Origin of the sequence: Streptomyces sp. SID5464 (assembly GCF_009862985.1) — a bacterium.
In the GTDB taxonomy this organism is placed as follows: domain Bacteria; phylum Actinomycetota; class Actinomycetes; order Streptomycetales; family Streptomycetaceae; genus Streptomyces; species Streptomyces chartreusis_D.
In genome coordinates this window covers 66,078-118,263 of record NZ_WWIQ01000050.1, presented here as the reverse complement: position 1 = coordinate 118,263, position 52,186 = coordinate 66,078, and the positions used below count along the sequence as shown (strand labels likewise).

Genomic DNA, 52,186 nt, shown 5'->3' with positions numbered 1-52,186 from the left:
TGGCCTGTGGTGGTGGGTGCCGCTGCGCTGGTGGCCTGTGGTGGTGGGTGCCGCTGCGCTCGCGCCCACCCTCCCCGGGGCCCCCGTCGCGCCGTTCCGAGGACGGACCTGTCTCTTATACACATCTCCCGGCGCGGCCCCGGCCCACCACGGGCGGGCACGCGCACCGTCGCGGACCCGTCGCGCACAACCCCCACTCGGCCCTCCCGACCGGCGACATCCCCCCGGCGCTCGTAGGCTCGGGTCATGTCAGAGGTGTACGCGGCCCGCCGGACGCGTCTGAGGGAATACTGCAACGCGGGCGGCAGCGCGGCGGCGCTGGTCTCCCGCCCCGCCAACGTGCGCTATCTCGCGGGCGCGGCCCCGCACGGCGCCGTTCTACTGCTGAGCAAGACCGAGGACCTCCTGGTGTGTGCCGGCCCGACGGCCGACCGCCCCACGCAGGAGCGCCCCGACGAGGCCCTGCGCGTAAAGACCCTGCCCGGAGTCGGCGGCGGTGACCCGGCCGTCGCGGCCGCCGGCCTCGCCGCGGGCCAGGGTGCCGACTCCCTCGCCGTGGAGGAGCACCACCTCACCGTGGCCCGGCACCGCGCCCTCGGCTCGGTCGCCCCCCGGCTCCGCCTCGCCAACCTCGGCGGTGCCGTAGAGCAGCTCAGGGTCGTCAAGGACGAGGAGGAGATCTCCTGCCTGCGCATCGGCGCCGAGATCGCCGACCAGGCCCTCGGCGAACTGCTGGAGTCCATCCTCGTCGGGCGGACCGAGCGCCATCTCGCCCTGGAACTCGAAAGACGCCTTGTGGACCACGGGGCCGACGGCCCGGCCTTCCCCACCTCCGTCGCCACGGGGCCCAACGCCGGACGGCCCGGGCACCGGCCCACCGACCGGCGCGTCGAGGAGGGTGACTTCCTCTCGGTCTGCGGCTACCGCTGCGAGATCGGCCGTACCTTCGTCATCGGCACCGCCCCCGCGGACTGGCAGATCGAGCTGTACGACCTGGTCTTCGCAGCGCAGCGCGCCGGACGTGAGAGCCTGGTACCCGGCGCCGCCTGCCGGGACGTCGACCGTGCCGCCCGCCAGGTCCTGGACTCCGCGGGGTACACAGAGGGCCTCACGGCTCTCACCGGACACGGGGTCGGGCTCGAAATCGACGAGGACCCTCAATTGAGTCCCGCGGCCATGGGTAAACTGGACGCTTGCGTGCCGGTCACCGTCGAGCCTGGGGTCCACCTCCCGGGCCGGGGCGGGGTCCGGATCGATGACACGCTCGTCGTCCGCCCAGAGGCGGATGGCGGACCCGAGCTACTCACCATCACGACCAAGGAGCTGCTCGCCCTGTAGGCAGGTGCGTGCCCCGGGGTCGTACGTCAGTCCAGGAGATTCCGCAACCGTGGCTTCCACGAACGACCTCAAGAACGGCATGGTGCTCAAGCTCGAAGGCGGCCAGCTCTGGTCCGTCGTCGAGTTCCAGCACGTCAAGCCCGGCAAGGGCCCGGCCTTCGTGCGCACCAAGCTCAAGAACGTGCTCTCCGGCAAGGTCGTCGACAAGACCTTCAACGCCGGCGTCAAGGTCGAAACGGCCACCGTCGACAAGCGCGACATGCAGTTCTCCTACATGGACGGCGAGTACTTCGTCTTCATGGACATGGAGACCTACGACCAGCTCATGGTCGACCGGAAGGCCGTCGGCGACGCCGCCAACTTCCTCGTCGAGGGCTTCACGGCCACGGTCGCCCAGCACGAGGGCGAGGTGCTCTTCGTCGAGCTGCCGGCCGCCGTCGAGCTGACCGTCCAGGAGACCGAGCCGGGCGTCCAGGGCGACCGCTCCACCGGCGGCACCAAGCCCGCCACGCTGGAGACCGGCCACCAGATCCAGGTCCCGCTCTTCATCACCACCGGTGAGAAGATCAAGGTCGACACCCGCACCAGCGACTACCTCGGCCGGGTGAACAGCTAACCGTGGCTGCCCGCAACACGGCCCGCAAGCGCGCCTTCCAGATCCTCTTCGAGGGCGACCAGCGCGGCGCCGAGGTCCTGACGGTCCTCGCCGACTGGGTCCGGCTCTCCCGGGCCGACACCCGGCAGCCGCCGGTGAGCGAGTACACGATGGAGCTGGTCGAAGGCTACGCGCAGCACGCGAAGCGCATCGACGAGCTGATCGCCCAGTACTCGGTCGGCTGGACGCTCGACCGGATGCCGGTCGTCGACCGCAACATCCTGCGGCTCGGCGCCTACGAGCTGATCTGGGTCGACGCGACCCCGGACGCCGTCGTCCTCGACGAGATGGTGCAGCTGGCGAAGGAGTTCTCCACGGACGAGTCGCCCTCGTTCGTGAACGGCCTGCTCGGACGGCTGAAGGACCTCAAGCCCTCGCTCCGCCGCGACGAGGTCTGAGAGAGACAGAACGCCGGAGGGCCCGCGGCAGCGTGACTGCCGCGGGCCCTCCGGCGTTCCCGTACCGTCGGGGGCTGCCGGGCTCTCAGAACGCCGCCGGGGTGGCCGAAACCCGTACGGTTTCGGCCACCCCGGCGGCACGTTTCTGCTGTTCCCTCGGCGACCTACCGGGAGCGGTCAGCCCTCCTCGTGGGTCGCCACCGCGCGCCGCGCGTCCGCGTCCAGGACGCCCCAGCTGATCAGCTGCTCGGTGAGGACGGAGGGCGACTGGTCGTAGATGACGGCGAGTGTGCGCAGGTCGTCCTGGCGGATCGAGAGCACCTTGCCGTTGTAGTCACCGCGCTGCGACTGGATCGTGGCCGCGTAGCGCTGAAGAGGGCCCGCCTTCTCGGCCGGCACCGTGGCCAGCCGCTCCAGGTCCAGGACCAGCTTCGGCGGCGGCTCGGCGGCGCCGCCCGGGGTCGTGCCCGGGAGCAGCTCCTGCACCGGAACGCCGTAGAAGTCCGCCAGCTCGGCAAGGCGCTGCACGGTCACGGCACGGTCACCGCGCTCGTACGAACCGACCACGACCGCCTTCCAGCGTCCCTGGGACTTCTCCTCGACACCGTGGAGGGAAAGGCCCTGCTGGGTGCGGATCGCCCGGAGCTTGGCCCCGAGCTGTTTGGCGTATTCGCTGGACATATAGCTCCCCGGCACTGTGTCGACGCGTCTGGCGTGGGTGCCAGGCCGCGCGGCTGGTAACTCACTGTGAGGTTACGCAGCGTTACTCTGCCGCGTCAAGCCGAATGGTCCGCACCGACTCTTCCGTGGTATCGGCACTCTGTTAGGTCGAGTGGGTGATCCGAGGGGGCCGTCCGGGTGACAGCGAGGGCCTGCTACGGTGGATGGCGCAATCCCGACGTCCTTTAAGGTCCGTCCCGTGAGGCGGAGAAGGAGGTCCGTTTCGTATGGACAAGCACGGCACACAGTCCGATGCCCGGCCCGTTCTCGAAGGGCCTGACATCGCGCGGGTACTGACCCGCATCGCCCACGAGATCGTCGAACGCGCCAAAGGCGCCGACGACGTGGTGCTCCTCGGCATTCCGACCAGGGGCGTCTTCCTCGCCCGGCGGATCGCCGACAAGCTCGAGCAGATCACCGAGCGCAAGGTTCCGTGCGGCTCGCTCGACATCACCATGTACCGCGACGACCTGCGCATGCACCCGCCGCGTGCGCTGGCCCGCACCGAGATCCCCGGTGACGGCATCGACGGCAGGCTGGTCGTCCTCGTCGACGACGTCCTCTTCTCCGGCCGCACCATCCGCGCCGCCCTCGACGCCATGAACGACATCGGGCGTCCGCGCGCGGTGCAGCTCGCGGTCCTCGTCGACCGCGGTCACCGCGAACTGCCCATCCGCGCCGACTACGTCGGCAAGAACCTCCCCACGTCGTTGCGGGAGACGGTCAAGGTCCAGCTCGCCGAGGAGGACGGTCGCGACACCGTGCTGCTCGGTGCCAAGCCGACCGCCCAGTAGCGCTCCAGGCGTACGCCGCTGTCGTACGCCTGTGCCCTCGCGTGCCCGTCTGCCCCATTTCTCCAGTTTGAACTGCCTTACGGAGCCTGACAGATGCAGCGTCATCTCATCTCGGCCGCCGACCTCACCCGCGACGACGCCGTCCTGATCCTCGACACCGCCGAGGAGATGGCCCGGGTCGCCGACCGGCCGATCAAGAAGCTGCCGACCCTGCGCGGCCGCACGATCGTCAACCTCTTCTTCGAGGACTCCACCCGGACCCGGATCTCCTTCGAGGCGGCCGAGAAGCGTCTCTCCGCGGACGTCATCAACTTCTCCGCCAAGGGCTCCAGCGTCTCCAAGGGCGAGTCCCTGAAGGACACCGCCCAGACGCTGGAAGCCATGGGCGTCGACGCCGTCGTCATCCGGCACGGCGCCTCGGGAGCCCCGTACCGGCTGGCGAACTCCGGCTGGATCGACGCGGTCGTCGTCAACGCCGGCGACGGCACCCACCAGCACCCCACCCAGGCCCTGCTGGACGCCTTCACCATGCGCCGCCGCCTGATCGGCCCGGACGCCGGGATCGGTCAGGACCTCGCCGGCAAGCGCATCACGATCGTCGGCGACGTCCTGCACAGCCGGGTCGCCCGCTCCAACGTCGACCTGCTGCACACCCTCGGCGCCGAGGTCACCCTCGTCGCCCCGCCGACCCTGCTGCCGGTCGGCATCGAGACCTGGCCCTGCGCGGTGTCGTACGACCTCGACAGCACGCTGCCCAAGTCCGACGCGGTGATGATGCTGCGCGTCCAGCGCGAGCGCATGAACGCCGCCTTCTTCCCGACCGAGCGCGAGTACTCCCGGCGCTACGGCCTCGACGGCGACCGCATGGCGCGGATGCCCGAGCACGCCGTCGTGATGCACCCCGGCCCGATGGTCCGCGGGATGGAGATCACCGCCGAGGTCGCCGACTCCGACCGCTGCACCGTCGTCGAGCAGGTCGCGAACGGGGTGTCCATCCGGATGGCCGTCCTGTACCTGCTGCTCGGTGGAAACGAACCCGCCGTCACCCACCCCCGCACCGAGGAGAAGTAAGACAGATGAGCAAGATCCTGATCCGTGGTGCCGAGGTGCTCGGCGGCGAGCCGCAGGACGTGCTGATCGACGGCGGAACCATTGCGGAGGTCGGCAACGGCCTGTCCGCCGAAGGTGCCGAGGTCGTCGAGGCCGAGGGCAAGGTGCTGCTGCCGGGCCTGGTCGACCTGCACACGCATCTGCGCGAGCCCGGCCGCGAGGACTCCGAGACCGTCCTGACCGGTACGCGCGCCGCGGCCTCCGGCGGCTACACCACCGTGTTCGCCATGGCCAACACCTTCCCGGTGGCCGACACCGCCGGTGTCGTCGAGCAGGTCTGGCGGCTCGGCAAGGAGCACGGCTACTGCGACGTCCAGCCGATCGGTGCCGTCACCGTGGGGCTGGAGGGCCGCAAGCTCGCCGAGCTGGGCGCCATGCACGAGTCGGCCGCCGGGGTCACCGTCTTCTCCGACGACGGCAAGTGCGTCCACGACGCCGTGATCATGCGCCGCGCCCTGGAGTACGTGAAGGCCTTCGGCGGTGTCGTCGCGCAGCACGCGCAGGAGCCGCGGCTGACCGAGGGCGCCGAGATGAACGAGGGCGTCGTCTCCGCCGAGCTGGGCCTCGGGGGCTGGCCCGCGGTGGCCGAAGAATCGATCATCGCCCGGGATGTCCTGCTCGCCGAGCACGTCGGCTCCCGCGTCCACATCTGCCACCTGTCGACCGCCGGGTCCGTCGAGATCGTCCGCTGGGCCAAGTCCCGCGGTATCGCCGTGACCGCCGAGGTCACCCCGCACCACCTGCTCCTCACCGACGAGCTGGTCCGCACGTACAACCCCGTCTACAAGGTCAACCCGCCGCTGCGCACCGAGCGCGACGTGCTGGCCCTGCGCGAGGCGCTCGCCGACGGCACGATCGACATCGTCGCCACCGACCACGCCCCGCACCCGCACGAGGACAAGGACTGCGAGTGGGCCGCGGCCGCCATGGGCATGGTCGGCCTGGAGACCGCGTTGTCGGTGGTGCAGGAGACCATGGTCGACACGGGCCTGCTGGACTGGGCCGGCGTCGCCGACCGGATGTCCTTCAAGCCCGCGCAGATCGGACAGGCCAAGGGGCACGGCCGTCCCGTCTCGGCAGGTGAGCCCGCCAACCTCACCCTCGTCGACACGGCATACCGTGGCCCTGTGGACCCCGCGGGCTTCGCCTCGCGCAGCCGCAACACCCCCTACGAGGGGCGTGAGCTGCCGGGCCGTGTGACGCACACGTGGCTGCGGGGCAAGGCCACGCTCGTCGACGGGAAGCTCACGTGACACCTGTACTTCTGCTGGCCGCCGAGAAGGAATCGGCGCAAGTGACCGACTGGGCCGCCCGCATCGGCTGGGTCGTCGGCCTCGCCCTGTTCGTCGCGCTGGTCTACTGGCTGATGCGCGAGGGCTGGAAGTGGCGCGGCACGCTCCAGGGCGACCTGCCCGAGCTGCCCACGACCCCGGACGAGACGGGCCCGCCGCGCCTGACCATGAGCGGCCGCTACCACGGCTCCACCACCGCCGGACAGTGGCTCGACCGCATCGTCGCCCACGGCCTGGGCACCCGCAGCCGCGCCGAGCTGACCCTCACGGACGCCGGACTGGACGTCGTACGCCCCGGGGCGAGCGACTTCTTCGTCCCGGCCGCACAGCTCCGCGAGGCCCGGCTCGACAAGGGCATCGCTGGCAAGGTGCTCACCGAGGGCGGCCTGCTCGTCGTCACCTGGGAGCACGGCGACCGGCTGATCGACTCCGGCTTCCGCTCCGACCACGCGGCCGAGCACAACGAATGGGTCGAAGCCATCAACTCCATGATCGAAACGAACAGCAGGGAAGGCGCCGAACGATGACCACCTCCACCAGGGGAGCTGCAAAAACTCCCGCCGTACTCGTCCTGGAGGACGGCCGGGTCTTCCGCGGCCGTGCCTACGGGGCCGTGGGGGAGACCTTCGGCGAAGCGGTGTTCTCCACCGGCATGACCGGCTACCAGGAGACCCTCACCGACCCCTCGTACCACCGCCAGGTCGTGGTGATGACCGCCCCGCACGTCGGCAACACCGGCGTCAACGACGAGGACCCGGAGTCGAAGCGCATCTGGGTCTCGGGGTACGTCGTGCGCGACCCCGCGCGCGTGCCGTCCAACTGGCGCTCGAGGCGCTCGCTGGACGAGGAGCTGGCGGCGCAGGGCGTCGTCGGCATCTCCGGCATCGACACCCGCGCCCTCACGCGCCACCTGCGCGAGCGCGGCGCCATGCGCGTCGGCATCTTCAGCGGTGACACGATCCAGGACGACGCCGCGCTGCTGGCCCGCGTCCAGGACGCCCCCCAGATGAAGGGTGCGAACCTCTCCGCCGAGGTCGCCACCACCGAGCCGTACGTCGTGCCCGCGATCGGCGAGAAGAAGTTCACCGTCGCCGCCGTCGACCTCGGCATCAAGGGCATGACCCCGCACCGCATGGCCGAGCGCGGCATCGAGGTGCACGTGCTCCCGGCGACCGCGACCGTCGAGGACGTCTACGCGGTCAACCCGGACGGCGTGTTCTTCTCCAACGGCCCCGGCGACCCCGCCACCGCCGACCACCCCGTCTCCCTCATGCGGGGCGTCCTGGAGCGCGGCACGCCGCTGTTCGGCATCTGCTTCGGCAACCAGATCCTGGGCCGCGCGCTCGGCTTCGGCACCTACAAGCTGAAGTACGGCCACCGCGGCATCAACCAGCCGGTGCAGGACCGGACGACCGGCAAGGTCGAGGTCACCGCGCACAACCACGGCTTCGCCGTCGACGCCCCGCTCGACCAGGTCTCCGAGACCCCGTTCGGCCGCGCCGAGGTGTCCCACGTCTGCCTCAACGACAACGTGGTGGAGGGGCTCCAGCTCCTCGACCGCCCCGCCTTCAGCGTCCAGTACCACCCCGAAGCGGCAGCCGGCCCGCACGACGCCGCCTACCTGTTCGACCGCTTCGTTTCCCTGATGGAGGGCCAGCGTGCCTAAGCGCACCGATATCCAGTCCGTCCTGGTCATCGGCTCCGGCCCGATCGTCATCGGCCAGGCCGCCGAGTTCGACTACTCCGGCACCCAGGCGTGCCGCGTCCTGAAGGCCGAGGGCCTCAGGGTCGTCCTGGTCAACTCCAACCCGGCGACGATCATGACCGACCCCGAGATCGCCGACGCCACCTACGTCGAGCCCATCACCCCCGAGTTCGTCGAGAAGATCATCGCCAAGGAGCGTCCCGACGCGCTGCTGCCCACCCTGGGCGGCCAGACGGCCCTCAACACCGCGATCTCGCTGCACGAGGCGGGGACGCTCGACAAGTACGGCGTCGAGCTGATCGGCGCCAACGTCGAGGCGATCCACAAGGGCGAGGACCGCGACCAGTTCAAGGAGGTCGTGGAGGAGGTCCGTAAGAAGATCGGCCACGGTGAGTCCGCCCGGTCCTACATCTGCCACTCCATGGACGACGTCCTCAGGGGCGTCGAGGAGCTCGGCGGCTACCCGGTCGTGGTCCGCCCGTCCTTCACCATGGGCGGTGCCGGCTCCGGCTTCGCCCACGACGAGGAGGAGCTGCGCCGCATCGCCGGTCAGGGCCTCACGCTCTCGCCGACCACCGAGGTGCTCCTGGAGGAGTCCATCCTCGGCTGGAAGGAGTACGAGCTGGAGCTGATGCGCGACAAGCACGACAACGTCGTGGTCGTCTGCTCCATCGAGAACTTCGACCCCATGGGCGTGCACACCGGCGACTCGATCACCGTCGCCCCGGCGATGACGCTCACCGACCGTGAGTACCAGACCCTGCGGGACATCGGCATCGCCGTCATCCGCGAGGTCGGCGTCGACACCGGCGGCTGCAACATCCAGTTCGCGGTGAACCCCGAGGACGGCCGGGTCATCGTCATCGAGATGAACCCGCGCGTGTCGCGCTCCTCGGCCCTCGCCTCCAAGGCGACCGGCTTCCCGATCGCCAAGATCGCCGCCAAACTCGCCGTCGGCTACACGCTGGACGAGATCCCGAACGACATCACACAGGAGACCCCCGCCTCCTTCGAGCCGACGCTCGACTACGTGGTCGTGAAGGCTCCGCGCTTCGCCTTCGAGAAGTTCCCGAGTGCGGACGCCACGCTCACCACCACCATGAAGTCGGTCGGCGAGGCCATGGCCATCGGCCGCAACTTCACCGAGGCCTTCCAGAAGGCCCTGCGCTCGCTGGAGAAGAAGGGCAGCCAGTTCACCTTCGTCGGCGAGCCCGGCGACAAGCAGGAGCTGCTGGAGGCGTCCGTTCGCCCGACCGACGGCCGTATCAACACCGTCATGCAGGCCATCCGTGCCGGTGCCACGCCCGAGGAGGTCTTCGAGTACACGAAGATCGACCCCTGGTTCGTCGACCAGCTCTTCCTGCTCAAGGAGATCGCGGACGAACTGGCCGAGGCGCCCGAGCTGACCACCGACCTGCTCGCCGAGGCCAAGCGGCACGGCTTCTCCGACCAGCAGATCGGTGAGATCCGCGGCCTGCGCGAGGACGTCGTCCGCGAGGTCCGGCACGCGCTGGGCGTCCGCCCGGTCTACAAGACGGTCGACACCTGCGCCGCCGAGTTCGCCGCGAAGACGCCGTACTTCTACTCCTCCTACGACGAGGAGACGGAGGTCGCCTCCCGCGAGAAGCCGGCCGTCATCATCCTGGGCTCCGGCCCGAACCGCATCGGCCAGGGCATCGAGTTCGACTACTCCTGCGTCCACGCCTCCTTCGCGCTGAGCGACGCGGGCTACGAGACCGTGATGGTCAACTGCAACCCGGAGACCGTCTCCACGGACTACGACACCTCCGACCGCCTGTACTTCGAGCCGCTGACGCTCGAAGACGTGCTGGAGATCGTGCACGCGGAGCAGCAGGCCGGCCCGGTGGCGGGTGTCGTCGTCCAGCTCGGCGGCCAGACCCCGCTGGGCCTGTCGCAGGCGCTGAAGGACAACGGCGTGCCGATCGTCGGCACGTCCCCGGAAGCCATCCACGCGGCCGAGGACCGGGGCGCCTTCGGCCGGGTCCTCAAGGAGGCCGGCCTCCCGGCCCCCAAGCACGGCACCGCCACCACCTTCGCCGAGGCCAAGGCCATCGCCGACGAGATCGGCTACCCGGTCCTGGTGCGCCCGTCGTACGTCCTCGGCGGGCGCGGCATGGAGATCGTCTACGACGAGACGCGCCTGGAGGCGTACATCGCCGAGTCGACGGAGATCAGCCCGTCCCGGCCGGTCCTGGTCGACCGGTTCCTCGACGACGCGATCGAGATCGACGTCGACGCACTCTACGACGGCGAGGAGCTGTACCTCGGCGGCGTCATGGAGCACATCGAGGAGGCCGGCATCCACTCCGGCGACTCGGCGTGCGCCCTGCCCCCGATCACGCTCGGCGGCTTCGACATCAAGCGCCTGCGGGCCTCCACGGAGGGCATCGCGAAGGGCGTCGGGGTGCGCGGCCTGATCAACATCCAGTTCGCGCTGGCGGGCGACATCCTCTACGTGCTGGAGGCCAACCCGCGCGCCTCGCGGACCGTCCCCTTCACCTCGAAGGCGACCGCGGTGCCGCTGGCCAAGGCCGCCGCCCGGATCTCGCTGGGCGCCACGATCGCCGAGCTGCGCGCCGAGGGCCTGCTGCCGGCCAGTGGCGACGGCGGCGAGCTCCCACTGGACGCGCCGATCTCCGTCAAGGAGGCCGTCATGCCGTGGTCGCGCTTCCGCGACATCCACGGCCGCGGCGTCGACACGGTCCTCGGCCCGGAGATGCGCTCCACCGGCGAGGTCATGGGCATCGACTCCGTCTTCGGCACGGCGTACGCCAAGTCGCAGGCGGGCGCCTACGGCCCGCTGCCCACCAAGGGCCGCGCCTTCATCTCGGTCGCCAACCGCGACAAGCGCTCGATGATCTTCCCGGCCCGTGAGCTCGTCGCGCACGGCTTCGAGCTGCTCGCCACCTCCGGCACGGCCGAGGTCCTCAAGCGCAACGGCATCAACGCCACCGTCGTGCGCAAGCAGTCCGAGGGCACCGGCCCGAACGGCGAGAAGACCATCGTCCAGCTCATCCACGACGGCGAGGTCGACCTCATCGTCAACACCCCGTACGGCACCGGTGGCCGCCTCGACGGCTACGACATCCGTACCGCGGCCGTGGCACGCTCCGTGCCCTGCCTGACGACGGTCCAGGCGCTCGCGGCGGCGGTCCAGGGCATCGACGCCCTCAACCGCGGCGACGTGGGCGTCCGATCGCTCCAGGAACACGCGGAACACCTGACCGCGGCCCGCGACTAGCAGCCGAAGAGGGGGACACCGGAAACGGTGTCCCCCTCTTCGTGAGGACGCCATGTCTTCGTGAGGACACCATGTACAAGATCTTTTTCAGTCTGCTCTTCAAGCGGATGGACCCGGAGCAGGCGCACCACCTCGCCTTCCGCTGGATCCGCCTGGCCGCCCGCGTGCCCGTGCTGCGCACCCTCCTCGCGGCCGCCCTCGCGCCCCGCCACAAGGAGCTGCGCACGGAGGCCTTCGGGCTGCGCATGCACGGCCCCTTCGGGCTCGCCGCGGGCTTCGACAAGAACGCGGTCGGCATCGACGGCATGGCGATGCTCGGCTTCGACCACGTCGAGATCGGCACGGTCACCGGTGAACCGCAGCCCGGCAACCCCAAACAGCGGCTGTTCCGCCTGGTCAAGGACCGGGCGCTGATCAACCGCATGGGCTTCAACAACGACGGATCGCTCCGCGTCGCCGCCCGTCTGGCCTCCCGGACGCCCGTCTTCAAGACCGTCGTCGGTGTCAACATCGGCAAGACCAAGGTCGTCCCCGAGGAGGAGGCCGTCGCGGACTACGTGAAGTCCGCCGAGCGGCTGGCCCCCTACGCCGACTACCTCGTCGTCAACGTCTCCTCCCCGAACACGCCCGGCCTGCGCAACCTCCAGGCCACCGAGGCGCTGCGCCCCCTGCTGAGCGCCGTCCGCGAGGCCGCCGACCGGGCGGTGGCCGCGCGGCGCGTCCCGCTCCTGGTCAAGATCGCGCCGGACCTCGCCGACGAGGACATCGACGCCGTCGCCGACCTCGCCGTGGAACTCGGCCTGGAGGGGATCATCGCCACGAACACCACGATCGCGCGCGAGGGACTCGGCCTGAAGTCAGACTCCTCCCTGGTCAAGGAGACCGGCGGCCTGTCCGGGGCACCCCTGAAGGAACGCTCCCTGGAGGTCCTGCGCCGCCTCTACGCGCGCGTGGGCGGCCGGATCACCCTGGTGGGCGTCGGCGGCGTCGAGAACGCCGAGGACGCCTGGCAGCGCATCCTGGCCGGTGCCACGCTGGTCCAGGGTTACAGCGCCTTCATCTACGAGGGGCCCTTCTGGGGCCGCTCCATCCACAAGGGGCTCGCCGCGCGCCTGCGCACCAGCCCGTACGCCACGCTCGCCGACGCGGTGGGCGCCGACGTGAGGAAGACGGCATGAGTGGTCTCGAACCCTTCGGCGCCCGTCTGCGCCGCGTGATGGACGAGCGCGGCCCGCTGTGCGTCGGCATCGACCCGCACGCCTCCCTGCTCGCCGAGTGGGGCCTCAACGACGACGTGACGGGCCTGGAGCGGTTCAGCCGCACGGTCGTCGAGGCGGTGGCCGACCGGGTCGCCGTGCTCAAGCCGCAGAGCGCGTTCTTCGAGCGGTTCGGCTCGCGCGGCGTCGCCGTCCTGGAGAAGTCGGTGGCCGAGGCGCGGGCGGCCGGCGCGCTGGTCGTGATGGACGCCAAGCGCGGCGACATCGGCTCGACCATGGCCGCGTACGCCGAGTCCTTCCTGCACAAGGACGCCCCGCTGTTCTCCGACGCGCTGACCGTCTCGCCCTACCTGGGTTACGGCTCGCTCAGCCCGGCCGTCGCGCTGGCCCGGGAGAGCGGCGCCGGGCTGTTCGTGCTGGCGCTGACCTCCAACCCGGAGGGCGGCGAGGTCCAGCACGCCGTGCGGTCCGACGGCCGGAACGTCGGAGCGACCGTGCTCGCGCACCTGTCCGCCGAGAACGCGGGGGAGGAGCCCCTGGGGTCCTTCGGCGCGGTCGTCGGCGCGACCCTCGGTGACCTGTCGTCGTACGACCTGGACATCAACGGCCCGCTCCTCGCGCCCGGTATCGGTGCCCAGGGGGCGACGCCGGCCGATCTTCCCGGGGTCTTCGGGGCGGCGGTGCGCAACGTCGTGCCGAACGTCAGCCGGGGAGTGCTGCGCCACGGTCCCGACGCGGTCGCGCTGCGTGACGCCGCGGAGCGCTTCGCGGAGGAGATCCGGCAGGCCGTGACGTCCGTCTGACCTCAGGCTGACCTCTTTCCGACCTCCTCCTGATCTCCTCCGGAGTCCTCCGATGAGTGGTCCGGGGCGCGCTTGAGTCTGAATACATCCTCAAATCCGGGGCAGTATGTCCTAAATGTCCGTTCAGATGAAGGCTGACCAGGACTTTTCCGCTGTTCTCGCTGACTCTGGCGGACTTGCCCGCTAGTCTCCGACGAGAGTGAACGGGCAAGCGTGTTGCTCGTGGCTCCCCAGGTGTGGGGCGACTAGGTTCCTCACCGGTCCGTATCCGACAGTTCGACATCCGAGGTGACGTAGGCGTGGCTCTTCCGCCCCTTACCCCTGAACAGCGCGCAGCCGCGCTCGAAAAGGCCGCCGCGGCTCGCCGGGAGCGGGCCGAGGTCAAGAATCGACTCAAGCACTCCGGCGCCTCCCTTCACGAGGTCATCAAGCAGGGCCAGGAGAACGACGTCATCGGCAAGATGAAGGTCTCCGCCCTCCTCGAGTCCCTGCCGGGCGTGGGCAAGGTCCGCGCCAAGCAGATCATGGAGCGACTCGGTATCTCCGAGAGCCGCCGCGTGCGTGGTCTCGGGTCCAACCAGATCGCCTCCCTCGAGCGTGAGTTCGGCAGCACCGGTTCCTGAACCGGGCACTGAAGGGGGAGCGAGTCCCGGGCACTCCGGGATTGCTGGATAATCGCTGCATGGCTGCAACACCCCGGGGGACGACCCCCGTGCCCCCGGACGTACGTCCGCGGCTGACCGTGCTCTCCGGCCCCTCCGGGGTCGGCAAGAGCACGGTCGTCGCCCATATGCGCAAGGAACATCCCGAGGTCTGGCTCTCGGTGTCGGCGACGACCCGCAAGCCCCGCCCCGGCGAGAAGCACGGAGTCCACTACTTCTTCGTCACCGACGACGAGATGGACAAGCTGATCGCCAACGGCGAACTGCTGGAGTGGGCCGAGTTCGCGGGTAACCGCTACGGCACGCCGCGTGCGGCCGTGCAGGAGCGCTTGGAGAAGGGCGAGCCCGTACTCCTCGAGATCGACCTCCAGGGCGCCCGTCTGGTCCGGGAGTCGATGCCCGAGGCCCAGCTGGTGTTCCTGGCTCCTCCCTCCTGGGAGGAGCTGGTGCGCAGACTCACCGGGCGGGGCACCGAACCGCCCGAGGTCATCGAGCGCCGGCTCGAGGCGGCCAAGATCGAACTGGCCGCCGAGCCGGAGTTCGACACGACCCTGGTGAACACCTCCGTCGAGGACGTGGCTCGCGAGCTGCTAGCCTTGATGGACGTCGTGTGACCATCGCTGATCGTTTCCGGGTCTCGCTGATCACCCCGACAGAATCTTTCCCATCCATCGGAAGGTAGAGCGTGTCCTCTTCCATCTCCGCGCCCGAGGGCATCATCAACCCGCCGATCGACGAGCTCCTCGAGGCCACCGACTCGAAGTACAGCCTCGTGATCTACGCGGCCAAGCGGGCCCGCCAGATCAACGCGTACTACTCGCAGCTCGGCGAGGGTCTCCTCGAGTACGTCGGTCCTCTCGTCGACACCCACGTCCACGAGAAGCCGCTCTCGATCGCCCTTCGCGAGATCAACGCGGGGCTGCTGACGTCCGAGGCCGTCGAGGGCCCGGCGCAGTAAGTACTATTTGCAGCTTGACGCTGACTTTTCCACAGGCCCGGCAGGCCGACTGCCGGGCCTGTGGTGTGTCATGGAGTCGTACGTTGTGCCGGTTGCCGAGGTCCGGGGAGAGACGGTGGACAAACCGAAGGTCGTTCTGGGGGTCAGTGGCGGCATCGCCGCGTACAAGGCCTGTGAGCTGCTGCGGCGGTTGACGGAGTCGGGCCATGACGTGCGCGTCGTCCCCACCGCCTCCGCGCTGCACTTCGTCGGCGCCGCCACCTGGTCCGCGCTCTCCGGAAACCCGGTCTCCACCGAGGTGTGGGACGACGTGCACGAGGTCCCGCACGTCCGCATCGGACAGCACGCCGACCTGGTCGTCGTCGCCCCCGCCACCGCCGACATGCTCGCCAAGGCGGCCCACGGCCTCGCCGACGACCTCCTGACCAACACCCTCCTCACCGCCCGCTGCCCGGTCGTCTTCGCCCCCGCCATGCACACGGAGATGTGGGAGCACCCGGCCACCCAGGAGAACGTGGCGACGCTGCGCCGCCGCGGCGCCCTGGTCATCGAACCGGCCGTGGGCCGCCTCACCGGCGTCGACACCGGCAAGGGCCGGCTCCCCGACCCGGGCGAGATCTTCGAGGTCTGCCGCCGGGTGCTGGCCCGGGGCGTGACCGAGCCCGACCTGAAGGGCCGGCACGTGGTGATCAGCGCCGGCGGCACCCGCGAGCCCCTGGACCCCGTCCGCTTCCTCGGCAACCGCTCCTCAGGCAAGCAGGGCTACGCCCTCGCCCGCACCGCGGCCGCCCGCGGCGCCCGCGTCACGCTGATCGCGGCCAACAGCGCCCTGCCCGACCCGGCCGGCGTGGACGTCGTCCCCGTGGGCACCGCCCTGCAGCTGCGGGAGGCGGTGCTGGAGGCCTCCGCAGACGCCGACGCGGTGGTCATGGCCGCGGCGGTGGCGGACTTCCGCCCGGCGGTGTACGCGGCCGGGAAGATCAAGAAGAAGGACGACCAGGAGCCGGAGCCGATCACGCTGGTGCGGAATCCGGACATCCTCGCGGAGGTCTCCGCCGAGCGCGCCCGCCCCGGCCAGGTGATCGTCGGCTTCGCGGCGGAGACCGACGACGTGCTCGCCAACGGCCGCGCGAAACTGAAGCGCAAGGGCTGTGATCTGCTGGTGGTGAACGAGGTCGGGGAGAGCAGAACCTTCGGTTCCGAGGAGAACGAGGCCGTCGTCCTCGGCGCCGACGGCAGCGAGACCGCGGTGCCGCACGGACCCAAGGAAGCCCTGGCCGAAACCGTATGGGGCCTGGTGGTCGAGCGCCTTCACTGATGTTTCAGTCGCCCTGCGCCCCCGTGAAACACGGCCGATCGGGGCGTGGCGCCTCTGGCCAACGCAGCTCGGCATTGGGCAGAATGCCCGTGCCGCAGGTCACAGCACTTCCGAGTGTCGAGACAGGGGGACCGTGGCCGAAGCGTGACCGATAAACTGTTCCACGGACGGCGCCGGGTGCAGCCCCCGCCGTCCGCCAATGATCAGCCAGCAGCCGCTGCAACCCCAGGGAGCGTTGTGTCCCGTCGCCTGTTCACCTCGGAGTCCGTGACCGAGGGTCACCCCGACAAGATCGCTGACCAGATCAGCGACACCATTCTCGACGCGCTGCTCCGCGAGGACCCGACCTCCCGGGTCGCCGTCGAGACCTTGATCACGACCGGCCTGGTGCACGTGGCCGGCGAGGTCACCACCAAGACGTACGCGGACATCGCGACGCTGGTCCGGAACAAGATCCTCGAAATCGGCTACGACTCCTCGAAGAAGGGCTTCGACGGCGCCTCCTGCGGCGTCTCGGTGTCGATCGGCGCGCAGTCCCCGGACATCGCCCAGGGCGTGGACACGGCTTACGAGTCCCGTGTCGAGGGCGACGAGGACGAGCTCGACAAGCAGGGCGCGGGCGACCAGGGCCTGATGTTCGGCTACGCGACGGACGAGACGCCGACGCTCATGCCGCTGCCGATCTTCCTGGCCCACCGCCTGTCGAAGCGCCTGTCCGACGTGCGCAAGAACGGCACGATCCCCTACCTGCGCCCGGACGGCAAGACGCAGGTCACCATCGAGTACGACGGCGACAAGGCGGTCCGCCTGGACACCGTCGTCGTCTCCTCGCAGCACGCCTCCGACATCGACCTGGACTCGCTCCTGGCTCCGGACATCAAGGAGTTCGTCGTCGACCCGGAGCTCAAGGCGCTGCTCGACGAGGGCATCAAGCTGGACACGGAGAACTACCGCCTCCTGGTCAACCCCACCGGCCGCTTCGAGATCGGCGGCCCGATGGGTGACGCCGGCCTGACCGGCCGCAAGATCATCATCGACACCTACGGCGGCATGGCCCGCCACGGCGGCGGCGCCTTCTCCGGCAAGGACCCGTCCAAGGTCGACCGCTCCGCGGCGTACGCCATGCGCTGGGTCGCCAAGAACGTGGTCGCCGCGGGTCTCGCCACCCGCTGCGAGGTCCAGGTGGCCTACGCCATCGGCAAGGCCGAGCCGGTCGGTCTGTTCGTCGAGACCTTCGGCACCGCCAAGGTCGACACGGAGAAGATCGAGAAGGCGATCGACGAGGTCTTCGACCTCCGTCCGGCCGCCATCATCCGCGACCTCGACCTGCTCCGCCCGATCTACTCCCAGACGGCGGCGTACGGCCACTTCGGCCGGGAGCTTCCCGAGTTCACCTGGGAGCGGACGGACCGCGTGGACGCGCTGCGCAAGGCCGTGGGCCTGTAAGTCCCCGGAAGGCGGCGGGGCCGCAGGTCCGACGCCGCCGCGGTTCCTCGCGAGGCCCGGCACCCTTCGGGGCGCCGGGCCTCGTCGTGCGTCCGGCGGGCGGGAGGCGGGTACTCGAGGGCCGCCGGATGTCAGTGACGTTTGGTAAGAATGCAAGCGTGAGCAGCGAGAACGAACAGGCGGGCGGCGGCGCGGAGGGCGCGCCGCCCGAGCAGCTCGCGCTCATCCGGGAGAGTGTGCGGAAGGCCAGGACGCCTCGGGCCAAGCCGCGGACCTGGCGGGGGGCCGCGCTCGCCAAGGACCTGCCCGTCGCCCGGGTGCTCGTCGACAAGGGTGTGCTCCATCTCGACCGGTACTTCGACTACGCCGTGCCCGAGGAACTGGACGAGCAGGCCCAGCCCGGCGTGCGGGTGCGGGTGCGGTTCGGGGCCGGGCGGCACCGGGTGCGGGACGGGCGGCGCGAGGGCGGCGGGCTGATCGACGGGTTCCTCGTCGAGCGGCTGGCCGAGTCCGACTACTCCGGGCCGCTGGCCGCCCTCGCCCAGGTCGTGTCGCCCGAGCGGGTGCTCAGTGAGGAACTGGTCGGGCTGGCCCGTGCGGTCGCCGACCGGTACGCAGGCAGCCTCGCCGACGTCCTGCAACTCGCGGTGCCGCCGCGCAGCGCACGGGCCGAGCAGCGCCCCTCGCCCGCACCGCTGCCACCGCCCCCGGCGCCCGTGGCGGGCTCCTGGCAGCGGTACGAGCAGGGAGGGGCCTTCCTGGAGTCGCTCGCCTCCGGCGGCGCGCCCCGGGCCGTGTGGAACGCGCTGCCCGGCCCGCAGTGGAGCGAGGAGCTGGCCCGGGCCGTCGGGGCGACGCTGGCCTCCGGTCGCGGTGCGCTCGCCGTCCTGCCCGACGGGCGGGCGGTCGCGCGGGTGGACGCCGCCTTGACGGCCCTGCTGGGGAAGGGGCGGCACGCGGTGCTCACCGCCGACGCGGGACCCGAGAAGCGGTACGCGCAGTGGCTCGCGGTCCGGCGGGGCTCCGTGCGGGCCGTGATCGGGACCCGGGCCGCGATGTTCGCACCGGTCCAGGACCTCGGGCTGGTCGCCATCTGGGACGACGGGGACGACAGCCACAGCGAGCAGCACGCCCCGCAGCCCCATGCGCGTGAGGTGCTGCTGCTGCGGGCCGCCCAGGACAAGTGCGGCTTCCTGCTGGGCAGTTGGGGCTGCACGGTGGAGGCCGCGCAGCTCGTCGAGAGCGGGTGGGCCCGTCCGCTGGTCGCCGGGCGTGAGCAGGTGCGGGCCACCGCTCCGCTCGTCCGCACCGTCGGCGACGGGGACCTCGCGCGGGACGAGGCCGCCCGGGCCGCCCGGCTGCCGACCCTCGCCTGGCAGGTCGTCAGGGAGGGCCTGCGGCACGGTCCGGTGCTGGTGCAGGTGCCCCGGCGGGGATACGTACCGCGCATGGCGTGCGCCAACTGCCGGGCGCCCGCGCGGTGCCGGCACTGCTCCGGGCCGCTGGAAACGCGGGACGGCGGCGCGCTGTGCTGCGGGTGGTGCGGCCGTGAGGAGAACGGCTGGCACTGCCCGGAGTGCGGTGCGTTCCGGCTGCGCGCCTCGGTGGTGGGCGCGCGGCGGACCGCCGAGGAACTCGGACGGGCCTTCCCCGCCGTTCCGGTGCGGACCTCGGGTCGTGAACACGTGCTCGACACGGTGCCGGGGGCGCCTGCGCTGGTGGTGAGTACGCCGGGGGCCGAGCCCGTCGCCGAGGGCGGATACGCGGCGGCGCTGCTGCTCGACGGGTGGGCGATGCTCGGGCGGCCCGATCTGCGGGCCGGTGAGGACGCGTTGCGGCGGTGGATCGCGGCCGGGTCGCTCGTCCGGCCGCAGCCGGTCGGCGGCACAGTGGTGGTCGTGGCCGAGCCGACGCTGCGGCCGGTCCAGGCGCTCGTACGGTGGGACCCCGTCGGTCACGCGGTGCGGGAACTCGCCGAGCGGGCCGAGCTGGGGTTTCCGCCGGTGTCGCGGATGGCGGCCGTGTCGGGGCCGGCGGAGGCGGTGGCCGAGTTTCTCCGTGCGGCCGAACTGCCGCCGGAGGCCGAGGTGCTGGGGCCGGTGCCATTGCCCGTCCCGGCCGCGGGGCGACCGCGGCGGGCGGGGGCGCCGCCGCCCGGGGAGCAGTGGGAGCGGGCGTTGGTCCGGGTGCCGCCGGGCAAGGGGGCGGCACTGGCCGCCGCGCTGAAGGCCGCGCAGGCCGCGCGGACGGCCCGGGGGAGTGCGGAGCCTGTCTGGGTGCGGATCGATCCGGCTGACATCGGGTGAGCCGGTGACTGCGGTCGTCCGAGCCGGTGGCGGTGGCTGAGGTCGTGTCTGCCGCTGTTCGCTGCGCGTACAGGCCGCTGCCCTCCCCTACGTATCGGGAGGGCAGCGGCCTGTCGGGGCGGGGTGCGGGTCAGCCGTTGCGTGGGCCGGGGAAGGCCGTCGGCCTCGCCTCGTCGCGCAGGGCCGGGCTGCCCGCCGTCGGCTGGGTGGGCATGGAGCGGGCCGCCGGGACCGTCGGGAGGCCGGTGTTCACACTGACCGTGCGCGAGCCCGAGGGCTCCGGTGTCCGCTCCGCCTCGGACGCGGCCGACTGGGCCGTGGCCCGGCGTGCGCCGTAACGGCGGTGGACCGCCTGTTTGGTGACTCCGAGCGCGGAGCCCACCGCGTCCCACGAGAAGCCGAGCGAGCGGTCGAAGTCCACGGCCGCCGTGACCAGGGTCTCGACACTGTCCCGCAGCTCCTGGGCGAGACGTACCGTCGGGGCGGGGGCGCGTCCGTAGACGACGAAGCCCGTGGAGGAGCCGGAGCGGCGCGGGCGGTAGACGTTGCCCAGCTGGGCGGTGAGTGTGCGCAGTGCGTCCACCTGCCGGCGGACCCGCTCGATGTCCCGCACCAGCAAGTGCAGGCTGGCCCGAGCCTGGGCGTCGTGGGTTGCGTGGTCGGCCATGAACAAGCCTCTCGAACCGGCGTTGAAAGGGAATGGGCCGCGATCGCGGCCCGATGTGGTCAACTCTGTCTTGACCAACGCGGATTCGCTCCGCGGGTCACGGTGTGGGGGCGTGGGGGCATATGCGTGCGCCTGTTTGCGCGGGGTGTGCGCCTCGGCCTTCGGCCGTCGGCTCCGTCTGTCCGCCCGCGCACCACCCGTTCCACGGCGGGGCTCATAGACTTGTGTGCTGCCCGCCGTCCACTCCCGCCCGAGAGGCCCCCACCACCCCATGAAGCTCGTCTTCGCCGGTACACCCGAGGTCGCCGTTCCCGCTCTGGACGCTCTTCTCGCCTCTGAGCGGCACGAGGTGGCCGCTGTCGTCACGCGGCCCGACGCGCCGGCCGGGCGTGGGCGCAGGCTCGTCGCGTCGCCCGTCGCCGAGCGGGCGGAGGAGGCCGGAATCGAGGTGCTGAAGCCCGCGAAGCCGAAGGACCCCGAGTTCCTGGAGCGGCTGCGGGAGATCGGGCCGGACTGCTGTCCCGTCGTCGCCTACGGCGCGCTGCTGCCCCGGGTCGCCCTCGACGTCCCCGCGCACGGCTGGGTCAATCTGCACTTCTCCCTGCTGCCGGCCTGGCGCGGCGCCGCGCCCGTGCAGCACGCCATCATGGCCGGGGACGAGATCACCGGGGCTTCCACCTTCCTGATCGAGGAGGGCCTCGACTCCGGGCCGGTGTACGGGACGGTCACCGAGGAGATCCGGCCCACCGACACCAGCGGGGACCTGCTGACGCGGCTGGCCTTCGCCGGTGCCGGGCTGCTCGCGGCGACCATGGACGGGATCGAGGACGGCACGCTGAAGGCCGTACCGCAGCCGGCCGAAGGGGTCAGCCTGGCCCCGAAGGTCAACGTCGAGGACGCCCACATCGACTGGAGCGCGCCCGCGCTGCGCGTCGACCGGATGGTGCGGGGCTGCACCCCGGCTCCCGGCGCCTGGACCACGTTCCGCGGTGAGCGGCTCAAGCTCATCCAGGTCACCCCCGCGCCGGACCGGACGGATCTCGCCCCGGGGCAGATCTCCGCCGGCAAGAACAACGTGTACGTCGGCACCGGCTCGTACGCCGTCGAGCTGCTCTGGGTGCAGGCCCAGGGCAAGAAGCCGATGCGGGCGGCGGACTGGGCCCGCGGGGTGCGGATCACCGAGGGCGAGCGGCTCGGGGGCTGACGCGGCGACACGTCCGGGGCGGCGTAGGCTGGACGGCGCACTTCTTCTCACACCCGGAGCACCTTTTTCGTGAGCGACCAGCCCCGTCGGCCCCGTACGTCCGGCAAGCCCTACCGGCGGCCCAAGAAGGACCCCGTCCGCATCCTCGCCTTCGAGGCGCTGAGGGCCGTGGACGAGCGGGACGCCTACGCCAACCTCGTTCTGCCGCCCCTGTTGCGCAAGGCGCGGGAGAAGGAGGGACCCGAGAAGTTCGACGCCCGGGACGCGGCGCTCGCCACCGAGCTGGTGTACGGCACGCTGCGGCGGCAGGGGACGTACGACGCGGTCCTCTCGGCCTGCGTGGACCGGCCGCTGGGGGAGGTCGACCCGCCGGTGCTGGACGTGCTGAGCCTCGGCGCGCACCAGCTGCTCGGGACACGGATCCCGACGCACGCGGCGGTGTCGGCCACCGTCGAGCTCGCGCGGGTCGTGCTCGGCGACGGGCGGGCCAAGTTCGTCAACGCCGTGCTGCGGAAGGTCGCGCAGCACGACCTGGACGGCTGGCTGGAGCGGGTCGCGCCGCCCTATGACGAGGACCCCGAGGACCACCTCGCCGTCGTCCACTCGCACCCGCGGTGGGTCGTGTCGGCGCTGTGGGACTCCCTCGGCGGCGGCCGCGCCGGTATCGAGGACCTGCTGCGCGCCGACAACGAGCGGCCCGAGGTGACCCTGGTCGCGCGCCCCGGGCGGGCCACCGCCGAGGAACTGCTCGAAGAGGACGCAGCCGTGCCGGGGCACTGGTCGCCGTACGCCGTGCGGCTGACCGAGGGCGGTGAGCCGGGCGCAGTCGCGGCCGTACGGGACGGACGCGCGGGCGTGCAGGACGAGGGCAGCCAGCTCGTGGCGCTCGCCCTCGCGGCCGCGCCCCTGGACGGGCCGGACCGGCGGTGGCTGGACGGGTGTGCGGGGCCCGGCGGCAAGGCCGCGCTGCTCGGCGCCCTCGCGGCCCAGCGGGGCGCGCTGCTCGTCGCCTCCGAGAAGCAGACCCACCGCGCCGGGCTCGTGGCCAAGGCGCTGGACGGGAACCCCGGGCCCTACCAGGTGATCGCCGCCGACGGGACGCGACCGGCGTGGCGGCCCGGCAGCTTCGACCGCGTGCTGGTCGACGTGCCGTGCACCGGGCTCGGTGCCCTGCGGCGCCGCCCCGAGGCGCGCTGGCGGCGCCGGCCGGAGGACCTGGAGGGGTTCGCGCCGTTGCAGCGCGGCCTGCTGCGCACCGCCCTGGAGTCGGTGCGGGTCGGCGGAGTCGTGGGCTACGCGACCTGCTCGCCGCACCTCGCCGAGACCAGGGCCGTGGTCGCCGACGTCCTCAAGCAGTACCCGGACACCGACCTCCTCGACGCCCGGCCGCTGCTGCCCGGCGTACCGGACCTCGGCGAAGGGCCCGACGTGCAGCTGTGGCCGCACCTGCACGGGACCGACGCGATGTACCTGGCGCTCATCCGCCGGACCGGCTGACCCCCGCTTCGACGCTCTCCCGGGCCGCCGCACCGCCGTCCTCCCCGGCCAGCCGGTGCGGCCACCACACCTTCGGCCCCACGTCCAGGAACAGCGACGTCACCAGGACCGAGCGCACGACGAACGTGTCGATGAGGACACCGAGGGCGACCGCGAAGCCGATCTCGGCGAAGGCGACCATGGGGAGGGTGCCGAGCGCGGCGAAGGTACCGGCCAGGACCAGGCCGGCGGAGGTGATGACCGCGCCGGTGGCGGCGAGCCCCGTGACCACGCCCGGTCCGGTGCCCTGGCGGACCGCCTCCTCGCGGATGCGGGTGGTCAGGAAGATGTTGTAGTCGATGCCCAGGGCGACCAGGAACACGAAGACGAACAGCGGGAAGTCGGTCGCCTCGCCCGCGTAGTCGAAGACGTACCGGAACGCGAGCGCGCTGATGCCGAGGGCCGCCGCGAACGACAGGATCACCGTCCCGATCAGCAGCAGCGGCGCGATCAGGGCCCGTAGCAGGGCGCACAGGATCAGCAGGACGACCGCCAGCACCAGCGGGATGACCAGGACGTTGTCATGGGTGATCGCCTCGTCCATGTCCACGAGGCCCGCCGTACCGCCGCCCACCCGGGCATCGGCGTCCGGTACCGCATGGACGGCGTCCCGTACCCGCTGCACGGTCTGTTTCGCCGCGTCGCTGTCGGCCGGGGCGGTCATCGTGGCCTCGAAGAGGACCCTGCCCTGGAAGGACGGCTTCGTGCCCGGTGGCAGGCCCAGCGACTCCGGGACCACGCCCGGCGTGGCGGCGACCGCGCGGCCCACCTGCCGGGCCTGCGCCTGGTTGCTGACGATGACGAGCGGATTGCCGCTCCCGGCCGGGAAATAGCGTGCGGAAACCTCCTGGCCGACGATCGAGTCCGGTTTCCCGGTGAACGCGTCCGCGTTCCCGATGCCGTCGGCGCGCAGCTGGATCAGGCCGAGCGAGCAGACCGCCAGCACCGCCACCGTGACGCCCCACACCATCCGGGGACGGCGGCCGATACGGCGGCCGGCGCGGGCCCACACGCCCCGCTCGGTCGGATCGGCCGTACCGAAGTGCGGGATCACCGGCCAGAAGATCCACCGGCCGACGATCACCAGCAGGGCCGGGAAGAGCGTCATCATCGCGAGCAGGGCGACGGCGACACCGATCGCGGCCACCGGTCCCAGGCCGCTGGTCGAGTTCATCTCGGCGACCAGCAGCACCAGCAGGCTCAGCACGACCGTCGCGCCGGAGGCGAGCACCGCGGGGCCCGCCCGGTGCAGCGCCTGGGCCATCGCCTCGTGCCGGTCCTCGTGCCGGCGCAGCTCCTCCCGGTAGCGGGCGACCAGCAACAAGGCGTAGTCCGTCCCCGCCCCGAAGACCAGCACCGTCAGGATGCCGGCGCTCTGGCCGTTGACCGTCAGGCCCGCGTGCTCGGCCAGCAGGTAGATCAGCGCCTGGGAGGCGAACAGCGCACAGACCACGGAGACCAGGGGGACCAGCAGCAGGGTCGGGCTGCGGTAGGTGATGAGCAGCATGACGATGACGACGGTCATCGCCGCGAACAGCAGCGTCGAGTCGATGCCCTCGAAGGCCTCCGCGAAGTCCGCCGCCGTGCCGCCCGGACCCGTGATGTGCACGGCAAGCCCGGCGCCGCCCCCGCCGACGTCGTCCCGGATGGAGTCGACGGCGGGCGAGATCCGCTCCCAGCCCTTCTCGTCCATCGTGATCGGCACGAGGATCTGCGCCGCCCGCGGGTCGGCCTGCCGGTCGAAGACCGGCCCCCGGGTCTCCGCACCCCGGATGCCATGGTCACGCAGCTCCTTGAGCTGCCGCGCGTCCTCGGCGATCTCCGCCCGGTCCTGGACCGTCAGCCCGCTCTCCCGGGCGTAGATCACCACCGCCGGGACCTGCTCCGGCCGGAAGTCCTTGGAGATCTCCAGCACCTGCGTCGACTCCGCGGACCCCGGCAGCCAGGACGACGCGTCGTTGTCCTGGGCGTCGGTGAGCTTCATCGCCAGTGGTGCCGTCACGAACAGCACCGCCACCCACAACACCAGCACCAGCCACTTGGCCCGCCGCCCGCAGACGAGATGTGCGACGCCCTGTTTCACGGCGACCCCCTCTGCGCCCCGGGACCGATGCCCACAACCCCCGGAGGGCATGGCAGTCTTAGGTCATGGCCGCGCAGATCAACCCCAGCATCCTGTCCGCCGACTTCGCCCGCCTCGCGGACGAGGCGAAGGCCGTGGAAGGAGCCGACTGGCTCCACGTCGACGTCATGGACAACCATTTCGTCCCGAACCTCACCCTCGGCGTGCCGGTCGTAGAGTCGCTCGCCCGCGCGACGGACACCCCGCTGGACTGCCATCTGATGATCGAGGCCCCTGACCGGTGGGCGCCCCAGTACGTCGAAGCGGGGGCCGGTTCCGTCACCTTCCACGTCGAGGCGGCCGCCGCCCCGGTGCGGCTCGCCCGGGAGATCCGCGCCAAGGGCGCCCGCGCCTCCATGGCGCTCAAGCCCGCGACCCCCGTCGAGCCGTACGAGGACCTGCTCCCCGAGCTCGACATGCTGCTGATCATGACGGTCGAACCGGGCTTCGGGGGACAGGCCTTCCTCGACATCATGCTTCCGAAGATTCGCCGCACCCGCGAGTTGATCAACAAGCACGGTCTGGAGCTCTGGCTCCAGGTCGACGGCGGAGTCTCCGCTTCCACGATCGAGCGGTGCGCGGACGCCGGAGCCGACGTCTTCGTGGCCGGATCGGCGGTCTACGGGGCAAACGACCCGGCAGAGGCGGTACGTGCACTACGCACGCAGGCGGAGGCGGCGACCGCCAAGGCCTCCTGGGCCTGCGACCACTGAGCCACAGCAAAGTGAACGGCTCTCATCAGGGCTGATCATCCGCGCCGGATCTGCAAGGATGAACGGCGAATCCAGAGTGTGAACAGCAGTGAGGAGATCGCCGTGTCGGGTATGTCGGCGGGCCGGTCAGCCATGCGGATGGGACCCGCTGAGCTGGTGCAGGCGGCGGCCATGGCCCGCCGCTTCTACCTCGAGGGCAAGTCCAAGATCCAGATCGCGGAGGAGTTCGGCGTCAGCCGCTTCAAGGTGGCCCGGGTCCTGGAGACCGCCCTCGAACGGGATCTCGTACGCATCGAGATCCGTGTGCCTGCGGAGCTGGACGCCGAGCGCTCGGACGCGCTCCGCGCCCGCTACGGCCTCAGGCACGCCGTCGTGGTCGAGTCCCCGGCCGATGCCGAGGAGACACCGGACCCCGAGAACCTGGGAGAAGTGGCCGCCGACCTGCTCGGCGAACTGGTCAACGAAGGTGATGTGCTGGGCCTGGCCTGGGGCCGCTCCACCATCCACATGGCGGCGGCGCTCGACCGGCTGCCGCCGTGCACGGTGGTGCAGCTGACCGGCGTGTACGACGCCGGGACCGCCGAGCGCGGCTCGGTCGAGGCCGTGCGCCGTGCCGCCCAGGTGTCCGGCGGTGACGCGCACCCCATCTACGCGCCGATGCTGCTGCCCGACGCGGCCACGGCCTCGGCACTGCGCAACCAGACGGGGATCGCCCGGGCCTTCGAGCACTTCGACAAGGTCACCGTCGCCTGCGTCTCCATCGGCTCCTGGGAGCCGGGCATCTCCACGGTGCACGACATGCTCAGCGACGAGGAGCGCGCGCACTACGCCTCGCTCGGTGTCGCCGCCGAGATGTCCGCGCACCTCTTCGACGCCGAGGGCCGAAGGGTCGGCCGGGACCTGGGCGAGCGGTGCATCACCGTCAAGGCCGACCAGCTCCGCAGTATCCCCGAGGTCGTCGCGATCGCCGGCGGACAGCGCAAGGGACCCGCGATCGACGCGGTGCTGCGGTCCGGGCTCGTCACCAGCCTGGTGACGGACACGTCGGCCGCGGACTATCTGATGACGGCGGGGCCGGCACCGAAGCCCGCACTCAACAGGGCCGACCCGGACGGAGTCTGACAGATGGTCAGCCAGTCGCACGAGGTGCCGGACGACCCGGCCGGCCGGATCGTGGTCGTGCTGGACCTCGACGGGGTCACGGACAAGGCGGGTCTCATGGACCGCTGCGCCCGTGACCTGGCCCTGCCCGAGTGGTTCGGCCGCAACTGGGACGCCCTCGCCGACTGCCTGGCCGACCCCGCCCTCTGGCCCGAGGGAGCCGTGGAGCGGGGGCTGCTGGTCGTCGTCCGGGGCTGGCGGGCGTACGCCGAGAAGCGGCCCGAGGAGTGGCAGGTCGCGGAGGAGATCTTCGCCGAGGCGACGGACCGGGGTCCGGGTCTCTTCGTGACCCTCGGGCTTGGAGAATCCTCCGAGAGAGCCCCTGACCAGCCTGGATGATCCGCTGGGGGACGTCCGCGCAGCCGGCATGGGACAATGAAGTACGTGCTCTTTCCCCCTGGCCGGCCGGTCGGGGGGTCACCTCTGATCGACTGGGATGTGCAGCACGTGCGTTTCCTCAATGACATCCAGCCCGGGTACGACCTGACGTACGACGACGTCTTCATGGTGCCGAGCCGCTCCTCGGTGGGCTCGAGGCAGGCCGTCGACCTCAGCTCCCCGGACGGCACGGGCACCACCATCCCGCTCGTCGTCGCCAACATGACCGCCATCGCCGGGCGCCGCATGGCCGAGACCGTGGCCCGCCGCGGCGGGCTCGTCGTGATACCGCAGGACATCCCGATCGACGTCGTCACCGACGTCGTCTCCTGGGTGAAGAGCCGGCACCTGGTCCTGGACACCCCGATCATGCTGGTGCCCCACCAGACCGTCGCGGACGCGCTGGCGCTGCTGCCCAAGCGCGCGCACAACGCCGGAGTCGTCGTCGACGAGAACCACCGGCCGGTCGGCGTGGTCACCGACTCCGACCTGTCCGGCGTGGACCGCTTCACGCAGCTGGGCGAGGTCATGTCCCGGGACCTGCTGCTGATCGACGCGCACATGGACCCGGGCGAGGCCTTCGACACCCTCGACCACGCCAACCGCCGCTACGCCCCCGCGGTCAACGAGGACGGCACGCTCGCCGGCATCCTCACCCGCAAGGGCGCCCTGCGCGCCACGCTCTACAAGCCCGCCACGGACGCGCGGGGGCGGCTGCGGATCGCCGCCGCCGTCGGTATCAACGGCGACGTCGCGGGCAAGGCCAAGCAGCTGCTGGACGCGGGCGTCGACACGCTCGTCATCGACACCGCGCACGGCCACCAGGAGTCGATGATCAGCGCCCTGAAGCTGGTGCGCGACCTCGACCCGCAGGTGCCGATCGTCGCGGGCAACGTGGTGGCCGCCGCGGGCGTGCGCGACCTGATCGAGGCGGGCGCGGACATCGTCAAGGTCGGTGTCGGACCCGGTGCCATGTGCACGACGCGCATGATGACCGGCGTCGGCCGGCCGCAGTTCTCCGCCGTCCTGGAGTGCGCCGCCGAGGCGAAGAAGTACGGCAAGCACGTGTGGGCCGACGGCGGCGTCCGCCACCCGCGCGACGTGGCCATGGCCCTCGCCGCCGGCGCGTCCAACGTGATGGTCGGCTCCTGGTTCGCGGGCACCTACGAGTCCCCGGGCGACCTCCAGCACGACGCCCAGGGGCGCGCCTACAAGGAGTCCTTCGGCATGGCCTCCGCGCGGGCCGTGCGCAACCGCACGTCCGAGGAGTCGGCGTACGACCGGGCCCGCAAGGCGCTGTTCGAGGAGGGCATCTCCACGTCCCGGATGTTCCTCGACCCGGCCCGCCCCGGCGTCGAGGACCTGATCGACTCGATCATCGCGGGCGTCCGCTCCTCCTGCACGTACGCCGGGGCCGGCTCCCTGGAGGAGTTCGCCGAGAAGGCCATCGTCGGCATCCAGAGCGCCGCCGGCTACGCCGAGGGCAAGCCGCTGCACGCCAGCTGGAACTGACGCGCCCGACACCCCTTCGTACGGCCCCCGTTCGACCTGCCCGGCAGGGAGAGGCGGGGGCCGTACGCGTCTGCCCGCGCAACGGACGAAAGCGGCGTTGCAACGAACCTCCGGCCAGCCCCCATGCACGCAATGATCTTGCGCGCATGCGCAAGGTTGCTGCATTTCGACAGCAACGCCGCTCCTCGTAGGCTGTCGCCTTGTACGTGGCGTGGCGGGGACTCCGCTCGGCGGGTCCCTGCTCAAGGGTGCCTGCGGTCCCTGCCGCCCTGACCGGCAGCGAAAAGGAGCCAGCGCGTGCTCGACCAAGGCGCACCCCCGCAGAACCCAGGCCAGACAGCCGCCCCCGCGTCCCCCGGCGTCGGCGCGCGCCTCATGCGTCGCAAGCCGGTGGAGAACCTGGTCGCGGAGGGTGGCCAGGGCGAGGGAGGCTCGCTGCGGCGCTCCCTCGGCCTGTGGCAGCTCACCATGATCAGCATCGGCGCCACCCTCGGCACCGGCATCTTCGTCGTGCTCGGCGAGGCCGTCCCCAAGGCGGGCCCGGCCGTCACGCTCGCCTTCGTCATAGCCGGCCTGACCGCCCTGTTCTCGGCCCTCTCCTACGCCGAGCTGGCGGGCACCATCCCGGTCTCCGGCTCCTCGTACTCGTATGCGTACGCAACGATGGGCGAGCTGATCGCCTGGATCTGCGGCTGGTGCCTGGTCCTCGAGTACGGCGTCTCCGTCGCCGCCGTCGCGGTCGGCTGGGGCGAGTACCTCAACGAACTGCTCGACGGGACCGTCGGCGTCACCATCCCGGCCGCCCTGTCCGCACCGCCCGGCGACGGCGGTGTGTTCAACCTGCCCGCGCTGATCGTCGTCCTGCTCGCGATGGCGTTCCTGCTGGGCGGCGCCCGCGAGTCCGCCCGCGCCAACACCGTCATGGTCATCGTGAAGATCGCCGCACTGGTGCTGTTCTGCGCCATCGGCGTCCAGGGCTTCCGCTCCGGCAACTACGAGAACTTCATGCCCCTGGGCATGGCGGGCGTCAGCGCCGCCGGGGCGACGCTGTTCTTCTCCTACATCGGCTTCGACGCCGCCTCCACCGCCGGCGAGGAGGCCAAGAACGCCCAGCGTGACCTGCCGCGCGCGATCATGCTGTCGCTGGTCATCGTCACGGCGCTGTACGTCCTCGTCGCCGCCGTCGCCGTCGGCGCCAAGCCCTGGGAGAACTTCACCGGCTCCGAGGCCGCCCTCGCCCAGATCATGCGCGAGGTCACCGGGCAGACCTTCTGGGGGACCCTGCTGGCGTTCTGCGCCGTCATCGCCATCGCGAGCGTGGTGCTGACCGTGCTGTACGGCCAGACCCGCATCCTGTTCGCCATGTCCCGCGACGGCCTCGTGCCGAAGGTGTTCGCCAGGGTCCACCCGAAGAGCGGCACGCCCCGTGCCAACACCCTGATCGTCTCCCTGTTCTGCGGTGTGCTGGCCGCCGCCATCCCGCTCGGGCAGCTCGCCGACGCCACCAGCATCGGCACCCTGTTCGCCTTCGCGCTGGTCAACGTGGCCGTCGTGGTGCTGCGCCGGACCCGGCCGGACATGCCCCGCACCTTCCGGGTGCCGCTCTCCCCGGTCCTGCCCGCGCTGGGCTTCGTCCTCTGCCTCTGGATGATGGGCAGCCTGTCGACCGTGACCTGGGTCGTCTTCGGTGTCTGGATGGCCGCCGGGCTCGTGTTCTACTTCGTGTACGGCTACCGCCGGTCCCGACTCGCACCATCCGAAAAGTGACCGACCCACTGTGCTGAACGATCTCGACGAACGCATCGTGCACGCCCTCGCCGAGGACGCCCGCCGCTCCTACGCCGACATCGGCCACATCGTCGGCCTGTCCGCGCCCGCCGTGAAACGGCGCGTGGACCGGCTGCGGGCCACCGGAGCCATCACCGGCTTCACCGTACGGGTGGACCCGGGCGCCCTCGGCTGGCAGACCGAGGGGTTCGTCGAGATCTACTGCCGGGGCAACACCTCCCCGGAGACCATCCAGCGGGGCCTGGAGCGCTACCAGGAGGTCGTGGCCGCGTCCACCGTCACCGGGGACGCGGACGCGATCGCCCAGGTCTTCGCCTCCGACATGCGGCACTTCGAACGGGTCCTGGAGCGGATCGCCGGGGAGCCGTTCGTCGAGCGGACCAAGTCCGTGCTCGTGCTGTCGCCGCTGCTGCGGCGCTTCTCGTCGGGTTCGCCCACGTAAGTCTGTGGCCCGCTCCGGGCGACACCCCTAGCATCGGTGTCATGACCTGGCGACATTGATCCACCAGCCGCGCCTCCCGAGGACCGCCTCGGACGCCGTGCGTACCGCACGTCCGGTGTCCGAACCGCCCCCTCGGGAAGGCCTCATGACTCTCTCACCCGCGCGCGTGCCCGGCACCGGCGTCCGCCGGCTGACGCGCACGCTGTACGGCTACGCGTTCCTCGAAGACTTCGTCCTGCTCTACCCGGTGTACGCGCTGCTGTTCCGCGACACCGGCCTGTCGGTCTGGCAGATCTCCTCCCTGTTCGCCCTGTGGTCGGTCACCGGCGTGACTCTGGAGGTCCCCTCCGGCGCCTGGGCCGACGCGGTCTCCCGCCGGTCGCTGCTGTGGCTCGGCCCGCTGCTCACCGCCGCCGGCTTCACCCTGTGGACGCTCGTTCCGTCGTACGGCGCCTTCGCCCTCGGTTTCGTGCTGTGGGGCGCCGGCGGAGCCCTCGCCTCCGGTGCGCGTGAGGCGCTGGTCCACGACGAACTGGCGCGGCTCGGCGCCGCCGACCGGTACGCCCAGGTCATGGGCCGGGTCCGCGCGGCCGGGCTGGTGGCCGTCATGGCGGCGATGGGACTGGCCGGGCCGGTCCTGGCCTGGGGCGGCCACACCGCCGTCGGCGCCGCGAGCGTGCTGGTGTGCCTGCTGGCGGCGGCGGCGGCGACCCGGCTCCCGGAACACCGCACCCCGGGGGCGCAGGGGCACGACGGCTGGACCGCGACCCTGCGGGCCGGGCTCGCCGAGGCCCGCGCCGAGCGGTCCGTACGGGGAGCGCTCCTGCTGGTCCCGGCCGTCACCGCCGTGTGGGGCGCCCTCGACGAGTACACGCCGCTGCTGGTGCGGGACACCGGCGTGTCCGACGCGCTCGTGCCCTACCTGCTGCTGCTGGTCTGGGCGGGTGCCACGGCCGGAGGCCTGCTGGCCGGGGCGGGCGAGCGCCTGGGCACCAAGGGCCTCGCGGCCCTGCTCGCGGGCACGGCTCTCGCCCTGGCCGTGGGCGCCGGCGCGGGCACCCCGGCCGGGATCGCCCTGGTGGCGCTCGCCTTCGGCGGTTTCCAGGCGGCGAGCGTGCTGGCCGACGCACGGCTCCAGCGGAGCATCGACGACGCCCGGCGGGCCACCCTCACCTCGCTCGCCGGACTGGGCACCGACCTGGCCACGGTCGCCGTGTACGGCGGCTACGCGGTGCTCGGCACGGCCGCGGGACACGGCATCGCCTTCGCGTGGTGCGCGGTGCCGTACCTGCTGACCGCGCTGCTGCTGGCGGCACCTGCTAGAAGTCGGGCTGCCAGGGGATGACCGAGAAGTCGCCGGTGCCCTTCTTCACCTTCTCGAAGGGCGCCGAGCCCACGCACTTGGGCAGGTCCTTCGGGCCGAGGTCCTCGGTCGTCGCCCAGCTGTACCCGAGCCGGTCGTGGCGGCCGAGGTCGTGCACGGTGATGCCGACCCGGGTGCCCTTCGCGCCGGGCAGGTCCGTGGCGGTGACGACCCCGGATACGACGGCCACCTTGCCGCCGGTGACCAGGCAGTCGACCTTCGCCTTCGCCCAGGCACCCTCGCCGTCCACATAGTGGCTCCACTCGAAGGTGCCGGTCGCCTTCATCGGGTCGGCCTTGTCCTTCGCGGCCAGGTGCGCGTCGAAGGAGAAGGTGATGTCGTCCCCGGCCGGGGCCGGGCCGCCGACCGCGGTCGACAGGTGACGCACGTCGACTGGACGCCCACCACTGTCCCGGCGCGGCGCCCGCGCCACATCGCACCCGGGGCGGGACCCGGCCTCCGCCGCACGGCGGGGAAACACCTCCCGGGCATGCGCCCAGGGGAGGACCGGTCGGGGCCCGCAACGAATCGCCGCCGACCCGGCGGCGGACGCAATGATCCGCTCACGGACGCGCAACGGCTGCTCCTTGTCCGGCCGCAGCCGCCGACCGTACCGTCTATCAGGCCCCCCGAAACCCCCGCGTACCGGTGAGGAACACGCATGCGCACCGCCCTGCTCCAGAGCTCCGGCCGACCCGGCTCCACGGTCGAGAACCTCAAGGTCCTCGACGAGGCCGCGGGCCGGGCCGCCGCCGCGGGCGCCGGGCTGCTGCTCGCGCCGGAGATGTTCCTGACCGGGTACGCGATCGGCGACGACATCGGCCGGCTCGCCGAGCCCGCCGACGGCGACTGCGCGGACGCCATCGCCGAGACCGCGACGCGCCACGGACTGGCGATCGCCTACGGCTATCCCGAGCGGGACGGCGACGCCGTGTTCAACTCCGCCCAGCTGATCTCCGCCGACGGCACCCGGCTCGCCAACTACCGCAAGACCCACCTCTTCGGCTGCTTCGAGCGGGACCACTTCACGTCCGGGGACCAGCCGGTCGTCCAGGCGGAGCTGGACGGTCTGCGCGTCGGGATCCTGATCTGCTACGACGTGGAGTTCCCGGAGAACGTCCGTGCCCACGCCCTCGCCGGCACCGACCTGCTGGTCGTCCCGACCGCGCAGATGCACCCGTTCCAGTTCGTCGCCGAGTCGATGATCCCGGTGCGTGCCTTCGAGAACCAGATGTACATCGCGTACGTCAACCGGGCGGGCCGGGAGGGCGAGTTCGAGTTCGTGGGGCTGTCCACGCTGGCCGGGCCCGACGGGATCGCCCGGACCCGGGCCGGGCGTGCCGAGGAGCTCGTCCTCGCCGACGTCGACCCCGCCTTCCTCGCCGCGTCGCGCGAGGCCAACCCGTATCTGCGGGACCGGCGCCCCGGCCTGTACGGGCCGCTCGTCTGAGACCCCCTTCAACGCCTGTTGGTATCTGTGCAAGGAGTCCGTACCCCATGACGTCCACCGTGCCCAACGCCGTCGAGCACGCAGACGCGCAAGCGCCGCCGATCACCATGTTCGGCCCGGACTTCCCGTACGCGTACGACGACTTCCTCGCCCACCCGGCGGGTCTCGGACAGATACCCGCGACCGAGCACGGCACGGAGGTCGCGGTCATCGGCGGCGGCCTGTCCGGCATCGTCGCCGCGTACGAGCTGATGAAGATGGGCCTCAAGCCGGTCGTGTACGAGGCCGACCGGATCGGCGGCCGGCTGCGGACGGTGGGCTTCGACGGCTGCGACCCGTCGCTCACCGCCGAGATGGGCGCGATGCGCTTCCCGCCGTCCTCCACGGCCCTCCAGCACTACATCGACCTGGTCGGCCTCCAGACGCGGCCCTTCCCCAACCCCCTGGCGGAGGCGACCCCGTCGACCGTCGTCGACCTCAAGGGCGAGTCGCACTACGCCGAGACGATCGCCGACCTGCCCCAGGTCTACCGGGACGTCGCCGAGGCCTGGAACCGGTGCCTGGAGGAGGGCGCCGACTTCTCCGACATGAACCGGGCCCTGCGCGAGCGGGACGTCCCGCGCATCCGCGAGATCTGGTCCCGGCTCGTCGAGAAGCTCGACAACCAGACCTTCTACGGCTTCCTCTGCGACTCCGAGGCGTTCCGGTCCTTCCGGCACCGCGAGATCTTCGGCCAGGTCGGCTTCGGCACGGGCGGCTGGGACACCGACTTCCCGAACTCCATCCTGGAGATCCTCCGGGTCGTCTACACCGAGGCCGACGACCACCACCGCGGCATCGTCGGCGGCTCCCAGCAGCTGCCGCTGCGCCTCTGGGAGCGCGAGCCGGAGAAGATCGTCCACTGGGCCTACGGCACCTCGCTCGCGAGCCTCCACGACGATGGTGAGCCCCGCCCGGCCGTCACCCGCCTGCACCGCACCGCCGGCAACCGCATCACGGTGACCGACGCGCACGGCGACATCCGCACCTACCCGGCGGCGATCTTCACCGCCCAGTCCTGGATGCTGCTGTCGAAGATCGACTGCGACGACTCGCTCTTCCCGATCGACCACTGGACGGCCATCGAGCGCACGCACTACATGGAGTCCTCGAAGCTGTTCGTCCCGGTGGACCGGCCGTTCTGGCTCGACAAGGCCGTCGACGACAGGGGAAACCCGACCGGCCGGGACGTCATGTCGATGACGCTCACCGACCGTATGACGCGCGGTACCTACCTGCTCGACGACGGCCCGGACAAGCCCGCCGTCATCTGCCTCTCCTACACCTGGTGCGACGACAGCCTGAAGTGGCTGCCGCTGTCCGCGAACGAGCGGATGGAGGTCATGCTGAAGTCGCTCGGGGAGATCTATCCCAAGGTCGACATCCGCAAGCACATCATCGGCAACCCCGTGACCGTCTCCTGGGAGAACGAGCCTTACTTCATGGGCGCGTTCAAGGCCAACCTGCCCGGCCACTACCGCTACCAGCGGCGCCTGTTCACGCACTTCATGCAGGACCGGCTGCCCGCGGACAAGCGAGGCATCTTCCTCGCCGGCGACGACATCTCCTGGACGGCCGGCTGGGCCGAGGGCGCCGTCCAGACCGCCCTCAACGCGGTCTGGGGCGTCATGCACCACTTCGGCGGCACGACCGACCCGGCCAACCCCGGTCCCGGCGACGTCTACGACGAGATCGCGCCCGTCGAGCTGCCGGAGGACTAGGGGGCCTAGGAGGACCGGGCGGACCAGGAGGACTGAAGCGACTCGAGTCGCGGTTCGGGCAGGGGCGTGAGCAGCATGCGCCCCGCGAACCCCACCGCCGTGTCCAGGCGTTCGGTGAACTCCTCTGCGACGTCGGGGAGTCCGCGCAGCGCCCACAGCGCCCGGGCCGCCGTCCAGGTGGCGTCGCGGGCGCGCTCCAGGCTCCAGGAGCCGAGCAGATGGGTCAGCGGGTCGGCGATCTGGAGGAGGTCGGGGCCCGGCATCAGATCTTCGCGGATGCGCTCCTCCAGCGAGACGAGGAGATCGCCCACCGTGTCGAACTCGTCCTCCAGTTCGGCGGGTGCGCAGTCGAGCGTACGGCAGGTGTCCACGACGGCCAGCGCGAGATCGTGCCCGACGTGCGCATTGATGCCCGCCAGCGCGAACTGCAGCGGCCGTACCCCGGGGTGGCGCCTGAACTGGAACAGGGGCCGCCAACAGGCCGGCGGGCGCCGCTCGTCGGCCACCGCCTCGACGGCCTGCAGATACCGCTCCGCGAACCGTACGTCCAGCGTGATCGCGGCGTGCGGGTCCGCGAACCGCCCGGTGTCGACGTACCGGTCCACCCCTTCCGTCACGGCGAGGTAGACGCGGTTGAAGACTGCCACCCCGTCCCGGGGGTGCAGGGTCGCGTCGAGGGCGCGCATACGGGAGATGACTCCGTCGACCGGAGTGTCCACGGCTGGGGGGACTTGTTCGCATCGCGGCATGCGGGCAGAGTCCCAGCTCTAGGCTGGCGGGAGCACCGGCAGGCCCGGCGCTTCCCCGAAACGGGGGAACGCCGCCCGGCCGCAGGGGGAGGGGGACCGGCACCGTGTCAGGCTCACGTGCCCAGCGCCTGGCCGCCCGCAGGGCCGAGCGCAGGCGCGCCGTCCGGCGTGGCGCGATGGTCGTGGCGGCCTCCGTCGTGGTCGCGGCGGGCTCGGTCGCCGGGGTGCTGTCCGCGTTCGACGGCCCGCGCGGCTCGAACCGGGCCGGGCGCCCCGAGGTGTCCGCGTCGCCCCGTATGGCGCCCCTGCCTGCCATGCCGACGGCGTCCGCGTCGGCCACCGAGTCCGCTTCCCCCACGCCCGTCACCTCCGCGTCCGGGACGCCGAGCCCCACGCCGTCGCCGCAGAGAACCCGGAAGAAGCAGGCGCGGACGACCCCCGTGGGCGCCCGGCTCTACCGCCACCCCGACTCCCAGGTGCTCGACTGGGTCCGGGCCAACGCCGGGGATCCCCGCCACGCGGTCATCGCCTCCCGCATCGCCGACCAGCCGGCCGCCGTCTGGTTCGCCGACTACTCCCCGGACACGCTCACCGCCCGGGTCGCGGCGGTGACGTCGGGCGCCGCCGCACTGGGCCGGGTGCCCGTCCTCGTGCCGTACGCGATTCCCGGCCGGGACTGCGGCGGATACTCCCAGGGCGGGGCACCCGACCTGGACGCCTACGACGCGTGGATCGACCGGTTCGCCGACGGGCTGGGCTCCGGGGAGGTCATCGTCGTCCTGGAGCCGGACTCCGTCGCCCAGACCGAGTGCCTGTCCGCCGGTGAGCGCGCGGACCGCTTCGCCTCGCTGGCCCGGGCCGGACGGGTCCTGAAGGCCGCCAACCCCCGGGCACGCGTGTACTTCGACGCGGGGCACTCGGGGTGGAACGCGCCCGGCAAACAGGCGGCGTGGCTGCGGCAGGCCGGGGCCGCCTCGCCCGAGTCCTCCGACGGGATCTTCAGCAACGTCTCCAACTTCCACACCACGGCCGACGAGGTGGCCTACGACCGGCGGGTCCTCGACGCGCTCGGCGGCCCGGCGAGCCTGGGCGCAGTAATCGACACCAGCCGCAACGGCAACGGCGCCCCGCCCGACGGCCAGTGGTGCGACCCGGCGGGCCGCAAGCTCGGCCGGACACCGACCCTCAGCACCGGCGAGGACCGGATCGACGCCTATCTGTGGGTCAAGCTGCCGGGGGAGTCGGACGGCTGCAAGGGCGAGCCGGGGACGTTCACGGCGTCGTACGCCTACGACTTGGCCTCATCGTAGGAGCTGGTGCCCTCGTCCAGCAGCGGCCGCTGCGTCTTCAGGTGGGGTGGGGCGAAGGCCCGCAGCGCGTGGTAGCCGGTGATGACGACGAGCGTGCCGAGCGCGATGCCGCTCAGCGAGAAGGTGTCCGTGATCTTCATCGAGACGTTGCCGACGCCGATGATGATGCCCGCTGCGGCCGGGACCAGGTTCAGCGGATTGCGCAGGTCCACCTCGGCGTTGATCCAGATCTGGGCGCCGAGCAGGCCGATCATGCCGTACAGGATGACGGTGATGCCGCCGAGCACCCCGCCCGGGATCGCCGCCACGACCGCGCCGAACTTCGGGCAGACGCCGAAGAGCAGGGCGAAGCCGGCGGCGGCCCAGTAGGCGGCCGTCGAGTAGACGCGGGTCGCGGCCATCACGCCGATGTTCTCGGAGTACGTGGTGTTGGGCGGGCCGCCGACCGCGGTCGACAGCATCGAGCCGACGCCGTCGGCCGCGATCGCCGTGCCGAGCTTGTCGTCCAGCGGGTCGCCGGTCATCTCGCCGACCGCCTTGACGTGCCCGGCGTTCTCCGCGACCAGCGCGATGACGACCGGCAGGGCGACCAGGATCGCCGACCACTCGAACGACGGGCCGTGCAGGGTCGGCAGCCCGATCCAGTCGGCCTGGCCCACACCGGAGAGGTCGAGCCGCCAGTGGTCGGTCAGCTTGCCGCTCGCGTCCACCGAGTGGATCTTGCCGAAGACCAGGTCGAAGACCCAGGAGATGCCGTACCCGAACACCAGCCCGAGGAAGATCGCGATCCGGGACCAGAAACCGCGCAGGCACACCACGGCGAGACCGGTGAACAGCATCACCAGCAGCGCCGTCCACTGGTCCTGCGGCCAGTACGTCGAGGCCGTCACCGGCGCCAGGTTGAAGCCGATCAGCATCACCACCGCGCCGGTCACGATCGGCGGCATCGCGGCGTGGATGATCCGCGCCCCGAACCGCCGCACGGCGAGCCCCACCAGGAACAGCGCGGCGCCGACGACGAGGACCGCGCCGGTGACGGTGGCGCTGCTGCCGCCCTGCGCGCGGATGACCGCCGCCACGCCGACGAAGGAGAGCGAGCAGCCCAGATAGCTGGGCACGCGGCCGCGGGTGGCGAGCAGGAACACGACGGTCGCGACGCCCGACATCATGATCGCGAGGTTGGGGTCCAGGCCCATCAGGACCGGGGCCACGAAGGACGCCCCGAACATGGCCACCACGTGCTGGGCACCGAGCCCGGCGGTACGGGGCCAGGAGAGCCGCTCGTCGGGGCGGACCACCGCGCCGGGCGCCGGGGTGCGTCCGTCGCCGTGCAGTTTCCAGCGGACGCCGAGATCCATGGTGCGGTTTCGCTTTCGTCGTGCGGGCGAGTGTCCGGACCATTGTCGGGGTGCGTCAGCGGTGGTGGTGACCGGGGCTGACCACGGCGGCCGGGCGCCGGCTCAGGCCGGGTGTCCCGTCAGGGCCGCGGGTCGGCGACCGCCGCGTCCGGCCGGCTGATCGTCGCCCGGTCGCCGGGGCGCAGCACGCGCGCGAACGCCACCAGTCCGCAGGACAGCAGCGTCACCAGAGCGAACGACACCATCAGGCTGGTCGCCTGCGCCAGCATGCCGATCGCGCTCGGCGCGATCAGGCCCGAGGTGTACGTGATGGTCGCGACGCCCGCGATGGCCAGGCTCGGGTTGGAGCCGCTGCGGCCCGCCGCCGCGAAGCACAGCGGTACGACGACGGCGATGCCCAGCCCCATCAGCGCGAACCCGCTCATCGCCACCGCCGGGTGCTCCGCGAGCACGATCAGCAGTCCGCCGAGGACGGCGAGCGCACCGCTCGCCCGCACGGTCCGCACGGCACCGAAGCGGTCCACGACCTTGTCACCTGCGATCCTGGCGATGGCCATGGTGAGCGTGAAGCCCGTCGTGCACGCCGCCGCGAGGCCGGCCGAGGTCTGAAGCTGCTCGCGCAGATAGACCGCCGACCAGTCCAGGCTCGCGCCCTCGGCGAACACCGCGCAGAACCCGATCGCGCCGATGAGCAGCGCCGACCGGGGCGGCAGCGCGAACCGCGGCGGCGGCTCCTCGTCCTCGGCGGGCTGCAGGTCGAGCACCCACTGGCAGGACAGCACGCCGACGACCGTGAGGACCGCGGCGGCCAGGACGTGGTGCAGCCGGGCGTCCGACCCGAGGTGCGCGGCGAGCGTACCGGCCGCCGAGCCGGCCAGGGCGCCCGCGCTCCACATGCCGTGCAGTCCGGACATGATCGACCGGCCGAGGCGGTTCTCGACCTCGACGCCCAGCGCGTTCATCGCCACGTCCGCCATGCCCGCCGTGGCGCCGTACGTGAACAGGGCCAGGCAGAGCGTGAGCAGGTTCGGGGCGAGGGACGGCAGGACCAGCGACAGCGTCCACAGGGCGATCAGTCCGCGCAGCGCGTTGCGGGCCCCGAAGCGGTGGGTGACGGTGCCGGCGAGCGGCATCGCGACGGACGCGCCGAGCGCGGGGAAGGCGAGCGCGATCCCCAACTGTCCGGCGCTGACACCCGCGTGGTCCTGGATCCACGGCACGCGGGTGGCGAACGATCCGGTCACGGCGCCGTGCACGGCGAAGACGGCGGCCACGGCGTACCGCGACCGCCGCACTTCGCGCTGTTCGTAGACCACGTTGCTCATTCTCCGGCCCCCGCCCTCTCCCGGTCTTCCCCGCCCGCGTCGCGTCGCCACGTCCGTGGCGCGGGTTGGCGCGCGTAAACTATCAGGAACCCTGCCTGATAGATAAGAGGACGACCGGTCGGCCGGAGCTCACGGCCGTGCGGCTCCACCGTTCTGGAAGGATCCCGGCATGCCCGCATCCCCGAGCACCGCCCGGGCCATCAACGACCGGCTCGCCCTGAATCTGCTCCAGCGGGAGGGCCCGCTGACGGCAGGGCGGTTGAAGCAACTGACCGGCCTGTCCCGGCCGACCGTCGCCGACCTAGTCGAACGCCTCACCGCCGCCGGGCTGATCGCGGTGGTCGGCGAGGCGGGGGAGCAGCGGCGCGGGCCCAACGCCAAGGTGTACGGCATCGTCGCCGACCGGGCGCACCTCGCCGCGCTGGACGTACGCACCGAGGGTGTCGCCGTGGCCGTCGCGGACCTGGTGGGACGGGTGCTGGCCGAGGAGTCGGTGCCCATCGGCGGTGACATGGGAACGGGACCCGCCGTGGAGCAGGCGGTGGCGCTGGTCGAGCGCGTGGTCAAGGAGGCCGGCGCCGACCGGCTGCACACCGTCGGGATCGGGGCGCCCGGCCTGATCGACCCGGCCAGCGGCGAACTCCGCGACTCCTCCGGGCTGCCGGAGTGGCACCGCCGGCTCGTCGCCGCCCTCCAGGAGCGACTGCCCGAGGCCAGGGTGAGCGTGGAGAACGAGACCAACCTCGCGGCGTTGGCGGAGCAGCGCGACGGGGTGGCCCGGGACCGGGACACCTTCGTCCTGCTGTGGCTCGGCCACGGGACGGGCGCGGCGGTGGTCCTCGACGGCGCGCTGCGACGCGGCGCCTCCGGCGGCACCGGCGAGATCGGCTTCCTCCCGGTCCCGGGCACGGCCGCGCTGCCGTCCTCGACGGACTGCGAAGGCGGTTTCCACTCCCTGGCAGCGGCGGACGCTGTCGTGGACCTCGCGGCACGGTGGGGGGTTCCGGCGGAGCCGGGGCAGGAGCCCTCGGTGGTGGGGGTGGTGCGAGCGGCGGCCGGCATGGTGCGGTCGGCGGTGCGCCAGGTGCGGGAGCCGGGGGCGGGGGCCGGGGCGTTCCGGTCCGTGAACGAGGGCGGGGAGTCCCGGTCCGTGAGCGATGGCGATGTGCCCCGCTCTCGGAGCGACCGCGAAGAGGAGCCTCGCCCGGCGGGCGGGAGTGAGGCGTCCTCGTCCCCCGGAGCCGTCCCCGCCGCCCGTTTTCTCGATGCCCTCGCCGACCGGCTCGCCGTCGGTGTCGCCTCCGTCGTCGCGATCCTGGACCCCGGTTGCGTCGTGCTCGGCGGTGAGGTCGGCCGAGCGGGCGGCGACGAACTCGCCGCCCGTGTCCAGGACCGCATCGCCCGGATGACCCCCCTGCCCACGGAGGTACGGACGACCACACTCGGCGGCGGCGCGGTCCTGCGCGGCGCCCTCCTCACGGCCCGCGACCGCGCCCAGGACGAACTCTTCACGCCGGGGGAGCGGCCGGTGCAGCGGTGGTAGGCCGGGCCGGGGCTCACGCCCTGGACCGCCCGCTGCCCGCCCGCGCCTGCTCGCCCCCGTACCGCCGCGCCAGATACTCCTCGAACGTGCCCGTACCGGTCGCATGCTGCGGCGTCAGGTGACCACCACTGCGGAAACCCCGGTACGCCGCGCCCCACAGCGGCACGTTCACGACCGCCCGGCGCCGCCCGGTCGCCTTCAGATACGCCCGGGCCAGGGACTCGAACGTCCGCACCTCCGGCCCGCCCATGTCCTCGACCCGCCCCGCCGGCGCTCCCGCCGCCAGTTCGACCAGCCGGTCGGCGACCTCGGCCACCTCGACCGGCTGGTCCCGGACACCGGCCGGCAGGAACAGCACCGGCAGCTTCGACAGCGCCTGGAGCAGCATGACGAGCAGGTCGTGGAACTGCGTCGCGCGCAGCACGGTCCAGCCGAGCCCCGACTCCTCGACCAGCCTCTCCACCGCGAGCTTGCTCTTGTAGTAGCGCAGCGGCACCCGGTCGACGCCCACGATGGAGATGTGGACGAGGTGCCGCACACCGGCTCCGCGCGCCGCCCTGATCAGGTTCGCCGCCGCCCCTTCGTCGCCCTTCGGCGATGACGCGCAGTGCACGATCGTGTCCACACCGGCGACGGCCGCGTCCAGCGCGTCACCGCCCTCCCGCAGATCGACCGCGTACGGCTGAGTGCGCCGGCTGAGCACCCGCACGTCGTGCCCGTCCGCGCGCAGCCGCTCGGCGACGAGCCGGCCGAGCGTTCCGGTGCCGCCGGTCACCAGGATCGTGGTCATGCTGTTCAGTCCCTTCGGACGCCCGGCGCTCCCGGACGGAGCGCCGCTCGTCATAGAGACCGGACAGCCCCTGCCGCATGTGACATACCCGCCCGGCGACCCCGCGACCGCGCCCGGCGACCCCAGGACCGCGTCCGGCGCTCCCGCGACCGCGCCCGGTGGTTCCGCCACCGTGCCCGGACGGCCTACGGCCGGGTGAGCTGACGCCGTGCGAACGCCAGCTTCTCCGGGTTGACCACGGCCCGCACCCCCACGACCAGCCCGTCGCGCACCTCGAACGCCGCCAGGCCGACGAGCGTGTCGCCCGCCCAGCTGGCAAGCCCGGTCGCGCCGTTGACCTCGGTGACGGTGAACTCCAGGCCCGCCGCGAACTTCGGGCCCCCGCCCGCCAGGAACTGGGCGACCCTGGGCCCGCCTTCGATCGGCCACCGGGCCGCGGTGACCTTGCCGCCCCCGTCGCTCCACCAGGTGGCGTCGGCCGCGAGCAGCTTCTCCAGCCCGGCAAGGTCGCCGTCACGGGCCGCCGTGATGAAGGACGTGACCAGCTCCTCCTGCTGCTCGGACGCGGGCTCGAACCGGGCCTGTGGTTCGCCCACCCGCTGCACGGCCCGCCGGTACAGCTGGCGGCAGTTGGCCTCGCTCAGATCCAGCACCCCGGCGATCTCCCGGTGCCCGTAGCCGAACGCCTCCCGCAGCACGTACACCGCCCGCTCGGTCGGCGTGAGCCGCTCCAGCAGCACCAGCATCGCCATCGACACGGCGTCCCGCTGCTCGGCCGACTCCAGCGGGCCGAGCGCGCCGTCCGCGGTCACCACCGGCTCGGGCAGCCAGGTGCCGACGTACCTCTCGCGGCGGGCCCGGGCGGAGGTCAGCCGGTTCAGGCAGAGGTTGGTGACGACCTTGGCGAGCCAGGCCGCGGGATGCTCGATTCCCGTCCGGTCCGCGCCGCTGAAGCGCAGATACGCGTCCTGCACCGCGTCCTCCGCCTCCTCGGCGGAGCCCAGCAGCCGGTAGGCGAGCGAGAACAGCCGGGGCCGTTGGGTCTCGAACTCGTCGGCGAGCGTGGTGGTCATACGCCTCACCCTGCCAGAACACCGCCCGTACGGCGTGGGAAGGCCCGACGGCGGGCAAGGGCCGTCGTCACCGCCGCCGGGCCGGTCTGCGCAAGATGCGCACGACCCTAGAAAGGACTAGACCACAGCGTCAATAGGTGTGTACCAAGCTGGCGCCCGCCAAGGGAGGACGTGCGCACGGGAGTTGAACCGCCTTGTCGCGCTGGGGAAGGGTGGCGACACGTTCTGTGAGGCACCCCACACCGCTCGCCCGTCTGGACCTCGATCAGGCGTGGCACACTAGCCATGTATCAGTAGCAGCGCACTCCGGGGTCGGTGAAAGTCCGAACCGGCGGTTACAGTCCGCGACCCGGTCGCCTCCAGCGGCCGGTTGACCAGGTGAAATTCCTGGACCGACGGTTAAAGTCCGGATGGGAGGCAGTGCGCGGCGAGCGGGCATATGTGCGCGCCGCCGAGAAGTCCGTCCTCCGGGCGGACTCCGTCCGGCGTCGTTCCCGGTGTCCTCGCTCGTATCGATCTGTCGTCATCGACAGCCCCGGAGTCCGTGCCCGAAGAGGCAGGAGGACCCGGGAAGTGTTCACCGGAATCGTCGAAGAGCTGGGCGAGGTCACCGCCGTCGAGACCCTCGACGACGCCTGTCGCTTCCGCCTGCGAGGCCCCGTCGTCACCCAGGGCGCGAAACACGGCGACTCCATCGCCGTCAACGGCGTCTGCCTCACGGTCGTCGACCACGAGGGCGACGAGTTCACCGCCGACGTGATGGCCGAGACCCTAAACCGCTCCAGCCTCGGCGCCCTCGAGGCCGGCTCTCGCGTCAACCTCGAACGCCCCATGGCCGTCGGCGAACGCCTCGGCGGGCACATCGTGCAGGGCCACGTGGACGGCACCGGCGAGATCCTGGAGCGCAAGCCGTCCGACAACTGGGAGATCGTGAAGATCTCCCTCCCCGCGGACCTCACCCGGTACGTCGTCGAGAAGGGCTCCATCACCGTCGACGGCATCAGCCTCACGGTCGTCGACGCGGGCCCCGACTACTTCACCGTCAGCCTCATCCCCACCACCCTCGACCTGACCACGCTCGGCCACAAGCAGCCCGGCGACCCGGTCAACCTCGAGGTGGACGTCATCGCCAAGTACGTCGAGCGGATGCTGGGCGACCGTGCGCAGGGGGCGGCCAAGTGAACTGGCTCAACTCCGAGGCCTTCACGCTCTTCGGCCAGCACATCAAGTGGTCCGACATGATCGGCAACGTGATCGGTCTGGTCGCCCTCGCCCTCGGCTGGCGGCGCTCCCTGTGGACCTGGCCCGCCCAGTTCGTCTCCGGCCTCATCCTCTTCACGGCCTTCGCCACCGCCCACCTCTCCGGCAGCGCAGGCAAGCAGATCGTCGTGATGCTCGTCGCCGCCTACGGCTTCTGGCAGTGGAACCGCGGCCGGCAGCAGGCCCAGGACGGCTCCATCGCCGTACGGTTCGCCACCTGGCGCGAGCGCGGGGTGCTGGCCGGCGCCGCCGCCCTCGGCACCCTCGCCGTCGGCGGCCTGTTCACGGCCTTCCCGACGCTGTCCTGGGACCCCTGGCCGGACGCGTACATCTTCGTCGGCACCATCGTCGCGATGTACGCCCAGGCCCGCGGCATGGTCGAGTTCTGGTTCGCCTGGCTGCTGGTCGACCTGGTCGGCGTCCCGCTGAACTTCGCCAACGGCTTCGCCTTCTCCGGCTTCGTCTACGTCATCTACGGCGCGCTCGTCCTGTGGGGCCTGCGCGACTGGTGGCTGCGCTCCCGCGCGGCAGCGCAGCCCGCCCTGGAAGGAGCGCCGGCATGAGCACGGCACCGATCCTGTACGGCACCGACGGCTTCGAGGACTTCGCGCTCGACCCGGTCGAGCAGGCCATCGCCGACATCGCCGCCGGCCGCCCGGTCGTGGTCGTCGACGACGAGGACCGGGAGAACGAGGGCGACCTCGTCATCGCCGCCGAGAAGGCGACCCCCGAGATCGTCGCCTTCATGATGAGCGAGTGCCGCGGCCTGATCTGCGCCCCCATGGAGGGCGACGAACTCGACCGGCTGCGCCTGCCGCAGATGGTCGAGGACAACACGGAGTCGATGAAGACCGCGTTCACGGTCTCCGTCGACGCCTCCGCCGCGCACGGCGTAAGCACCGGCATCTCGGCCTCCGACCGCGCCACCACGCTCCAGCTGCTCGCCGACGGCGCCGCCCAGCCCGACGACTTCGTCCGCCCCGGCCACATCTTCCCGCTGCGCGCCCGGCCCGGCGGAGTGCTGACGCGCAACGGCCACACCGAGGCCGCCGTCGACCTGGCCCGTCTCGCGGGCCTGCGCCCGGCCGGCGCGATCGTCGAGATCGCCGGCGAGGACGGCACGATGCTGCGCCTGCCCGAGCTGATCCCCTTCGCCCGCAAGCACGGCCTGACGATCATCTCCATCGAGGACCTGATCGCCTACCGACGCGGCAGCGAACCCACCGTCCGCCGCGAGGCCAGGACCCGACTGCCCACCGCGCACGGCACCTTCACCGCGTACGGCTACCGCTCCACCGTCGACGGCATCGAGCACGTCGCCCTGGTCCACGGCGAGATCGGCGACGGCCAGGACGTCCTCGTCCGCGTCCACTCCGAATGCCTCACCGGCGACGTCTTCGGCTCCGCCCGCTGCGACTGCGGCCCCCAGCTGGACGCCTCGCTGGCCCGTATCCAGGCCGAGGGCCGGGGAGTCGTGGTCTACCTGCGCGGACACGAGGGCCGTGGCATCGGCCTGATGTCCAAGCTGCGCGCCTACGAACTCCAGGAGCGCGGCCGCGACACCCTCGACGCCAACCTCGAACTCGGCCTGCCCGCCGACGCCCGCGACTACGCCGCCGGAGCCCAGATCCTCGCCGACCTCGGCGTGCGCGGCGTCCGCCTGCTGACCAACAACCCCGACAAGACCGACGCGCTCACCCGCCACGGCATCGTGGTGAAGGCGCGCGTGCCGATGCCCGTGAGCGCCGGCGAGCACAACCTCCGCTACCTGCGCACCAAGCGGGACCGGATGGGCCACGACCTGCCCTGGCTGGACACGACCACCGTGCCGGCCTGCGGCAACCAGTAAGAGAGCACAGAGGGAGAGACGTGAGCGGCAAGGGTGCACCGGAGCTGTCCGTACGCAATGTGGGTGACCTCAGGGTCGCCGTCATCGCGGCACAGTGGCACGAGAAGGTGATGGACGGTCTGGTCGACGGCGCCCTGCGCGCCCTGCACGACCTGGGCATCGACGAGCCGACCCTCCTCAGGGTCCCCGGCAGCTGGGAGCTCCCCGTCGTCGCCAAGGTCCTCGCGGGGCGCGGCTACGACGCGATCGTCGCCCTCGGCGTCGTCATCCGCGGCGGCACGCCCCACTTCGAGTACGTGTGCCAGGGCGTGACCCAGGGCCTCACCCAGGTCTCCGTCGACACCGGCGTCCCCGTCGGCTTCGGCGTGCTGACCTGCGACACGGAGGAGCAGGCCCTGGACCGCGCCGGCCTGGAGGGCTCCAACGAGGACAAGGGGCACGAGGCGGTGACGGCGGCGGTGGCGACCGCGGCCACCCTCCGCTCAGTATCCGAACCCTGGCGCTGACGAAAGCCACCTGTGGCATAGGCTGAGCGACACCATGTCCAAGAAGACGTTCGAGGAGCTCTTCACCGAGCTCCAGCACAAGGCCGCCCATGGCGACCCCGCCACTTCCCGCACCGCAGAACTGGTCGAGAAGGGCGTCCACGCCATCGGCAAGAAGGTCGTCGAAGAGGCCGCCGAGGTCTGGATGGCCGCCGAGCACGAGGGCAAGGAGGCGGCCGCCGAGGAGATCTCGCAGCTGCTGTACCACGTCCAGGTGATGATGGTCGCCCGCGGCATCTCCCTCGACGACGTCTACGCCCACCTGTAAGCCGCACCCGTTCCCGCACGACACCCACGCAAAGGAAGCCGACCTCATGCTGCGCATCGCCGTCCCCAACAAGGGTTCCCTGTCAGGCCCTGCGGCGGAGATGCTGCATGAGGCCGGCTACCAGCAGCGCCGGGAGTCCAAGGAACTGCGGATCGTCGACCCGACGAACGAGGTCGAGTTCTTCTACCTCCGCCCCCGCGACATCGCGATCTACGTCGCCTCCGGCCAGCTGGACATCGGCCTCACCGGCCGGGACCTGCTCATCGACTCGGGCGCCGACGCGGAGGAGATCCTCGCCCTCGGCTTCGCCCGCTCCACCTTCCGCTACGCCGGCAAGCCCGGCACCATCAGCGGCCTGGCCGACCTGGCGGGCAAGACGGTCGCCACCTCCTACGAGGGCATCGTCGCGGCCCACCTCTCCGAGCACGGCATCGACGCCTCCGTCGTCCACCTCGACGGCGCCGTCGAGACCGCCATCCAGCTCGGTGTCGCCCAGGTCATCGCGGACGTCGTCGAGACCGGTACCTCGCTGCGCAACGCGGGCCTGGAGGTCGTCGGCGAGCCGATCATGCAGTCCGAGGCCGTCGTCATCCGCCGCACCGGCGCGGACGGCGACGACCCCAAGGTGCAGCAGTTCCTGCGCCGCCTCCAGGGCGTCCTGGTCGCCCGGACGTACGTGATGATGGACTACGACTGCCGCGTCGAGCAGCTGGAGAAGGCCGTCGCCCTCACCCCCGGTCTGGAGTCGCCGACCGTGTCCCCGCTGCACAACGAGGGCTGGGTCGCGGTCCGCGCGATGGTCCCGGCCAAGGAGGCCCAGCGGATCATGGACGATCTGTACGACATCGGCGCCCGGGCCATCCTGACCACGGCCATCCACGCCTGCCGTCTCTGAGGGGCGCGCACAGATGTCCGATCTGCCCACCCTGCCCATCACCTTCCGGCCGGGCAGCACCCGCGCGGTGCTGCTCAGCGCCGCCGTCGCGATCCTCGTGGTGATCACGGCGGTCGCGATGCTGCTGAAGCAGCTCAGCCCCGCCGAGCGCCTCAGCTTCATCCTCACGGCGCTCCTGCTGGACGCGGTGCTGCTCCTGCTTGCACGGCCCAAGGTCGTCGCAGACGAGTCCGGCGTCACTGTGGTCAACCTCACGAACAAGCGCCGGCTGGAATGGGCCGAGATCCTTCAGGTTACTCTCCGGCCCGGCGACCCCTGGGTTTTCCTCAACCTCAGCGACGGCACCAGCCTGCCCGCGCTGGGCATCCAGCCGGGCATCGCCCGACAGCGCGCGATCGCCGACGCCCGTGCCCTGCGGGCGCTCGCCGAGGCCCGTTCCGTCGCCGACCCCGAGCGGCCTCAGGGCTGACTCGGGGATCCACAGGGCCGCCGCCACTGCCGCACCGGGCAGTGTCTTGATTAATCTGTTGGCGGAGGCGCGAACGGATGCGCCTCCGCCCCTGTCGCCCCGCCCGGTGCGCCAGGGGCACCTGCTAACCGAGGAGTGACCCCCTCCGGCGATGGACGGATCGTCCTGCAGTACCTGCGCCGCCCCCTGCCGACATAGCGCGGACCGTGTCCGCGACCGTGCGGAGGCGGCGGCATCATGACCATCCCCCTGCTGCTTCTGGCAGCCGCGTTCCTGCTGATCCTCGCCAACGGATTCTTCGTGGCGGCCGAGTTCGGACTCGTGACGGTCGAGCGGCCGGAAGCCGAGAAGGCCGCCGCCGAGGGCGACCGGCGCGCCCACCGCGTCGTCGAGTCGCTCAAGGAGCTGTCCTTCCAGCTCTCCGGCACTCAGCTGGGCATCACCATCACCTCCCTCGTCGTCGGCATGCTCGCCGAACCGGCGCTCGCCGAGCTGCTGCACGGCCCGTTCACCTCGATCGGCGTCCCCGAGGGAGCCGTCTCCGGTGTCACGGTGGTCGTCGGCATGCTGCTGGCCTCCGCCGTGCAGATGGTGATCGGCGAGCTCCTGCCCAAGAACTGGGCGGTGTCCAGGCCGCTCCAGGTCGCGCGCTTCGTCGCGGGACCGCAGCATGTCTTCGCACGGCTGTTCCGGCCGGTCATCGCCGGTCTCAACGCCGTCGCGAACCGGCTCGTGCGCGCCCTCGGCTTCGAGCCCGCCGAGGAGCTGGCCTCCGCCCGCACGCCCGGCGAGCTCGTCTCCCTCGCCCGCCACTCGGCCCGGGCCGGCGCCCTGGAACAGGACACGGCCGATCTCTTCGTGAGGACCCTGTCGCTGGGCGAGCTGACCGCGCAGCACGTGATGACGCCGCGCGTGAAGGTCAGCGCCCTCCAGTCCTCGGCCACCGCCGAGGACGTGGTCAACCTGACGCGCGCCACCGGCCTGTCCCGCTTCCCCGTCTACCGGGAGAGGATCGACGAGGTCGTCGGCATGGTCCACCTCAAGGACGCCCTGGCCGTGCCCGTCCGGGACCGGCTGCGCACCCCCGTCGGCCGCATCGCCCGCCCGGCGCTGCTCGTCCCCGAGACCCTGCCCGTACGGCCGCTGCTCGCCCGTCTGCGCAGCGAGCAGCCGATCGCGGTCGTCGTCGACGAGTACGGCGGCACCGCCGGTGTCGTCACGCTGGAGGACATCGTCGAGGAGATCGTCGGCGAGGTCCGCGACGAGCACGACGGACACGACCTGCCCGAGCTGGCCTCCGCGCCGCCGGAGGACGGCAGGCCGGCCTGGGACGTCGACGGCAGCTGCCGGGTCGACGTCCTCCAGCGCATAGGCCTCGACGTACCCGAAGGCCCCTACGAGACCGTCGCGGGTCTGATCGCCGACCTGCTGGGCCGTATCCCGGCCGTCGGCGACAAGGCGGACCTGCCCGGCTGGCGGCTGTCGGTGCGGCAGGTCGGCCACTACCGCGCCGAGCGGGTCCGCCTGGTCAGAACGGCCCCCGTCGCCGCGTTGGAGGCCGCCCGATGAGCGTGCTCCAACTGACTTTCGCCGCACTCCTGGTGCTCGCCAACGGCTTCTTCGTCGGCGCCGAGTTCGCGCTCGTCTCCGTACGCCGCAGCCAGATCGAACCCCTCGGCACCGCCCGCTCCCGGCAGGTCCTCTACGGCCTGGAGCGGCTGCCGCAGATGATGGCGGCGGCCCAGTTCGGCATCACGATCTGCTCCCTCACCCTCGGGGCGGTCGCCGAACCGACCGTCGCGCACCTCCTGGAGCCGGTCTTCGAGTGGATCCACCTGCCGCACGGCATGATCCACCCGCTCACCTACGTCATCGCCCTCGCCGCAGTGGTCTTCTTCCACCTCGTCATCGGCGAGATGGTCCCGAAGAACCTGGCGATGGCGGCCCCCGAGAAGGCCGCGCTGTGGCTCAGCCCCGGCCTGGTCTGGTTCGCCCGCTTCTGCAAGCCGATCACCGCCGCCCTCGGGGCCTGCTCCCAGGGCATCCTGCGGCTCTTCCACGTCGAGCCCAAGGACGAGGTCGAGGCCGTCTTCACCAGCGAGCAGCTCAACCGGCTGGTGGAGGACGCCGGCCAGGCGGGCCTGCTCGACCCCGAGGAGGCCGAAAGCCTGGAGGACGCCCTGGAGCTGGGCTCCCGTCCGGTGACGGACGTCCTGCTGAAGCACGAGTCACTGGTGACGGTCAGCCCGTCGGTCACGCCCGGCCGCATCGTCGAGCTCACGGCCCGTACCGGGTACTCCCGGTTCCCGGTCGTCGCGGAGAACGGTGCGTTCATGGGCTACCTGCACGTCAAGGACGTCCTCGACCTGGAGCACTCGGACCGGGCCGTGCCGCAGCAGTTGTGGCGGCCCATGACGACGCTGCGGTCCGAGTTGCCGTTGGACGACGCGCTGACGGTGATGCGGCGGGCGGCGACGCACCTGGCCCAGGTGGCCGACGGGTCCGGGAAGGTGCTCGGGCTGGTCGCGCTGGAGGATGTGCTGGAGCTGCTGGTGGGGGAGGTGCGGGATCCCGCGCACCGTGAGGTGCGCGAGGTCAGGCTGACCGAGCCCAGGTCGGGCGAGGAGGTACTGGCGACGTGAGCCTGGCTGCGGGCAGTCGTGCCGCTGGGG

Annotated in this window: 47 protein-coding genes, 1 pseudogene and 1 riboswitch; of the genes and pseudogenes, 39 read left to right on the top strand and 9 right to left on the bottom strand. The window is 71.7% G+C overall.

Annotated elements, in window-relative coordinates; genetic code table 11:
* The first annotated feature begins 246 nt into the window (after nucleotides 1-246).
* The 3 genes from GTY47_RS24570 to nusB are packed head-to-tail and all read left to right on the top strand — an operon-like array spanning nucleotide 247 to nucleotide 2,391.
* Entirely contained in the window at nucleotides 247-1,338 is a 1,092-nt protein-coding gene (locus GTY47_RS24570; protein ID WP_010046446.1) for an aminopeptidase P family protein, read from the top strand.
* A 49-nt stretch (nucleotides 1,339-1,387) separates the two neighbouring features.
* Complete coding sequence (gene efp, locus GTY47_RS24565) at nucleotides 1,388-1,954, top strand: elongation factor P (RefSeq protein ID WP_010046444.1); 567 nt, start codon at nucleotides 1,388-1,390, stop codon at nucleotides 1,952-1,954.
* Nucleotides 1,955-1,956: 2 nt separating this feature from the next.
* A complete protein-coding gene (gene nusB / locus GTY47_RS24560; RefSeq protein ID WP_010046441.1) occupies nucleotides 1,957-2,391 on the top strand; it encodes a transcription antitermination factor NusB in 435 nt (144 codons plus the stop codon).
* A 177-nt stretch (nucleotides 2,392-2,568) separates the two neighbouring features.
* Here nusB and bldD read toward each other — a convergent pair whose 3' ends face one another.
* Nucleotides 2,569-3,072 carry a transcriptional regulator BldD gene (bldD, locus tag GTY47_RS24555; protein WP_010046440.1) on the bottom strand — a complete coding sequence of 168 codons (504 nt, stop codon included), beginning with the start codon at nucleotides 3,070-3,072 and terminating at the stop codon, nucleotides 2,569-2,571.
* Between the two features lie 266 nt (nucleotides 3,073-3,338).
* On the opposite strand from bldD, the gene pyrR reads away from it, so the two are divergent.
* The 14 genes from pyrR to GTY47_RS24485 all read left to right on the top strand — a co-directional run bounded on the left by pyrR (nucleotide 3,339) and on the right by GTY47_RS24485 (nucleotide 19,984).
* Nucleotides 3,339-3,905: a bifunctional pyr operon transcriptional regulator/uracil phosphoribosyltransferase PyrR gene (pyrR, locus tag GTY47_RS24550; protein WP_010046437.1), complete on the top strand. Its 567-nt coding sequence runs from the start codon at nucleotides 3,339-3,341 to the stop codon at nucleotides 3,903-3,905.
* A gap of 93 nt (nucleotides 3,906-3,998) precedes the next feature.
* Nucleotides 3,999-4,976, top strand: coding sequence for an aspartate carbamoyltransferase catalytic subunit (locus GTY47_RS24545; protein ID WP_010046436.1), 978 nt, complete (start codon nucleotides 3,999-4,001; stop codon nucleotides 4,974-4,976).
* Between the two features lie 5 nt (nucleotides 4,977-4,981).
* Nucleotides 4,982-6,268: a dihydroorotase gene (locus GTY47_RS24540; RefSeq protein ID WP_010046435.1), complete on the top strand. Its 1,287-nt coding sequence runs from the start codon at nucleotides 4,982-4,984 to the stop codon at nucleotides 6,266-6,268.
* Nucleotides 6,265-6,834 carry a hypothetical protein gene (locus tag GTY47_RS24535; RefSeq protein WP_029181629.1) on the top strand — a complete coding sequence of 190 codons (570 nt, stop codon included), beginning with the start codon at nucleotides 6,265-6,267 and terminating at the stop codon, nucleotides 6,832-6,834. Before GTY47_RS24540 ends, GTY47_RS24535 begins: the two co-directional genes overlap by 4 nt.
* Nucleotides 6,831-7,973 (top strand): glutamine-hydrolyzing carbamoyl-phosphate synthase small subunit, encoded by a 1,143-nt coding sequence (gene carA / locus GTY47_RS24530; RefSeq protein ID WP_010046428.1) that lies wholly within the window; start codon nucleotides 6,831-6,833, stop codon nucleotides 7,971-7,973. Before GTY47_RS24535 ends, carA begins: the two co-directional genes overlap by 4 nt.
* Nucleotides 7,966-11,274 carry a carbamoyl-phosphate synthase large subunit gene (gene carB, locus GTY47_RS24525; RefSeq protein WP_010046427.1) on the top strand — a complete coding sequence of 1,103 codons (3,309 nt, stop codon included), beginning with the start codon at nucleotides 7,966-7,968 and terminating at the stop codon, nucleotides 11,272-11,274. Before carA ends, carB begins: the two co-directional genes overlap by 8 nt.
* Nucleotides 11,275-11,345: 71 nt before the next feature.
* The gene (locus tag GTY47_RS24520; RefSeq protein WP_010046426.1) at nucleotides 11,346-12,452 is read left to right on the top strand and encodes a quinone-dependent dihydroorotate dehydrogenase; all 1,107 of its coding nucleotides are present in this window, start codon (nucleotides 11,346-11,348) and stop codon (nucleotides 12,450-12,452) included.
* The gene (pyrF, locus tag GTY47_RS24515) at nucleotides 12,449-13,294 is read left to right on the top strand and encodes an orotidine-5'-phosphate decarboxylase (RefSeq protein ID WP_010046425.1); all 846 of its coding nucleotides are present in this window, start codon (nucleotides 12,449-12,451) and stop codon (nucleotides 13,292-13,294) included. The genes GTY47_RS24520 and pyrF overlap by 4 nt, the downstream gene beginning before the upstream one ends.
* A gap of 299 nt (nucleotides 13,295-13,593) precedes the next feature.
* Nucleotides 13,594-13,917 (top strand): integration host factor, encoded by a 324-nt coding sequence (locus GTY47_RS24510; protein ID WP_003977346.1) that lies wholly within the window; start codon nucleotides 13,594-13,596, stop codon nucleotides 13,915-13,917.
* 59 nt (nucleotides 13,918-13,976) lie between these two features.
* On the top strand, nucleotides 13,977-14,570 hold the full coding sequence (gene gmk / locus GTY47_RS24505) for a guanylate kinase (RefSeq protein WP_029181628.1): 594 nt from the start codon (nucleotides 13,977-13,979) through the stop codon (nucleotides 14,568-14,570).
* Nucleotides 14,571-14,641: 71 nt separating this feature from the next.
* Nucleotides 14,642-14,914, top strand: coding sequence for a DNA-directed RNA polymerase subunit omega (gene rpoZ, locus GTY47_RS24500; protein WP_003988945.1), 273 nt, complete (start codon nucleotides 14,642-14,644; stop codon nucleotides 14,912-14,914).
* A gap of 115 nt (nucleotides 14,915-15,029) precedes the next feature.
* Nucleotides 15,030-16,232, top strand: coding sequence for a bifunctional phosphopantothenoylcysteine decarboxylase/phosphopantothenate--cysteine ligase CoaBC (coaBC, locus tag GTY47_RS24495; RefSeq protein ID WP_010046413.1), 1,203 nt, complete (start codon nucleotides 15,030-15,032; stop codon nucleotides 16,230-16,232).
* Between the two features lie 237 nt (nucleotides 16,233-16,469).
* Complete coding sequence (gene metK / locus GTY47_RS24490) at nucleotides 16,470-17,678, top strand: methionine adenosyltransferase (protein ID WP_010046412.1); 1,209 nt, start codon at nucleotides 16,470-16,472, stop codon at nucleotides 17,676-17,678.
* A gap of 158 nt (nucleotides 17,679-17,836) precedes the next feature.
* Nucleotides 17,837-19,984: a primosomal protein N' gene (locus GTY47_RS24485; protein ID WP_010046411.1), complete on the top strand. Its 2,148-nt coding sequence runs from the start codon at nucleotides 17,837-17,839 to the stop codon at nucleotides 19,982-19,984.
* A gap of 130 nt (nucleotides 19,985-20,114) precedes the next feature.
* On the opposite strand, the gene GTY47_RS24480 is transcribed toward GTY47_RS24485, so the two are convergent.
* Nucleotides 20,115-20,651, bottom strand: a complete 537-nt coding sequence (locus tag GTY47_RS24480) for a hypothetical protein (protein WP_029181627.1) — start codon at nucleotides 20,649-20,651, stop codon at nucleotides 20,115-20,117.
* Nucleotides 20,652-20,922: 271 nt separating this feature from the next.
* Between GTY47_RS24480 and fmt the strand changes: the two genes are divergently transcribed.
* Together fmt and GTY47_RS24470 are read left to right on the top strand one after the other, a co-directional pair.
* The gene (gene fmt, locus GTY47_RS24475) at nucleotides 20,923-21,855 is read left to right on the top strand and encodes a methionyl-tRNA formyltransferase (protein WP_010046410.1); all 933 of its coding nucleotides are present in this window, start codon (nucleotides 20,923-20,925) and stop codon (nucleotides 21,853-21,855) included.
* A gap of 69 nt (nucleotides 21,856-21,924) precedes the next feature.
* On the top strand, nucleotides 21,925-23,352 hold the full coding sequence (locus GTY47_RS24470; RefSeq protein WP_010046409.1) for a transcription antitermination factor NusB: 1,428 nt from the start codon (nucleotides 21,925-21,927) through the stop codon (nucleotides 23,350-23,352).
* On the opposite strand, the gene GTY47_RS24465 is transcribed toward GTY47_RS24470, so the two are convergent.
* Nucleotides 23,333-25,525: an MMPL family transporter gene (locus tag GTY47_RS24465; protein WP_050810324.1), complete on the bottom strand. Its 2,193-nt coding sequence runs from the start codon at nucleotides 25,523-25,525 to the stop codon at nucleotides 23,333-23,335. The genes GTY47_RS24470 and GTY47_RS24465 overlap by 20 nt on opposite strands.
* Nucleotides 25,526-25,539: 14 nt before the next feature.
* Between GTY47_RS24465 and rpe the strand changes: the two genes are divergently transcribed.
* The 7 genes from rpe (at nucleotide 25,540) to GTY47_RS24430 (ending at nucleotide 32,852) form a co-directional block, all read left to right on the top strand.
* On the top strand, nucleotides 25,540-26,226 hold the full coding sequence (rpe, locus tag GTY47_RS24460) for a ribulose-phosphate 3-epimerase (RefSeq protein WP_010046404.1): 687 nt from the start codon (nucleotides 25,540-25,542) through the stop codon (nucleotides 26,224-26,226).
* Nucleotides 26,227-26,304: 78 nt separating this feature from the next.
* Complete coding sequence (locus GTY47_RS24455; RefSeq protein ID WP_010046403.1) at nucleotides 26,305-27,348, top strand: sugar-binding domain-containing protein; 1,044 nt, start codon at nucleotides 26,305-26,307, stop codon at nucleotides 27,346-27,348.
* 24 nt (nucleotides 27,349-27,372) lie between these two features.
* On the top strand, nucleotides 27,373-27,726 hold the full coding sequence (locus GTY47_RS24450; protein WP_029181626.1) for a barstar family protein: 354 nt from the start codon (nucleotides 27,373-27,375) through the stop codon (nucleotides 27,724-27,726).
* Between the two features lie 108 nt (nucleotides 27,727-27,834).
* Entirely contained in the window at nucleotides 27,835-29,277 is a 1,443-nt protein-coding gene (locus GTY47_RS24445) for a GuaB1 family IMP dehydrogenase-related protein (RefSeq protein ID WP_010046401.1), read from the top strand.
* 297 nt (nucleotides 29,278-29,574) lie between these two features.
* Complete coding sequence (locus GTY47_RS24440) at nucleotides 29,575-31,044, top strand: amino acid permease (RefSeq protein ID WP_010046399.1); 1,470 nt, start codon at nucleotides 29,575-29,577, stop codon at nucleotides 31,042-31,044.
* A 10-nt stretch (nucleotides 31,045-31,054) separates the two neighbouring features.
* On the top strand, nucleotides 31,055-31,507 hold the full coding sequence (locus tag GTY47_RS24435) for an Lrp/AsnC family transcriptional regulator (protein WP_010046396.1): 453 nt from the start codon (nucleotides 31,055-31,057) through the stop codon (nucleotides 31,505-31,507).
* A 145-nt stretch (nucleotides 31,508-31,652) separates the two neighbouring features.
* Complete coding sequence (locus GTY47_RS24430; protein ID WP_010046392.1) at nucleotides 31,653-32,852, top strand: MFS transporter; 1,200 nt, start codon at nucleotides 31,653-31,655, stop codon at nucleotides 32,850-32,852.
* Here the strand turns inward: GTY47_RS24430 and GTY47_RS24425 are convergent.
* Nucleotides 32,827-33,219 (bottom strand): annotated as a pseudogene (locus tag GTY47_RS24425) (hypothetical protein); the annotation flags it as partial. The gene GTY47_RS24430 and the pseudogene GTY47_RS24425 overlap by 26 nt on opposite strands.
* Nucleotides 33,220-33,531: 312 nt before the next feature.
* Here GTY47_RS24425 and GTY47_RS24420 point away from each other — a divergent pair.
* Both GTY47_RS24420 and GTY47_RS24415 read left to right on the top strand, forming a co-directional pair.
* Nucleotides 33,532-34,320, top strand: coding sequence for a carbon-nitrogen hydrolase family protein (locus tag GTY47_RS24420; protein WP_010046389.1), 789 nt, complete (start codon nucleotides 33,532-33,534; stop codon nucleotides 34,318-34,320).
* 47 nt (nucleotides 34,321-34,367) lie between these two features.
* Entirely contained in the window at nucleotides 34,368-36,080 is a 1,713-nt protein-coding gene (locus GTY47_RS24415; protein ID WP_010046387.1) for an NAD(P)/FAD-dependent oxidoreductase, read from the top strand.
* A 5-nt stretch (nucleotides 36,081-36,085) separates the two neighbouring features.
* On the opposite strand, the gene GTY47_RS24410 is transcribed toward GTY47_RS24415, so the two are convergent.
* A complete protein-coding gene (locus GTY47_RS24410) occupies nucleotides 36,086-36,829 on the bottom strand; it encodes a DUF5995 family protein (RefSeq protein ID WP_050810323.1) in 744 nt (247 codons plus the stop codon).
* Nucleotides 36,830-37,005: 176 nt separating this feature from the next.
* Between GTY47_RS24410 and GTY47_RS24405 the strand changes: the two genes are divergently transcribed.
* Nucleotides 37,006-38,139 carry a glycoside hydrolase family 6 protein gene (locus tag GTY47_RS24405; protein WP_010046383.1) on the top strand — a complete coding sequence of 378 codons (1,134 nt, stop codon included), beginning with the start codon at nucleotides 37,006-37,008 and terminating at the stop codon, nucleotides 38,137-38,139.
* Here GTY47_RS24405 and GTY47_RS24400 read toward each other — a convergent pair.
* Nucleotides 38,118-39,497, bottom strand: coding sequence for a solute carrier family 23 protein (locus GTY47_RS24400; protein ID WP_010046379.1), 1,380 nt, complete (start codon nucleotides 39,495-39,497; stop codon nucleotides 38,118-38,120). The two genes, GTY47_RS24405 and GTY47_RS24400, sit on opposite strands and share 22 nt — an antisense overlap.
* 119 nt (nucleotides 39,498-39,616) lie before the next feature.
* Nucleotides 39,617-40,822, bottom strand: coding sequence for an MFS transporter (locus GTY47_RS24395; protein ID WP_010046377.1), 1,206 nt, complete (start codon nucleotides 40,820-40,822; stop codon nucleotides 39,617-39,619).
* Between the two features lie 169 nt (nucleotides 40,823-40,991).
* Here GTY47_RS24395 and GTY47_RS24390 point away from each other — a divergent pair, with 169 nt between their 5' ends.
* On the top strand, nucleotides 40,992-42,365 hold the full coding sequence (locus tag GTY47_RS24390; protein ID WP_010046374.1) for an ROK family transcriptional regulator: 1,374 nt from the start codon (nucleotides 40,992-40,994) through the stop codon (nucleotides 42,363-42,365).
* Nucleotides 42,366-42,378: 13 nt separating this feature from the next.
* Here GTY47_RS24390 and GTY47_RS24385 read toward each other — a convergent pair whose 3' ends face one another.
* Nucleotides 42,379-43,155, bottom strand: a complete 777-nt coding sequence (locus GTY47_RS24385; protein WP_010046372.1) for an NAD(P)H-binding protein — start codon at nucleotides 43,153-43,155, stop codon at nucleotides 42,379-42,381.
* A gap of 185 nt (nucleotides 43,156-43,340) precedes the next feature.
* Complete coding sequence (locus GTY47_RS24380) at nucleotides 43,341-44,228, bottom strand: RNA polymerase sigma-70 factor (protein WP_010046371.1); 888 nt, start codon at nucleotides 44,226-44,228, stop codon at nucleotides 43,341-43,343.
* Between the two features lie 297 nt (nucleotides 44,229-44,525).
* A riboswitch (FMN riboswitch) is annotated at nucleotides 44,526-44,656 on the top strand.
* Between the two features lie 145 nt (nucleotides 44,657-44,801).
* Here GTY47_RS24380 and GTY47_RS24375 point away from each other — a divergent pair.
* The 9 genes from GTY47_RS24375 to GTY47_RS24335 all read left to right on the top strand — a co-directional run bounded on the left by GTY47_RS24375 (nucleotide 44,802) and on the right by GTY47_RS24335 (nucleotide 52,156).
* Nucleotides 44,802-45,410, top strand: coding sequence for a riboflavin synthase (locus GTY47_RS24375; protein ID WP_010046370.1), 609 nt, complete (start codon nucleotides 44,802-44,804; stop codon nucleotides 45,408-45,410).
* On the top strand, nucleotides 45,407-46,051 hold the full coding sequence (locus tag GTY47_RS24370) for a nicotinamide mononucleotide transporter family protein (protein ID WP_010046369.1): 645 nt from the start codon (nucleotides 45,407-45,409) through the stop codon (nucleotides 46,049-46,051). The genes GTY47_RS24375 and GTY47_RS24370 overlap by 4 nt, the downstream gene beginning before the upstream one ends.
* Complete coding sequence (locus GTY47_RS24365) at nucleotides 46,048-47,337, top strand: bifunctional 3,4-dihydroxy-2-butanone-4-phosphate synthase/GTP cyclohydrolase II (RefSeq protein ID WP_010046368.1); 1,290 nt, start codon at nucleotides 46,048-46,050, stop codon at nucleotides 47,335-47,337. Before GTY47_RS24370 ends, GTY47_RS24365 begins: the two co-directional genes overlap by 4 nt.
* A 20-nt stretch (nucleotides 47,338-47,357) precedes the next feature.
* Nucleotides 47,358-47,843, top strand: a complete 486-nt coding sequence (gene ribH, locus GTY47_RS24360) for a 6,7-dimethyl-8-ribityllumazine synthase (protein ID WP_010046367.1) — start codon at nucleotides 47,358-47,360, stop codon at nucleotides 47,841-47,843.
* Between the two features lie 34 nt (nucleotides 47,844-47,877).
* Complete coding sequence (locus GTY47_RS24355; protein ID WP_010046365.1) at nucleotides 47,878-48,150, top strand: phosphoribosyl-ATP diphosphatase; 273 nt, start codon at nucleotides 47,878-47,880, stop codon at nucleotides 48,148-48,150.
* Nucleotides 48,151-48,196: 46 nt separating this feature from the next.
* Nucleotides 48,197-49,045 carry an ATP phosphoribosyltransferase gene (gene hisG, locus GTY47_RS24350; protein ID WP_010046362.1) on the top strand — a complete coding sequence of 283 codons (849 nt, stop codon included), beginning with the start codon at nucleotides 48,197-48,199 and terminating at the stop codon, nucleotides 49,043-49,045.
* A 13-nt stretch (nucleotides 49,046-49,058) separates the two neighbouring features.
* Entirely contained in the window at nucleotides 49,059-49,514 is a 456-nt protein-coding gene (locus GTY47_RS24345; RefSeq protein WP_010046360.1) for a PH domain-containing protein, read from the top strand.
* 237 nt (nucleotides 49,515-49,751) lie between these two features.
* A complete protein-coding gene (locus GTY47_RS24340; protein ID WP_010046357.1) occupies nucleotides 49,752-51,083 on the top strand; it encodes a hemolysin family protein in 1,332 nt (443 codons plus the stop codon).
* Complete coding sequence (locus tag GTY47_RS24335; RefSeq protein WP_010046354.1) at nucleotides 51,080-52,156, top strand: hemolysin family protein; 1,077 nt, start codon at nucleotides 51,080-51,082, stop codon at nucleotides 52,154-52,156. Before GTY47_RS24340 ends, GTY47_RS24335 begins: the two co-directional genes overlap by 4 nt.
* The last annotated feature ends 30 nt before the right edge of the window (nucleotides 52,157-52,186 follow it).

What these genes read in the sequence shown, in the direction of transcription:
- GTY47_RS24570 (WP_010046446.1), top strand. Translation starts at nt 247, where the DNA reads ATGTCAGAGGTGTACGCGGCCCGCCGGACGCGTCTGAGGGAATACTGC.
- bldD (WP_010046440.1), bottom strand. Translation starts at nt 3,072, where the DNA reads ATGTCCAGCGAATACGCCAAACAGCTCGGGGCCAAGCTCCGGGCGATC.
- pyrR (WP_010046437.1), top strand. Translation starts at nt 3,339, where the DNA reads ATGGACAAGCACGGCACACAGTCCGATGCCCGGCCCGTTCTCGAAGGG.
- GTY47_RS24545 (WP_010046436.1), top strand. Translation starts at nt 3,999, where the DNA reads ATGCAGCGTCATCTCATCTCGGCCGCCGACCTCACCCGCGACGACGCC.
- GTY47_RS24540 (WP_010046435.1), top strand. Translation starts at nt 4,982, where the DNA reads ATGAGCAAGATCCTGATCCGTGGTGCCGAGGTGCTCGGCGGCGAGCCG.
- carA (WP_010046428.1), top strand. Translation starts at nt 6,831, where the DNA reads ATGACCACCTCCACCAGGGGAGCTGCAAAAACTCCCGCCGTACTCGTC.
- GTY47_RS24520 (WP_010046426.1), top strand. Translation starts at nt 11,346, where the DNA reads ATGTACAAGATCTTTTTCAGTCTGCTCTTCAAGCGGATGGACCCGGAG.
- pyrF (WP_010046425.1), top strand. Translation starts at nt 12,449, where the DNA reads ATGAGTGGTCTCGAACCCTTCGGCGCCCGTCTGCGCCGCGTGATGGAC.
- gmk (WP_029181628.1), top strand. Translation starts at nt 13,977, where the DNA reads ATGGCTGCAACACCCCGGGGGACGACCCCCGTGCCCCCGGACGTACGT.
- GTY47_RS24480 (WP_029181627.1), bottom strand. Translation starts at nt 20,651, where the DNA reads ATGGCCGACCACGCAACCCACGACGCCCAGGCTCGGGCCAGCCTGCAC.
- fmt (WP_010046410.1), top strand. Translation starts at nt 20,923, where the DNA reads ATGAAGCTCGTCTTCGCCGGTACACCCGAGGTCGCCGTTCCCGCTCTG.
- GTY47_RS24465 (WP_050810324.1), bottom strand. Translation starts at nt 25,525, where the DNA reads ATGCCCTCCGGGGGTTGTGGGCATCGGTCCCGGGGCGCAGAGGGGGTC.
- rpe (WP_010046404.1), top strand. Translation starts at nt 25,540, where the DNA reads ATGGCCGCGCAGATCAACCCCAGCATCCTGTCCGCCGACTTCGCCCGC.
- GTY47_RS24430 (WP_010046392.1), top strand. Translation starts at nt 31,653, where the DNA reads ATGACTCTCTCACCCGCGCGCGTGCCCGGCACCGGCGTCCGCCGGCTG.
- GTY47_RS24420 (WP_010046389.1), top strand. Translation starts at nt 33,532, where the DNA reads ATGCGCACCGCCCTGCTCCAGAGCTCCGGCCGACCCGGCTCCACGGTC.
- GTY47_RS24415 (WP_010046387.1), top strand. Translation starts at nt 34,368, where the DNA reads ATGACGTCCACCGTGCCCAACGCCGTCGAGCACGCAGACGCGCAAGCG.
- GTY47_RS24410 (WP_050810323.1), bottom strand. Translation starts at nt 36,829, where the DNA reads ATGCCGCGATGCGAACAAGTCCCCCCAGCCGTGGACACTCCGGTCGAC.
- GTY47_RS24405 (WP_010046383.1), top strand. Translation starts at nt 37,006, where the DNA reads ATGGTCGTGGCGGCCTCCGTCGTGGTCGCGGCGGGCTCGGTCGCCGGG.
- GTY47_RS24400 (WP_010046379.1), bottom strand. Translation starts at nt 39,497, where the DNA reads ATGGATCTCGGCGTCCGCTGGAAACTGCACGGCGACGGACGCACCCCG.
- GTY47_RS24395 (WP_010046377.1), bottom strand. Translation starts at nt 40,822, where the DNA reads ATGAGCAACGTGGTCTACGAACAGCGCGAAGTGCGGCGGTCGCGGTAC.
- GTY47_RS24390 (WP_010046374.1), top strand. Translation starts at nt 40,992, where the DNA reads ATGCCCGCATCCCCGAGCACCGCCCGGGCCATCAACGACCGGCTCGCC.
- GTY47_RS24385 (WP_010046372.1), bottom strand. Translation starts at nt 43,155, where the DNA reads ATGACCACGATCCTGGTGACCGGCGGCACCGGAACGCTCGGCCGGCTC.
- GTY47_RS24380 (WP_010046371.1), bottom strand. Translation starts at nt 44,228, where the DNA reads ATGACCACCACGCTCGCCGACGAGTTCGAGACCCAACGGCCCCGGCTG.
- GTY47_RS24365 (WP_010046368.1), top strand. Translation starts at nt 46,048, where the DNA reads ATGAGCACGGCACCGATCCTGTACGGCACCGACGGCTTCGAGGACTTC.
- GTY47_RS24355 (WP_010046365.1), top strand. Translation starts at nt 47,878, where the DNA reads ATGTCCAAGAAGACGTTCGAGGAGCTCTTCACCGAGCTCCAGCACAAG.
- hisG (WP_010046362.1), top strand. Translation starts at nt 48,197, where the DNA reads ATGCTGCGCATCGCCGTCCCCAACAAGGGTTCCCTGTCAGGCCCTGCG.
- GTY47_RS24345 (WP_010046360.1), top strand. Translation starts at nt 49,059, where the DNA reads ATGTCCGATCTGCCCACCCTGCCCATCACCTTCCGGCCGGGCAGCACC.
- GTY47_RS24340 (WP_010046357.1), top strand. Translation starts at nt 49,752, where the DNA reads ATGACCATCCCCCTGCTGCTTCTGGCAGCCGCGTTCCTGCTGATCCTC.
- GTY47_RS24335 (WP_010046354.1), top strand. Translation starts at nt 51,080, where the DNA reads ATGAGCGTGCTCCAACTGACTTTCGCCGCACTCCTGGTGCTCGCCAAC.